The 41569-nt window shown below is 66.7% G+C and carries 43 protein-coding genes and 1 pseudogene; 16 read left to right on the top strand and 28 right to left on the bottom strand.

Annotated elements, in window-relative coordinates:
• Window positions 1-263 (bottom strand): LysR substrate-binding domain-containing protein (locus QMO14_RS23315; protein ID WP_301510075.1); only part of this gene is annotated, 263 nt, incomplete at its 3' end.
• On the opposite strand from QMO14_RS23315, the pseudogene QMO14_RS23310 reads away from it, so the two are divergent.
• Window positions 156-749, top strand: a pseudogene (locus tag QMO14_RS23310) (phospholipase); the annotation flags it as partial. The gene QMO14_RS23315 and the pseudogene QMO14_RS23310 sit on opposite strands and share 108 nt — an antisense overlap.
• On the opposite strand, the gene QMO14_RS23305 reads toward QMO14_RS23310, so the two are convergent.
• The 5 genes from QMO14_RS23305 to QMO14_RS23285 are packed head-to-tail and all read right to left on the bottom strand — an operon-like array spanning window position 713 to window position 7210.
• Window positions 713-1081 carry a hypothetical protein gene (locus QMO14_RS23305; RefSeq protein WP_301510072.1) on the bottom strand — a complete coding sequence of 123 codons (369 nt, stop codon included), beginning with the start codon at window positions 1079-1081 and terminating at the stop codon, window positions 713-715. The pseudogene QMO14_RS23310 and the gene QMO14_RS23305 sit on opposite strands and share 37 nt — an antisense overlap.
• Entirely contained in the window at window positions 1078-1449 is a 372-nt protein-coding gene (locus QMO14_RS23300; protein ID WP_301510071.1) for a RidA family protein, read from the bottom strand. Before QMO14_RS23300 ends, QMO14_RS23305 begins: the two co-directional genes overlap by 4 nt.
• Window positions 1446-2951, bottom strand: coding sequence for an efflux transporter outer membrane subunit (locus QMO14_RS23295; protein WP_301510070.1), 1506 nt, complete (start codon window positions 2949-2951; stop codon window positions 1446-1448). The genes QMO14_RS23300 and QMO14_RS23295 overlap by 4 nt, the downstream gene beginning before the upstream one ends.
• A 16-nt stretch (window positions 2952-2967) precedes the next feature.
• Window positions 2968-6063, bottom strand: coding sequence for an efflux RND transporter permease subunit (locus tag QMO14_RS23290; RefSeq protein WP_301510069.1), 3096 nt, complete (start codon window positions 6061-6063; stop codon window positions 2968-2970).
• The gene (locus QMO14_RS23285) at window positions 6056-7210 is read right to left on the bottom strand and encodes an efflux RND transporter periplasmic adaptor subunit (RefSeq protein WP_301510067.1); all 1155 of its coding nucleotides are present in this window, start codon (window positions 7208-7210) and stop codon (window positions 6056-6058) included. The genes QMO14_RS23290 and QMO14_RS23285 overlap by 8 nt, the downstream gene beginning before the upstream one ends.
• Before the next feature lie 197 nt (window positions 7211-7407).
• Here QMO14_RS23285 and QMO14_RS23280 point away from each other — a divergent pair, with 197 nt between their 5' ends.
• The 3 genes from QMO14_RS23280 (at window position 7408) to QMO14_RS23270 (ending at window position 10588) form a co-directional block, all read left to right on the top strand.
• A complete protein-coding gene (locus QMO14_RS23280) occupies window positions 7408-8118 on the top strand; it encodes a response regulator transcription factor (protein WP_301510066.1) in 711 nt (236 codons plus the stop codon).
• Window positions 8111-9532, top strand: a complete 1422-nt coding sequence (locus QMO14_RS23275; protein ID WP_301510065.1) for a cell wall metabolism sensor histidine kinase WalK — start codon at window positions 8111-8113, stop codon at window positions 9530-9532. The genes QMO14_RS23280 and QMO14_RS23275 overlap by 8 nt, the downstream gene beginning before the upstream one ends.
• Before the next feature lie 75 nt (window positions 9533-9607).
• Window positions 9608-10588, top strand: coding sequence for a tripartite tricarboxylate transporter substrate binding protein (locus QMO14_RS23270; RefSeq protein ID WP_301510063.1), 981 nt, complete (start codon window positions 9608-9610; stop codon window positions 10586-10588).
• Window positions 10589-10705: 117 nt separating this feature from the next.
• Here QMO14_RS23270 and QMO14_RS23265 read toward each other — a convergent pair whose 3' ends face one another.
• The 7 genes from QMO14_RS23265 to QMO14_RS23235 form a co-directional block, all read right to left on the bottom strand.
• Window positions 10706-11092 (bottom strand): DUF4150 domain-containing protein, encoded by a 387-nt coding sequence (locus QMO14_RS23265; RefSeq protein WP_125952906.1) that lies wholly within the window; start codon window positions 11090-11092, stop codon window positions 10706-10708.
• A 29-nt stretch (window positions 11093-11121) separates the two neighbouring features.
• On the bottom strand, window positions 11122-11793 hold the full coding sequence (locus QMO14_RS23260) for a DUF3540 domain-containing protein (RefSeq protein WP_301510059.1): 672 nt from the start codon (window positions 11791-11793) through the stop codon (window positions 11122-11124).
• Window positions 11790-12851 carry a pentapeptide repeat-containing protein gene (locus tag QMO14_RS23255; protein WP_301510058.1) on the bottom strand — a complete coding sequence of 354 codons (1062 nt, stop codon included), beginning with the start codon at window positions 12849-12851 and terminating at the stop codon, window positions 11790-11792. The genes QMO14_RS23260 and QMO14_RS23255 overlap by 4 nt, the downstream gene beginning before the upstream one ends.
• Before the next feature lie 20 nt (window positions 12852-12871).
• Entirely contained in the window at window positions 12872-15535 is a 2664-nt protein-coding gene (locus QMO14_RS23250; RefSeq protein ID WP_301510057.1) for a DUF2169 domain-containing protein, read from the bottom strand.
• A 22-nt stretch (window positions 15536-15557) separates the two neighbouring features.
• The gene (locus tag QMO14_RS23245) at window positions 15558-15947 is read right to left on the bottom strand and encodes a DUF3592 domain-containing protein (protein WP_301510056.1); all 390 of its coding nucleotides are present in this window, start codon (window positions 15945-15947) and stop codon (window positions 15558-15560) included.
• 20 nt (window positions 15948-15967) lie between these two features.
• On the bottom strand, window positions 15968-18304 hold the full coding sequence (locus QMO14_RS23240; RefSeq protein ID WP_301510055.1) for a type VI secretion system Vgr family protein: 2337 nt from the start codon (window positions 18302-18304) through the stop codon (window positions 15968-15970).
• Window positions 18305-18488: 184 nt separating this feature from the next.
• On the bottom strand, window positions 18489-19625 hold the full coding sequence (locus tag QMO14_RS23235) for an iron-containing alcohol dehydrogenase (protein ID WP_301510054.1): 1137 nt from the start codon (window positions 19623-19625) through the stop codon (window positions 18489-18491).
• A 143-nt stretch (window positions 19626-19768) separates the two neighbouring features.
• On the opposite strand from QMO14_RS23235, the gene QMO14_RS23230 reads away from it, so the two are divergent.
• Together QMO14_RS23230 and QMO14_RS23225 are read left to right on the top strand one after the other, a co-directional pair.
• The gene (locus QMO14_RS23230) at window positions 19769-20686 is read left to right on the top strand and encodes an alpha/beta hydrolase (protein WP_301510073.1); all 918 of its coding nucleotides are present in this window, start codon (window positions 19769-19771) and stop codon (window positions 20684-20686) included.
• On the top strand, window positions 20683-21582 hold the full coding sequence (locus QMO14_RS23225; protein ID WP_301510052.1) for a YbgC/FadM family acyl-CoA thioesterase: 900 nt from the start codon (window positions 20683-20685) through the stop codon (window positions 21580-21582). The genes QMO14_RS23230 and QMO14_RS23225 overlap by 4 nt, the downstream gene beginning before the upstream one ends.
• Here the strand turns inward: QMO14_RS23225 and QMO14_RS23220 are convergent.
• A complete protein-coding gene (locus QMO14_RS23220) occupies window positions 21576-22514 on the bottom strand; it encodes a hypothetical protein (RefSeq protein WP_301510051.1) in 939 nt (312 codons plus the stop codon). The two genes, QMO14_RS23225 and QMO14_RS23220, sit on opposite strands and share 7 nt — an antisense overlap.
• Before the next feature lie 150 nt (window positions 22515-22664).
• Window positions 22665-23591: a folate-binding protein YgfZ gene (locus QMO14_RS23215; protein WP_301510049.1), complete on the bottom strand. Its 927-nt coding sequence runs from the start codon at window positions 23589-23591 to the stop codon at window positions 22665-22667.
• Between the two features lie 125 nt (window positions 23592-23716).
• On the opposite strand from QMO14_RS23215, the gene mltG reads away from it, so the two are divergent.
• From mltG to QMO14_RS23170, 9 genes are all read left to right on the top strand, one after another.
• Window positions 23717-24742, top strand: a complete 1026-nt coding sequence (gene mltG, locus QMO14_RS23210) for an endolytic transglycosylase MltG (RefSeq protein WP_301510048.1) — start codon at window positions 23717-23719, stop codon at window positions 24740-24742.
• A complete protein-coding gene (gene tmk, locus QMO14_RS23205; RefSeq protein ID WP_301510046.1) occupies window positions 24739-25392 on the top strand; it encodes a dTMP kinase in 654 nt (217 codons plus the stop codon). The genes mltG and tmk overlap by 4 nt, the downstream gene beginning before the upstream one ends.
• Entirely contained in the window at window positions 25392-26408 is a 1017-nt protein-coding gene (locus QMO14_RS23200; RefSeq protein ID WP_301510044.1) for a DNA polymerase III subunit delta', read from the top strand. The genes tmk and QMO14_RS23200 overlap by 1 nt, the downstream gene beginning before the upstream one ends.
• A complete protein-coding gene (locus tag QMO14_RS23195; protein WP_301510041.1) occupies window positions 26405-26791 on the top strand; it encodes a PilZ domain-containing protein in 387 nt (128 codons plus the stop codon). Before QMO14_RS23200 ends, QMO14_RS23195 begins: the two co-directional genes overlap by 4 nt.
• A 97-nt stretch (window positions 26792-26888) precedes the next feature.
• Window positions 26889-27695, top strand: a complete 807-nt coding sequence (locus QMO14_RS23190; protein WP_301510040.1) for a TatD family hydrolase — start codon at window positions 26889-26891, stop codon at window positions 27693-27695.
• Window positions 27692-28372 (top strand): ankyrin repeat domain-containing protein, encoded by a 681-nt coding sequence (locus tag QMO14_RS23185; RefSeq protein WP_301510037.1) that lies wholly within the window; start codon window positions 27692-27694, stop codon window positions 28370-28372. Before QMO14_RS23190 ends, QMO14_RS23185 begins: the two co-directional genes overlap by 4 nt.
• 180 nt (window positions 28373-28552) lie before the next feature.
• Window positions 28553-28813, top strand: a complete 261-nt coding sequence (locus QMO14_RS23180; protein WP_301510035.1) for a hypothetical protein — start codon at window positions 28553-28555, stop codon at window positions 28811-28813.
• Window positions 28814-29183: 370 nt separating this feature from the next.
• The gene (locus QMO14_RS23175; protein ID WP_301510033.1) at window positions 29184-29486 is read left to right on the top strand and encodes a hypothetical protein; all 303 of its coding nucleotides are present in this window, start codon (window positions 29184-29186) and stop codon (window positions 29484-29486) included.
• 3 nt (window positions 29487-29489) lie between these two features.
• Entirely contained in the window at window positions 29490-30548 is a 1059-nt protein-coding gene (locus QMO14_RS23170) for a ParB/RepB/Spo0J family partition protein (RefSeq protein WP_301510031.1), read from the top strand.
• Between the two features lie 63 nt (window positions 30549-30611).
• Here the strand turns inward: QMO14_RS23170 and QMO14_RS23165 are convergent, their stop codons facing one another.
• The 12 genes from QMO14_RS23165 to QMO14_RS23110 form a co-directional block, all read right to left on the bottom strand.
• Entirely contained in the window at window positions 30612-31820 is a 1209-nt protein-coding gene (locus tag QMO14_RS23165; RefSeq protein ID WP_301510029.1) for a zonular occludens toxin domain-containing protein, read from the bottom strand.
• Window positions 31820-31987 carry a hypothetical protein gene (locus QMO14_RS23160; protein ID WP_301510027.1) on the bottom strand — a complete coding sequence of 56 codons (168 nt, stop codon included), beginning with the start codon at window positions 31985-31987 and terminating at the stop codon, window positions 31820-31822. The genes QMO14_RS23165 and QMO14_RS23160 overlap by 1 nt, the downstream gene beginning before the upstream one ends.
• On the bottom strand, window positions 31984-32283 hold the full coding sequence (locus QMO14_RS23155; RefSeq protein ID WP_301510026.1) for a DUF2523 domain-containing protein: 300 nt from the start codon (window positions 32281-32283) through the stop codon (window positions 31984-31986). The genes QMO14_RS23160 and QMO14_RS23155 overlap by 4 nt, the downstream gene beginning before the upstream one ends.
• A 2-nt stretch (window positions 32284-32285) precedes the next feature.
• A complete protein-coding gene (locus QMO14_RS23150) occupies window positions 32286-33758 on the bottom strand; it encodes a hypothetical protein (RefSeq protein ID WP_301510024.1) in 1473 nt (490 codons plus the stop codon).
• 122 nt (window positions 33759-33880) lie between these two features.
• On the bottom strand, window positions 33881-34084 hold the full coding sequence (locus QMO14_RS23145; RefSeq protein WP_301510023.1) for a major capsid protein: 204 nt from the start codon (window positions 34082-34084) through the stop codon (window positions 33881-33883).
• A gap of 13 nt (window positions 34085-34097) precedes the next feature.
• Window positions 34098-34298, bottom strand: a complete 201-nt coding sequence (locus QMO14_RS23140; RefSeq protein WP_301510022.1) for a hypothetical protein — start codon at window positions 34296-34298, stop codon at window positions 34098-34100.
• 97 nt (window positions 34299-34395) lie between these two features.
• Window positions 34396-34689 (bottom strand): major capsid protein, encoded by a 294-nt coding sequence (locus QMO14_RS23135; RefSeq protein WP_301510021.1) that lies wholly within the window; start codon window positions 34687-34689, stop codon window positions 34396-34398.
• Window positions 34690-34702: 13 nt separating this feature from the next.
• Window positions 34703-34876, bottom strand: coding sequence for a hypothetical protein (locus tag QMO14_RS23130; RefSeq protein ID WP_301510019.1), 174 nt, complete (start codon window positions 34874-34876; stop codon window positions 34703-34705).
• Window positions 34876-35199: a single-stranded DNA-binding protein gene (locus QMO14_RS23125; RefSeq protein ID WP_301510018.1), complete on the bottom strand. Its 324-nt coding sequence runs from the start codon at window positions 35197-35199 to the stop codon at window positions 34876-34878. Before QMO14_RS23125 ends, QMO14_RS23130 begins: the two co-directional genes overlap by 1 nt.
• 12 nt (window positions 35200-35211) lie before the next feature.
• On the bottom strand, window positions 35212-36396 hold the full coding sequence (locus tag QMO14_RS23120) for a phage/plasmid replication protein, II/X family (protein WP_301510016.1): 1185 nt from the start codon (window positions 36394-36396) through the stop codon (window positions 35212-35214).
• Window positions 36396-36626: a hypothetical protein gene (locus QMO14_RS23115; RefSeq protein ID WP_301510014.1), complete on the bottom strand. Its 231-nt coding sequence runs from the start codon at window positions 36624-36626 to the stop codon at window positions 36396-36398. The genes QMO14_RS23120 and QMO14_RS23115 overlap by 1 nt, the downstream gene beginning before the upstream one ends.
• Window positions 36623-36937: a hypothetical protein gene (locus QMO14_RS23110; RefSeq protein WP_301510012.1), complete on the bottom strand. Its 315-nt coding sequence runs from the start codon at window positions 36935-36937 to the stop codon at window positions 36623-36625. Before QMO14_RS23110 ends, QMO14_RS23115 begins: the two co-directional genes overlap by 4 nt.
• A 220-nt stretch (window positions 36938-37157) precedes the next feature.
• On the opposite strand from QMO14_RS23110, the gene QMO14_RS23105 reads away from it, so the two are divergent.
• Window positions 37158-37550 carry a hypothetical protein gene (locus QMO14_RS23105; protein WP_301510010.1) on the top strand — a complete coding sequence of 131 codons (393 nt, stop codon included), beginning with the start codon at window positions 37158-37160 and terminating at the stop codon, window positions 37548-37550.
• Between the two features lie 28 nt (window positions 37551-37578).
• Here the strand turns inward: QMO14_RS23105 and treY are convergent.
• The coding region (gene treY / locus QMO14_RS23100) for a malto-oligosyltrehalose synthase (RefSeq protein WP_301510008.1) at window positions 37579-41569 on the bottom strand (3991 nt) is incomplete at its 5' end.

Raw genomic sequence — 41569 nt, 5'->3', positions numbered from 1 at the left:
TTGAGCTCGCTCAGCGTGATGCGCACCGCCGGATGCTTCGCCTGGAAGGCGCGCAGCGCCTGCGGCAGGCCCCGGTAGAGCATCGCCCCGACGAAGCCGATGCGCAGCCGCCCGGCCGAACCCAGCGCCACGTCGCGCGCCTCGATGGCGGCCTCCTCGGCGCCTTCGCCACCAACAGCCTGCACCGCAAGAGCCTGGGCGCGTGGCTGGAGCGCTGCGTGTTCTCCACGCCCGGCGCGGCCCTGCCGTTTGCCACGCGCGATTTCCGCACGCGCCAGCACGCGCTGAGCGAGGCCAACTTCAACATGGTGCTGCAGGCCTCGTGCTCCATTCCGTTCCTGCTGGCGGCGGTGCACGACATTCCCGGCGCGCCGCGCGGCGCCTACTGGGACGGCGGCATCACCGACTACCACCTGCATCTGGACTACCAGCCCGCCGACGAAGGCATCGTGCTGTACCCGCATTTCCAGCAGGCGGTGGTGCCGGGCTGGCTCGACAAGGGCCTGCGCTGGCGCCACAAGGCCAGCGGTTTTCTCGACCGCATGGTGGTGCTCGCGCCCGACCCGGAATGGGTCCGCACGCTGCCCAACGGCAAGCTGCCCGATCGCAAGGACTTCATTCACTTCGCGAACGATGCGCAGGCGCGCATCGCCGCATGGGGCCGCGCCACGCGCGAGGCGCGGCGGCTGTCGGACCAGTTCGAAGGCTGGCTTCAGCGCGACGGCGTGCCCGAGCTGCTGCCGCTCTGACCCACCGGCGCCGCCAGCGTCAGTGGCGCCGCGCAGTCGAGGATGTTCACTTCCACCGCGTCGCCGACCTTGAGTTCGGCGCCCGCGGGCCAGCGCCCCGTGCCGATCGAGCGCGAATGCACGCCGCCGTTGCGGTAGCGCACGACGGCATAGGGCGCTGCGGCACCGCCATCCGCGCCGCAATCGCGATCGGCCGTGGCGGCCAGGTCGCTCGCGTGCCCGATGCTGACGACCTGCGCGGCCCGCCAGCCTGCCGAGCGGTCGAAGGAATGCGCGTCGAAGGCCGAGCAGCCGCCCAGCATCGACACCCCGAGCAGGAGCAGGCGCTTCACGGCGCCGGCCCGATCGCCGCCGTGGCCTGGATCTCGACGCGGTATTCGGAGTCGATCAGCTTCGCGCCCACCGTGGCACGCGCGGGCGTGTGGCCGGCGGGCACCCATTCGTCCCACACCGAGTTCATCGCGGCGTAGTCGCCCACGGTGCGCAGGTAGATCGTCACGCTCACCAGGTCCTGCTTGGTCGCTCCCTGCGTGGCGAGCAGGCGGTCGATGTGATGCAGGATCTCGCGCATCTGCCCGGTGATGTCGAGCGAAGGGTTCTCGGCCACCTGGCCCGCGAGGTACAGCAGGCGCGCGGCGCCCAGGTCGACGGTCACCATCTCGCTGAAGCGGGGGCCCATGTCGTGGCGGATGATGTTCATGGCGATGCGGGAGAAATGGAAGAAGACGAGACGATGGCAGGTTGTGGCGCATTCCACCATCCGCCGCCCAGCGCCTGGAAGAGGGCGGCCGCGTCGGTCAGCCGCAGCGCGCGGGCCTGCACGAGATTCAGCAATGCCTGCTGCTGGGCCTGCTGGGCAATGCGCAGCGAGAGCGCGCTGGCATCGCCCAGCCGCACCTGCGCCTGCGTGCGCGCCAGGCTCTGCGAAGCCGTGCGTTCGGCCTTCACCGCCGCCTGCAGCGCGCGGGTGTCGGCATCGATGGCTTCCAGCGTATTGGCCACGTCCTGGAAGGCGGCGAGCACCGTCGCGCGGTATTGCGCGGCTGCCTGGTCGAAGGAGGCGCGCGCGGCTGCCTCGTGGTGCTTGAGCGCGCCGCCGTCGAAGATGGGCTGCGTCACGCTCGCGGCCACCGTCCAGAAGAGCGAGGACGACTTGAACAGATCCGCCAGCCGGTAGGCCGAGGAGCCGTACGAGTTCACGCCCAGCGTCACGTTCGGCAGCCGCGCCGCGACCGCCACGCCGATGGCGGCGCTGGCCGACTTCAACTGCGCCTCGGCAGCACGCACGTCGGGGCGGTGCTCGACCAGCCTGGAAGGAAGGGTCAGCGGCAGTTCCGTCGGCAGCTGCAGCGCATCCAGATCGAAGCGCGCCTCCACGCCCTGGCTCGGGAAGCGGCCAGCCAGCGTGGCCAGCAGGTTGCGCTGCTGCGCCAGCTGCCGGTCCAGCGGCGGCAGCGTGGCCTCGGTGGCGGCCAGCGCGGCTTCCTGCGCGTCGACCTCGGCCGGCGCAACCTGGCCCAGCGTCAGTTGCTTGCGATAGGCCTGCAGCACCTCCTTCTGGCCCGCGATGATGGTCAGCGTGGCGCGTTGCTGCGCACGCAGCGAGGCTTCGGTGATCGCGGCGGTCACCACGTTGCTGCTCAGCGTGAGCTTCGCGGCCAGGCTCTGGAAGCGCTGCAGCTCGGTTGCGGCCTCGGCTCCTTCCATCTGCCTGCGGGTGGCGCCGAAGACGTTGGGTGTGTACGACACCGTCACCTGCGCCGTGTGCAGCGTGTACAGGCTCGCGTTGGACGACACCGGGCTCGCCACCGCGCTGGCCACGCGCTGCCGCGTGGGCGCGTAGCCCAGCGCCACGCTGGGCCAGAAGGCGGCACGATCGGCGGCTTCGTTCTCCTGCGCCGCGCGCAGGGCGGCGTCGGCCGCCTCGATGGTCGGGTTGCCGGCAAGGCTCTGCGTGACCAGCGCGTTCAGCGGCTCGCTGCGGAAGGCCTGCCACCACTGGGCCGGCACGTCGAGTTCGGGCGACAGGCGCGCCAGCGGCACGCCGTCGGCTTTCTTGCTTGCAGGTGGGGCGGGCGTGTACTGCTCCGGCAGGTTCAGCTGCGGGCGGGCGTAGTCGGGGCCGACCGCGCAGCCGGCCAGCAGCATCGCCGCGATGCCGGCCGCCACGGGCCTCGCCAGGTTTGTCTTCTTCGTCGTCATTGCTTGTTCTGCTTTCCTAGCGGTCGCGCCGCGAGCGCGTGCCCCAGCCCTTGCGTTCGAACACGCGTTCCATCGCGAAATACAGCGTGGGCAGGATGAAGAGCGTCAGCAGCGTCGACACCACCAGCCCGCCGACCACCACAGTGGCCAGCCCGCGCTGCACGTCGGTGCCCACGCCGGTGGCAAGTGCGGCGGGCAGCATGCCCACCGACGCCACCGTGGCCGTCATCAGCACCGGCCGCAGCCGCTCGGCCGCGCCTTCGAGCACCGAGGCCTGCAGCGCCAGACCTTCGCCGCGCACGCGGCGGAAGTTCGCGACCATGATGATCCCGTTCTGTATCGAGACACCGAAGAGCGCGATGAAGCCCACGGCCGTTGCCACGTTGAGCGTTTCTCCCGCCACGTGCACCGCGATCAGCCCGCCCAGCGTGGCCATGGGCACCACGCCGAGGATCAGCGCCACCTGCCGGATCTTCCCGAACTGGAAGAACAGCAGCACCGCCATGATGCTCACCACGATGGCCAGCGACACGCTCAGCCGGGCCTGCGCGCGCTGCTGGTTCTCGAACTGGCCGGCCCATTGCAGGCGGAACTTCGTGGGGTCGAACTTCACTTCCTTCGCGATGCGCTCGCGCGCCTCGTCGAGGTAGGAGGCGAGGTCGCGGTCGCGGTTGTCCACGCGCACCGTGATCTGGCGCTCGTTCATCTCGTGCGAGATCGTGCTTTCGCCGGTCTGCAGGCGGATGTCGGCCACCTGCGCGAGCGGCACCTTCGCCCCGCTGGAGCTGTTGAGCAGCAGCGAACCGATGGCCTCGGTATTGCCCTTGGCGCTTTTGGGCATCTTCACCGACACGTTGTAGGTGCGGTTGCCCGAGTACACGGTGATGACAGGCGCGCCGCCGATGCCGGTCTGGATCAGGCTGGCCACGTCGTTCGCGTTCACGCCGAAGCGCGCCGCCGCCTCGCGGTTGAGCTGAATCACCACTTGCGGAATCGGCGGTTCCTGGAACAGCGACGCCGAGGCGGTGCCGCGCACCGTTTCGAGCAGATCGACGATCTGGTTGCCAATGCGCCGGCTTTCCTTCAGGTCGTCGCCGTAGATGCGCAGCACCAGCGGGCTGTGCGCGCCGCCCACGGCGTCGTTCACCCCGTCGATGATCGGCTGGCTGATGCCCACGTCGAAGCCCGGCATGCGCGCGAAGCGCTCGGTCAGGGTGCGCACGAAGTCGGCTTTCTTCACCCCGGCCGGCCATTCGCCATAAGGCTTGAGGCCCACCGGAACCTCCATGTGCGAGGGCGTCCACGGGTCGGTGCCGTCGTCGTTGCGGCCCAGCTGCGTCACCACGTACGAGATTTCCGGGTATTCGAGCAGCACGTGCCGCAGCTCGGTCGCCATCTCGCTGGCCTTGTCCAGCGACAGGCCCGAGGGCAGCTGCACCTGCAGCCACAGCGCCCCTTCGTCGATGTCGGGCAGGAACTCGCGCCCGGCCGTGGCGCCCAGCACCACCACCGCGGCCAGCGCCGCCACGCTCAGGCCGTAGGCGATGGCCGGCACGTCCAGCAGCCGCGCCAGCACCCGGCGATAGGCACCGGTCAGCCACACCAGCGGCTTGTTGACGAAGGGCTTGCTCGGCTTGCGCAGCGCCACGTAGGCCAGGCTTGGAATGAGCGTGAGCGCACAGAGCAGGGCACCCACCAGCGCGTAGCCGACCGTGAAGGCCATCGGCTTGAACAGCTTGCCCTCGGCCCGCTCGAAGGCGAAGAGCGGAAAGTAGGCCGTGATGATGATCAGCGTCGCGAAGAAGATCGGTCCCGACACGTGGCTCACCGTCTCGAGGATGTTGCCCTCGGTGAGCGTGGCGTGCGGTTCTTCTTCGCGCCGCCGCAGGATGGCCTCCATCACCACGATGGCGCCGTCCACGATGATGCCGAAGTCGATCGCGCCCAGCGAGAACAGGTTGGCCGGCATGCGGGTGAAGTGCATCACGATGAACACCGTCACCAGCGACATCGGAATGGCCACGGCAGCCACCACCGCGCTGCGGGGGCTGCCCAGGAAAAGAATGAGCACGAAGCACACCAGCGCCATGCCTTCCAGCACCGTGTGCGTCACCTTGTCCACGGTGAGCTTCACCAGGTCGTCGCGGTCGATGTAGGGCACGATCTTCACGCCCATGGGCGCGAGCTCGGCCTGCAGCTCGTCGATCTTCTTGTGCACACCCTCCAGCACGCGCGAGGGATTCTCGTACTTGAGCATCAGCACGATGCCCTCGATGGTGTCCGGATTGGTGTCCTTGCCCAGGATGCCGCCGCGCTCCTGGTGACCGAACTGCAGCCGCCCCAGGTCGCGCACCTGCACCGGCGAGCCGTTGCTCTGCGCCACCACCACCGTGCCCAGGTCGTCCAGCGTGCGGATCTGGCCGATGCCGCGCACCACGTAGCTCTGGTCGCCGCGCGCGATGCGCCCGCCGCCGGCGTTGGCGCTGTTGTTGTTGATGGCCGTGACCACGTCGTTGAGCACCAGCCCGTACTTCTGCAGGCGCGCCGGGTCCAGCTCCAGCTGGAACTCGCGGGTGAAGCCGCCGAAGTTGTTGATGTCCACCACGCCCGCCACCTGCTTGAGCGCGGGAATCACCTTCCAGCGCTGCAGCTCCGACAGTTCCATCAGGTTCTTCGTGTCCGACTCCAGCGTGTAGCGGTAGATCTCGCCGGCCGGCCCTGCCACCGGCCCCAGGCCCGGCTGCGCGCCCGAGGGCAGGCTGACCTGCCCGATGCGCTCCGTCACGCGCTGGCGCGCGAAGTAGTCGTCGGTGCCGTCCTTGAAGGTCAGCGTGATCAGCGACAGCCCGAAGGTGCTGCTGGAGCGGATCGAGGCCAGCCCCGGCGTGTTGCTCAGCGCGCGCTCCAGCGGCGTGGTGATCTGCTGCTCGATCTCCTCGGCGGCCAGGCCGTTGACCTGCGTGGTCACCTGCACGTTCACGTCACCGAGGTCGGGGTAGGCCTCCACCGTCATCTGCGTCCACGACCACGCGCCGAAGAGCACGAGCGCCACCGACATCGCCCAGGCCAGGTGCCTGCGGCGGAAGAACTGGGTGATGATGAGATTAATCATTCAGCAGCACACCACCGCGGACCACCACGCGCTCGCCGGCGGCCAGGCCGCTGCGGATGCGAACCTTGTCGCCGTCTTCCCGGTCCAGCTCCACCGTGCGGCGCACGAATGTCCAGGGCTCGGCCTCGACGAAGACGCTCACGCTGTCGTTGTTCATCAGCAGCGCCGATGCCGGCACCTGCGGCTGCGCGCCCTGCGGCACGCCCAGCACGGCCGTCGCGTACATGTTGGGCTTGAAGATGCCGTCGGGGTTGGCGAACACGATGCGCGCGCGGGCGCGGCGCGTGTCCGCGTCGAGCACCGCGCTCACGAAGGCCACCTTGCCGGTGAAGCTGCGCTCCGGGTAGGCCGCCAGCGTGACCACCACGTTCTGCCCAGGCGCGACCGTGCCGACCACGCCCTCGGGCACGTTGACCGTGACCCAGACCGAATCCAGGTTCGACACCGTCATCAGCACCGCGTTGGCGTCGTTCAGGCTGGAGCCGGCGGCCGCGTTCAGCGCCGTGACCGTGCCGGACGTGGGCGCGACGATCTTCAGCACCTGGCCGGCCTGGGCGCCGCTCGCGTCCGCGCCCAGGCTGCGCAGGCGCGCCTCGTTGCGCTGGAGCTCGGCCTTCTGCTGGGCGACGCTGCTGCTGGCGGCTTCCACGTCCTTGGCGGCGTTGGAGCCTGCCTCGTTCACGCCGCGCGCGCGCACCAGCGCGCGCTGCGCGAGGTCGAGTGCGTCGCGAGCCTTCCGCGCGTCGGCCACGGCCTGCGCGAGGTCGGGCGAGCTCATCGTCGCAAGCACCTGGCCGCGCTTGACGGTGTCGCCCAGGCGCACCTTCAGCTCGAGCAGCCGGCCGGTCAGCGGCGGCAGGATGTTGGCGGTATTGGCCGGATTGGCTTCCACCGTGGCGGGCAGGCTCACCTCGTGCGGCAGCGTGTCCTGGCCGACCGTGGCGACCAGCAGGCGATCGCGCAGCGGCGAGCCGGCGGGCACGCTCAGGCGGTTGCCCTGGCGCACCAGCATCGGCGCGGGGGCGGCGGCCACCGGGGTGGCTGCATGGGCGGTGCTGTCGAAGGAATCGACGCACAGGGCCGCGCAGGTCATCACGCCGAAGACGATGCGCGCGGGGGTGATCTGGTAGAGGGATTTCTTCTTCATCGCGATACGGATCTCGCGGGACGGGCGCGCCGTGCACGGGACGCCTTCCCATGCCCTCGATCCGCTCCCGTCTCCTGCCGGGGAGCGTAGGAAAAGGCGCCTGAAGAAGCTCCCAAGAAATCCTGAAGTTCTCTTCAGAATCGGCTTTCGCAGAGCTCGGTAGCCGCCAGTCAGGAACGCGCGGCATGATCCGCGCCATGAGAATTCTGCTGATCGAGGACGACCGCAAGGCCGCGCGGCTGCTGGCCCGGGGCCTGCAGGAAGAGGGCTTCGTGATCGACGTGGTGCACACGGCGGAGGAGGGCGACGAGGAGGCTTTCGTCGTCGCCTACGACCTGATCGTGCTCGACTGGATGCTGCCCGGAAAGGACGGTCTTACCCTGTGCCGCGACCTGCGCCAGCGCGGCTGCAAGACGCCCGTGCTCATGCTCACCGCGCGCGATGCGCTGAGCGACCGCGTGGCCGGCCTCAACACCGGCGCCGACGACTACCTGACCAAGCCCTTCGCCTTCGACGAGCTGCTGGCCCGCGTGCGCGCGCTGCTGCGCCGTTCGGAGCTGGTGCGCCCGATGGTGCTTTCGCTGGCCGACCTGAGCCTCGACCCGATGAGCCAGCGCGTGCTGCGCGGCGGCATGGTGCTGGAGCTGACCCACAAGGAGTTCGCGATCCTGCAGATCCTGCTGCGCCACGCCGGCGAGGTGGTCAGCCGCTCGCGCCTCGCCGAGCAGGTGTGGAAGGACGACCTGATCGCCATCGACAACCTGATCGACGTGCACATCAGCAACCTGCGCCGCAAGGTCGATGCGCCGCCGGCCGCGCCGCTGATCCAGACCGTTCGCGGGCGCGGCTTCAGGCTGGCGCTGGCGGACGACGGTGCTGGTGGCGGCGGAAGCGTCGCGCATGCTTAGCTTCCGCAAGCGGCTGGCGCTGGCCCACGTCAGCGTGATCGTGGTGGTGATGGCGGTCGCCGCCTTCGGCTCGTACCTCGTGTTCTCGCGCAACGTGCACCGCGAGCTCGACGCCGCGCTGCTGGCGCTGGCCGAGACCGAGATGGGCATGCTGCTGTCGGCCGGCGAGGGCGGCACCGTCATCGTCCACGAGGCCCCGCCAGGCCCTGGCGCCCCCTCGTTCGTGCGGCTCGACCGGCTGGTGCAGATCGTCGACGCCGACGGCCGCGTGCTCGCGCGCAGCAGCAACCTCGGCGAGGCGCAGCTACCCATTCCGGCCGCGCTGCGCGAGCGGCTCGCGGCGGGCGAGACCGTGTTCGAGACGCTCGACGGCTACGGCGAGGAACCCACGCGCATGGTCTCGGTGCCCGTGCCGGGCCGCGCCTCGCTGCTCGCGGTGCAGGTGGCCGGCTCGCTGGACGACGTGAACCGCACCGTGGCCATGGCCAGCGCGCTTTTCATCATCCTCGGCGGAGCGCTGCTGCTGGCCCTGGGCGCGGCGGGCGCGCTCATCACACGGCGTGCCTTCGGCGCCATCGACGACGTGGTGCGGCAGGCTCATCGCATCGGCGACGCGAACCTCGGAGAAAGGCTGCCGCACCCCGGCACGCGCGACGAGATCGGCCGGCTGGTGGACACGCTCAACGACATGCTGGCGCGCATCGAGCAGGGCATGGAAGCGCAGCGGCGCTTCACGTCGGATGCCTCGCACGAGCTGCGCTCGCCGCTGTCGCGCCTGCGCACCGAACTCGAGCTGGCACTGCGCAGGCCGCGCGAACCGGCCGCATACGTGGAAACGCTGCGCTCCTCGCTGGAGGAGGTCGAGTCGCTCACGCTGCTGGTCGAAGAGCTGCTGGTGCTGGCCCGGCTCGACGCCGGCCAGGAGCGCGACGCGGTGGAAACGGTGTCGCTGAACCAGCTCGCCGAAGAGGCCCTGAGGCGCCTCGAGCCGCTGGCGCGCGAGCGGCGCCTTGCCCTGTCGCTGGCCCCCGCGCCGCCCGTGGCTGCGCGTTTCGCCCGTGGCGCGGCCAGCCTCGCGCTGGCCAACCTGCTCGACAACGCCCTCAAGTTCTCGCCCCCTGACACCACGGTGCGCGTGAGCCTGCGTGCGGATGCGGATGCGAACGAGGCAGTCATCACCGTGGCCGACAGCGGCCCCGGCATACGCGGGGATGAAATGCCGCACCTGTTCGAGCGCTTCTACCGGGGCGCGACGGCACGCTCGGACGAGATGACACCGGGCCTGGGCCTCGGGCTGGCGCTTTCGCAGGCCGTGGTGCACGCGCATGGCGGGCGGATCGATGCGGCGAACGAGAGCGGGGGAGGGGCGCGGTTCGATATGAGGCTGCCGCTGGCGGTGCCGGGCAAACCCTGACCGGACGGGTGGTTGGCGCTTCGAGAATGGCCCGGTCCATTCCCGAAACGACGCAACGAAAGAGCCTTCGCCGCCATGTCCCAAGCCACGCTGTCCCGCCGCCGCTTCACGCTCGCCACCGCCGCCGCAAGCCTCCCCTTGCCGTCGTTCGCGCAGACCGCATGGTCCACCAAGCCGATCCGCGTGATCGTGCCGTACACGCCCGGCGGCTTCACCGACCAGATGGCGCGGCTGGTGCAGGTCGGGCTGCAGACGAAGCTGGGACAGCCTGTGCTGGTCGACAACAAGCCGGGTGCGAACAGCCTGATCGGCGTCGATGCGATCGCCAAGGCGGCGCCGGACGGCACGACTTTCGGCGTTGTCATCGCAGCCTATGCGGCGAACACCACGCTGTACCCCAAGCTGCCCTATGACCCGCGCAAGGACCTGACGGGCGTTTCGCTGATGGGCGTGTCGCCGCTGCTGGCGGCCGTGAACGTCGATGCGCCTTTCAAGACGGCGCGCGAGCTCATCGACTATGCGCGCGCCAATCCGGCCAAGGTGAGCTTCGGCTCCTCGGGCAACGGCTCGGCCGCGCACCTGACCACCGAGCTGTGGAAGTCGCTGACGCAGACCTACATGATCCACATCCCGTACCGCGGAGCGGTGCCTGCGCTGACGGACCTGATGGGCGGGCAGATCCAGCTTTTCTTCGATGCGCCGACGGGCCTCATCAACCAGGCCAAGGCCGGCAAGGTTCGGCTGATCGGCGTGGCGGGCGACAAGCGACTGGCGGCGGCGCCCGATGTGCCGACCTTCATCGAGCAGGGTTTCGCGGGCTTCACCGGCAGCACCTGGGCCGGCATGCTGGCGCCGGCGGGCACGCCGCGCGACATCGTCAAGCGCATGTCGGAAGAGGTGGCGCGCATCATCAGGAGCGACGACACGCGCGCCAAGCTGGATGCGATGGGCACCATTGCGGCGGGCAGCACGCCGGAGGAATTCGATGCGTTCATTACCTCCGAAACGGCGAAATGGGGAAAGGTGATCCGCACCGCGGGCGTGAAAGCAGAGTAAAGCGGCAGCGGTGGGTTTGTGAAATCCAGATCGATACCCTGGAGAATCAGGCGCCGAGCGCGTGGAAGCGCATCGCGGCTCCCTGATCGAGAGATCGCGTCCGGCCGGCGCCTCGGTTCAAGGCGCGAGCATCAACACCTTGAATTGGCTGGGCACAATGCGCATGCCCAGCGCGTTGCTTCGGTTCTGTACGGAAAGGCTGGTCATGCGCGTGGCAGGGCTGCCCTTCAGGAGCACGGTGAACGACCCGGTGATGTGGCGCGAAGGGCCCATCACCGAAGGAGAGATCACGCCCAGCGTGACGCCCGGGTTGTCGCCATTGGTCAGCGGCGTGACGGTCGCGAGGTTGTGTGCCGGCGCGAACATGAAGAGGATGTTCCACGCATTGGGTATCGCGGTCGGGCCGAGCGCGAAGTTCGGGTAGGGGATCGGAATGGCCGGCGGTGTCTTGCACACGTCGGGAAAGGCCAGGTCCATTCCCATCATCTGGCAGTTGGCGAACATGGTGTCGGCTCCTCCTTGTTGGAAGGCGGTCAGCCCATGTGGATCTGCTTGGCGTCGACTTTCACGACCGCCTGCGCCGTGACCACCGTCTGCGACGCATGGATGCGGGCAAGGTCGGTCGCTTCGTAGTCGAGCTGGCCGCAGCGCAACTGCTCGGTTTGCTCGGTCATGCGGAAAGCCGTGCGGCTGATGTGCACCAGCCGGTCCGTGACGGTCTCGCACAGGCGCCCGACGACATGGATGCTCGCCGTCATGGCCCGGACCGCGTTTCCGACGTAGTCGAGGCGGTCCACCTTGCAATCGGCCTCGCTCGCATTGAGTGCGAAGCGCGCGCTGTTGACTTCCACGGCCTTGGCGGATTGCAGCCGGATGGCCTCGCGGCTTTCGATCTGCACGCCGCCCATGGGCGCGGCCAGCACGAGGCGGCCGGTGGTCTCGATGCGCGCCGCGCTGGCGTCTGCCTGATCAATCACCGCGATCAGGTAGACGTGGTAGCGATCGGGACCGGAGATCAGCACCGTGTCGCCCGGCTCGGGCCGCAGCAGGCAGCTGGCGGCGCGGCGGCATTGCCAGGCGCCGTCCTCGCATTCCACCCGGTACAGCGATCCTTCGCTCAGGAACTCGACCACCTTGCCGAGGCGCTGCACAGGGGCGTCGGCGGTGCCTGCCTGCGGGCTGCGCAATGCTGCGATGTTCTTCATGGGATTTCGCCTTTCGTGGATGGAATGGAATGTGGCCTGCGGCGCTCGGACCAGCGCTGCGCCTCGAACAGGTCCGGATCGTTCGGCAGCACGCCGGCATTGCCGCGCAGGGCGTCGGGAACGTCCCGTGCCCCGTGCAGCTGGGTGCGAAAGAGACGGGCATCGAGGTTCGAGCCCGCGAGCACGGCGCCGGAAAAGTCGGCGTAGGTGAGGTCTGCACCGCCAAAGCTGGCGCCGGTGCAATCGGCGCGGTGGAAGATGCACTGCTGCATGCTGGAGCCGCCGAAATCGGTGGCTGCGAGCACGGCATCGATCCAGAGACTCTGGTCGAAATGCGCGCCCCGCGCATCAGCCCTGCTCAGGTCGGCCTCGGGAAAGAGCGCCTGCGGCGCCTGGACGCCGCGCAGAATCGCGCCGCGCAGCCTGGCACCCTTGAAGTTGCACCGGGCCATGTGCGCGCCCTCGAAGTTGCAGCCCTCGAGGTCAGCGTCCGTGAACTGGCACAGCGCAAAGTGATGCCTGGAGAAATCATGGCCGCCAAGGCGGGATTCGACGAAGACGACCCGCTCGAAGCGCGCGCCGGCGAGCGCGGTTTCACGCAGGTCGACCTGGTAGAACACGACCTTGTCCAGACGGGCGCCCGAGAGGTCGGCGCCGTCCAGCGGCGACTGGAAGAACAGCGTCCGCTCGAGCATCCCGGCAGCGAAGCGGCTGCGCGAAAGGGTGCTCTCCATGAACTTGGTATCGACAACGCTGGCCTGGGAGAAATCGCTGTCCGGCAGCTTGCAGCGATGGAATACGGCGTCGTCCAGGACAGCGGCCTTCAGGTCTGCCGACGGGAGTTCGCATTGCGCGAAGGCCGCCTTCTTCAACTGCGCGTCGTTGAGCCGCACACCTGCGAAGGTGCAGCTTTCGAACTGGCTTTCCTCGAAACGCGTGCCGATGCAGCTCACACCGTCGAAGTCGACGTCGATGAACACTCCGCCGGACAGATCCAATCCGTCGAGGCGCCAGCCCCTGCAGCTTCTTTCCCGGATCGGCTCGCCGCGCTGCACCATGGCCTGCAGTCGGTGCGGCGTCATGCGGCCGCAGCGTCCTGGCGCACCGGATAGACCTTGGCCAGGTGCGTGTAGGCGCCGTCGAGCAGCGTGGAGCCGTCCATGAGGCTCTGGGAGACGTCGGCGCGGAAAAGGTTGGCGCCGCGCAGGTCTGCGAGGCGCAGATCGGCTTTCTGGAAGCTCGCGTCGATCAGGTCGGCGTCCCTCAGGCTGGCGTGCTGGAGATTGGCTCGCACGAAGCGCGAGTCGCGCGCGTTGCTGCGCGAGAAATCGGCCCGCGTGAGATCGCATCCGGAGAAATCGCTGTTGTCCAGTCGGGCATCGGCCAGGCAGGCACCGGAAAGCGCCACCGCGCGCAGGCTGCATTCGCGCAGATGGGCAGCAGCGAACTTCGCCTGTCTGAAGCTGCTGGTGCCCACCACGCAGGTGGTGCGCAGCTTGGCACGCGTGAAATCCACGCATCCGTCGGCCTGCACGTCCACGAACACGCAGCTTTCGAGCCTTGCGCCGGCAAAACCGATCGCGCCGGGCTTGCAGCGCACGAAGTGCAGCTTGAAGAGCGTCGCCTCCTCGAAGTCGAGCTGATCCAGGTGCACCTTCTCAAGGAACATGACCACCTTGAGGCTCGCGCGGCGAAAGCTGCAGCGCGCAAACGATGCCTCGACCACTGTGTTGTCTTCCCACAGGGAAGCGCTGAAGTCGCAGTCCTCGCACAGGATGTTCTCGAGCATGGCGTGGCGCAGATTCGCGGCGGCGAACACGGTCTGCCTGCATTGGGCGAAACCGAGGTTGGCCCCTTCGAGCAGCGTCTCGCGCAGCGAGGTGCCGTCGAGGCACGCACGCACGAGCACTGCGCGGGAGAAATCGGCGTTGTCGAGCCGCGCGCCGCGCAGGTTGGCGCTCTCCAGCAGGGCGCCGCGAAAGCACGCTCCACTGAGGTCCATGCCCGACAGGTCGGCACCGGTCAGGTCCATGTCCGAAAAGTCCCGGCTGCCCGCGAGGATCTGCGTTGCCTGCTGGCGTGCCTCGGCGGCCCGCTGCGGCGTCATCGGGTCGGCCGCATCCTGATGGTGGGCACTGTGGAGGTACATCTTGCGCTGCGCCGCGGTGATGAACTCCCCGCGGCCCAGGAGTTCGGTCACCGGGCCCATGCCGGCGGCGAGCGTTCCCGGCACTTCCGAGATGGATGCAGCCATGCTCTGGATGTGCGGTGCCATTGCCGCGGAAGGAGGGCCCTTGAGCGCAGGAGGCTCGCGGCCCTCGGCCAGCGCGAGCAGGGGGGCCATGTCCGGCCCCACGGGACCGGCTTCGGCCGCGCCCGCGCGAAGCGTCTCGGACAGCTCCTGCCGCTGTGCCTGCAGTTTCTGCCTGGCTTCTTCCTGGAGGCGCTTGCTGCGTGCGACGAATTCGGGCAGCGCATCCAGCGTGGGCAGTTCGTCGGCCGGGTCCGGCGGCGGAAAGTAGCGATCCGGGTCCTGCCCGTCGCCGATCATCTTCTGGCGCATCTGCTCGCGCATCCACTCTCCGTGCCGCTGCGCATTGCTCGCCAGCGGGCCGAGCGGACGGTCTTTCAGCGAGATGGTGTCGAGCCAGGGAGCGATTGCCGCAGCGGGAAGCAGATCGCGATCACGAAAGCTGTAGAGCGCGCCGCTTTCCGTATCGAGCCGCTGCTGCATGACCGACCGGTAGTGGCTGGCCGGCAGCGGCTCGGCAGCCGATTCCTCGAGCGCGGGCATCAGGTGGAGGACGTCGGCGGCATCGTCTTCCCGGATGTCCGCCACGCCGTGATAGATGAGCACGATGCGTTCACGGTGCGGAAAGAACCAGGCGGTGGTCATCCGCATGGGGACATCGGTGAAGGTGGTCTCTCCGGCTTCGCCCGCCAGGGTGAGGAAGCATCGCGCGCGCCAGTCGGGCAGACGGCCTTCCTGGCAGGGCTTGCCTGGATGCATGTTCCAGATTTCGTAGGAGGCCCCGCCGGGAATGCTGTCGGTGTCGCGCCACCACTGGTCTTCGGGCGCCGCGTTGAAGAGGTGCCAGTCCATGTCGCCGGAGAAGGCCGGAAAGTCTTCTCTCGCCCAGCGCTCGCCGTAGTCCTTGCCGACGCGGGCGAAGCGCCGGGGCCACATCACGTCGATGGCGCCGAAGCCGGCAGGTGTGAGCTGCTGGTCGTGGCGCTGGATGAGCGCGTCGGGCGCCTCGATGTTCGGAAGCCGGCGCGTGCGCACGCCGTTGATGGTCTCTTCGTCGGCACCGATGCCCAGCGGGTTGTCCGCGAACGAGGCGCCGCCATAGGCGCGCTGCCAGTCGAGCGGCATGCTCTCGAAGTCTCGAGGCGGCGTGGCGCGCCTGTCGAGCCAATAGCGGTCGCCCGACACGCGCAGACTCTTCTCGATCGTGCCGACGCGCATCTTCACCATGCACTGGTTGCGCGTCTGCTGGTGTGCGGTGTAGGCGTGGCCGGTGGCGAGAAATTCCGCACTGCGCTTGGGCATGCCCAGGTCGAGCACGCCTTGCTCGCCGATCTCCTCTGCCACCAGGGGCCAGAGTTCGGCGTCGGGATAGAGCACCGGCACGGCATCCGTGCCCGTCATTGCGATCACGGTAAGGCCAAGCCGCTGGCGGCGCTGCCATGGAAAGGGGCGACTCAGTACGCTGAGCCGGAGCGGCTTGATGACTTTCATGGAAACGGAGAGATGCGCGCGATCAGCGGGAAATGGTCGTGGTCGACCGGCGGCGGTCGATGGCCACGGCCGTGGTGTCGGCCGGGTCGACCAGCACATGGATGGTCTGGCCCGGCATGAAATTGACCACGAGTTCACGCGCTATGCGGGTCTTGAGCGTCTGTTCCAGGGGCGGCCGACCGGCCAGGGCGACGGTGCGCAGCCTCAGTTCGACGTCGTTGTCGTAGGTGCCCTGCGCCAGTTCGCGCAGGGCCAGCACCTCGGCGCTGGCGGGCTGGCCTTTGACCGCGAGCCGCTCGTAGCGCTGCTCTTCCTCGCGGTAGGGCCTGTTGCTGCGCACGGTGTGCACTATCACCAACGCCAGGAAGAGGACGATCAGCACACCGGAAATCACTGGCAACCAGAACTGCATGGGCGATGTCGTCGTGGTGCTCAGCTGAAGATGCTCATGACCTTGGCCTGGATCGCCAGACCGCCGCTGCGGATCTTGGCGCCCGCGGCCTTCACGTTGGCGCCCGAGGTTTCGAGGGCGAGCCCGTTGTTCTTGTTCTTGAAGGCCGAGATGTCGATCTTCACCGTGGCCAGCTGGAGGTTGAGGGCCGCATAGATCTGCGCTCTGGCGCCCCAGACGTCGAACGAGGTCGCCACCGCGCCGAAGCGGAAGACGCAGCCGCTGGCGCGCGCGATCCGCCAGTTGTTCTCCTGGGAGGAACTGATGGTGTGCTGCGGCACGTTGTAGGTCACCTTCGGCGCGTTCACGATGATCTCGACGCTGACGTTCTCGGTGACGGTGCCGGTGATGTTGCGGGTCTCGCCCGCGGTGATGTTCTCGGTGCGCGGTCCTTTGGTGGTGAGAATCTCGGAGCCGTCCACCGTGGCCGTGAGACCTCCGGTGATGGTCCACGTCGCGCCGCCGGTGATGGTGCGTGTTTCGCCTCCCGCGATGGTTTCGCTCTCGCCGCCGGTGATGCTGCGGGTCTCGCCGCCGGAGATGGTCTCGGTCTGCCCGCCCGTCACCGTGCGCGTTTCGCCGCCGTGGATGGTCTCGGTCTCGCCACCGTTCACCGTGCGGGTCTGGCCGCCGTTGATGGTCTCGACGCCGCCGCTGTTCACGAGTCGTTCTTCGCCGCCGTTGTAGGTGGCGGTTTCCTTGTCGGTGATGGTCGTGGTGCGGGTGCCCAGCACGTCGAGCTTTTCGTTGGCGTGGATGACGGTGGTGCGGTTGCCGCCCACGTCGCGAGTCTCGTCGGCTTCCACTTCGACGTCGAGGTTGCGCTCGGCATGCAGCAGGATCTGCTCGGCGCCCGTGCGGTCCTCGAAGCGCAGCATGTTGGCCTGGTTGGCCGCGCCGCCGGTGCTGGAGCGCGTGAGGATGCCGCTGGCCGTGGCATTGGCGGGCAGCTCCCACGGCGGCATCTGGTCGCTGTTGTAGACGCGGCCGGTGACGATGGGGCGGTCGGGCTCGCCGCCGATGAAATCGACGATCACTTCCTGGCCCACGCGCGGCATGTGCATGGTGCCGTAGTTGGCGCCGGCCCAACTGCTGGACACGCGCACCCAGCAGGAGCTGTTCTCGTTCGACTGGCCGTAGCGGTCCCAGCGGAACTGCAGCTTCACGCGGCCGAAGCGGTCGGTCCAGATTTCCTCGGGGCCGACCACGGTGGCGGTCTGCGGGCCGTTGGTGCGCGGGCGCGGCGTCTTGCGCGCGGGGCGGTAGGGCACGGAGGAAGGCAGCACGGTGAAGTCGAACTCGCACACCGATTCGCTGTTGCCGCCCGAGGAGTACTCGGGCTCGCGCAGGTCGTAGCGGGTTTCGGTGACGAGGTACTCGCGGTTGTCCGACTCGCGCGGGCAGTGCGTCATCTGGAACAGGTAGCCCGGCGCCATGCCCACCACGTTGGTGTGGCCCGAGGCCAGTTCGTGCGCGCACTGAAGCTCCTGCAGGCGGATCCTGGCGTAGGCATCGCCCTGCTGGTGCTCGGTGTAGCCGCCGAGCCATTCGTAGACCTCGTAGGTCGAGTGCTCGTGAGGTTTGGGGTCTTGCTGCACGCTTTGCAGCGAGGCGCGCGACTTCCTGAAGTCGAAGTCGTCGAGCATCACGCGGCCGGATGTGATCTGCTCGGCCACGCGCCACTGGTCGATGCAGGGCTCCAGCGCGTTGACGACGCGGTCGCGCGGGCGGTAGGTGATGCTGGCGTGGCCCGGCAGCGGCTGGTAGCTGCCCGAGTCGTCGGCCAGCACCAGCAGGTGCGAGCCGTTGCTGTGCTCGAAGTGGTAGGCGATGCCTTCGTGCTCCATGAGGCGGCTCACGAAGGCGAAGTCGCTTTCCTGGTACTGCACGCAGTATTCCCAGGTGGGGTAGCTGCCCGTGAGGCGTTTCTCGAACTGGAAGCCGTACTTGCCCAGCACTTCGTCGAGCACCTCGGGCACGCTCTTGTTCTGGAAGATGCGGCAGTCGGTGGTGCGCGTGAGGTACCAGAGCCACGGCTGCACCAGCGCGCGGTAGATGTAGTGGCGGCCGGTCTCGTTGGCGCGGCCCACGAGCTCGAAGCGCACCACGGTGCCGTTGAGGAAGCGCGGTGCGCCTTCGTCGGCCAGCTCCAGCGTGAGCGAAGTGCCGAGCAATTGCTTCAGATCGAGGCTGAAGCTGCTGCTGACCATGTCCACCTCGAACTCGAAGAGCTCGCTGAGTCCCTCCCGTCCCCGCATCGAGCGGAACTTGAGCTGCTCCGAGCTCAGGACGGTGTGGACTTGGACTGTGCGCTGCATTCGGAACTTCCCTGACCCTTGGGTTTCCGCGGCTGGGAAACCTTCGGTGACAGTCTAGAAATCCCTTATGTCACATAAATGACGCGAGGGGTGCGAGAGGGCCGTTTTCCCCTCTGAAGCACTCCTCGGAAAGCTCACGAAAACAATGTGTAGAAGAAGCCCTTACAGGCTTCTTGCGCGAGCCTTACATCGAGGCTTCGAGCATCGTCTTGTAGTCGTCTCTAGTGGCCAGGCGCGGGTTGGTCTTGTGGCAATGGTCGGCCATGGCGCCGTCGATGATCTGCTCGAACATCGCGGACGTCACGCCCACTTCGGCCAGGCCCTTGGGCAGGCCCAGGCGCGCGTTCATGTCGCGGATCGCATCGCCGAGATCGCCGGCCGAATCAAGGTGCATGGCCTGCGCCATGCGCTGCAGGCGCTGCTCCTTCTGCACCGACTCGGCGCCTGCATTGAAGTGGATCACCGCCGGCAGGAAGAGGGCGTTGAGCGTGCCGTGATGCAGTCGCGGATCGACGCCGCCCAGGCTGTGGCTCAGCGAATGCACGCAGCCCAGGCCCTTCTGGAAGGCCATGGCACCCTGCATCGACGCGCTCATGAGGTTCAGGCGCGCCTCGCGGTCGCTGCCGTCCTTCGTCGCGCGTTCGATGTGGCCCCACGCGCGCTCTAACCCATCGAGGCCGATGCCGTCGGCCGGCGGATTGAACGCGGCCGACATGAAGGTTTCCATGCAGTGCGCGATCGCGTCCATGCCGGTGGCGGCCGTGAGCCTCGGCGGCAGGCCCAGCGTGAGCTCGGGGTCGCAGATCGCGGCCTTGGGCATCAGGAACCAGCTGTGGAAGCCAAGCTTGCGGTGGTCGTCGACGATGACGATCGCGCCGCGCGCCACTTCGCTGCCCGTGCCGCTGGTGGTGGGCACCGCGATCAGCGGCACAACGCGCTCGGTGATGCGCGGCGAGCCGCCTTCGATGGTGGCGTAGGTCTTGAGCGGCCCCTCGTGCGTGGCCGCGATGGCGACGCCCTTGGCGCAGTCGATGGCGGAGCCGCCGCCCACGGCGATCAGGCCATCGCAGCGGCCGCTGCGATAGAGCTCCACTGCCGCGCGCACCGCGGCTTCGGTGGGGTTGGAGGGCGTCTGGTCGAAGACCGTGACTTCGAGGTCGGCGATGGCGTCGAGCGCCTTCTGCAGCACGCCTGCCGCGCGCACGCCGGCATCGGTCACGATCAGCGGACGGTTGATGCCGATGCGCGCGCATTCGCTGGACAACAGCTTGATCGCGCCGAATTCGAACTGGATCTGGGTGAGGTATTGGATGAGGGCCATGGATGTGGGGATGTCCCGGTAGGCACGGGGCAGTACGATTGCCGACCAGCCAAATCTAACAAGAGCGAACCGTCTTGCACACGAAAGAAACCCTTGCCGCTGTCGCGCCCGGAACACTGAGCGGCACCCGGCTCACGCCGAAGATGGCCAGCGTCGTCGAACGCATGGCCCGCGCGGGTCACCCGCCGCTCGACAGGCAGACGCCCGAAGAAGCCAAGGCCTCCTACGAAAAGGGCGCCGGCGTGCTCGAAGTGCCGAAGCCCGAACTGGCGCGCATCGAAGACTTCAGCATCGCTGCCCGTGATGGCCATGCGCTTCCCGCACGCCTCTACGCACCTTCATCGGAGGTGCTGCCGGTGCTGATCTATTTCCACGGGGGCGGCTTCACCGTCGGCAACATCCGCACGCACGACACGCTGTGCCGCGTGCTGAGCACGAAGAGCGGCTGCGCGGTGATCTCCGTGGACTACCGGCTGGCCCCCGCGCACAAGTTTCCGACCGCATCGAACGATGCGTGGGACGCCTTCCAGTTCATCTCGAAGGGGGGCGCAAGCCTGGGCCTCGACCCCTCGAGGCTGGCGGTGGGCGGCGACAGCGCGGGCGGCACGCTCGCGGCCGTCTGTGCCATCCTCGCGCGCGACGCGGGCCTGCCGCTCTCGCTGCAGATGCTGATCTACCCCGGCACCACCGCGCACCAGGACACGGCCTCGCACCTGCGCCACGTCGACGGACCGCTGCTGACCAAGGCGATGATCGATTTCTTCTTCGCACAGTACGTGAACACCCCGGCCGACCGTGACGACTGGCGCTTCGCGCCGCTGCTGGCCGATGACGTCGACGGCGTGGCGCCGGCCTGGATCGGTTTGGCCGAGTGCGACCCGGTGGTCGACGAAGGCATCGCCTACGCCGACAAGCTGCGCGCGGCGGGCGTGCCGGTCGACCTGGAGATCTACCGGGGCGTGATCCACGAATTCATCAAGATGGGCCGGGCGATTCCGGAGGCGCTGCAGGCGCAGGACGACGCGGCCCGGGCAGTCAAGGAGGCACTGCTGACACCATGAGCAACACGACAACAGCTACCGAACGCAAGGACTTCCGTTTCTTCCACCGCCTGCGCGTGCGCTGGGCCGAAGTCGACATGCAGAAGATCGTCTTCAACGCCCACTACCTGATGTACTTCGACACCGCCATCGCCGACTACTGGCGCGCGCTGGCGCTGCCGTACGAGGAGTCGATGCACGCGATGGGCGGCGACCTGTACGTGCGCAAGGCGACTGTCGATTTCCGGGCTTCGGCGCGCATCGACGACGTGCTCGACGTGGGCATGCGCTGCGTGCGCATCGGCAACTCGTCGATCGTGTTCGAAGGCGGGCTGTTCCGGCAGGACCAGTTCCTGGTCGGCTGCGAACTGGTCTATGTGTTCGCCGATCCGGCGACGCAGACCTCGAAGCCGGTGCCGCCGGCGCTGCGCGAGGTGCTGCTGGGCTATGAAGCCGGCGAGGCCATGCGCACCATCGAGACGGGCGACTGGGCCACGCTGGGCGAAGGCGCCGGCGCATTGCGGCGCGCGGTGTTCATCGAGGAGCAGAACATTCCCGAGGCGCTGGAATGGGACGAGCAGGACGCGGTGGTGCTGCATGCGGTGGCGCGCAACCGGCTGGGGCAGGTCATCGCCACGGCCCGGCTGCTGCCGGCAGAGAACGGCATCTCGCACATCGGCCGCGTTGCGGTGCACCGCAACCTGCGCAGCGGCGGCCATGGCGCGGCGGTGATGCAGGCGCTGGAAGACGTCGCCAGGGAGCGCGGCGCCAGCGTGGTCGCGCTGAATGCGCAGCGCAGTGCGGAGCGCTTCTATGCGCGGCTGGGCTATGTGCCGCACGGGGACGGCTTCGAGGAGGCCGGCATTCCGCATATCGAGATGCGCCGGCCGCTTCGGTCCTCTTCTTCCTCTCAGTAGCGGCTCGGAGGATCGGGCACGTAGCCCGGGTCCGAGCCGGGGAACGGCGACGGACCCGCGGGACGCGGCCAACGCGGCGGGGGCGGCACCGGGATCACGCCTGCAGCCACGAGGTTCTCGCGGCTGTCGTAGCGGATGCGGACCACCTCGTCCGGCGACGGCTGGGCGCGCTCGAAAGTCGTCTTGCCAACGTACGAGGTTTCGCGGCGGCCGTGAGCGGTGCCCAGGCTTGGGCTGGGCGCGGATTGGCGTGCCAGGCTGCCGGAAGATTCGGCGGCCGCAGCGGGAGCGGCGTTGTCGGCTGCGCCTGCCTTGGCCCGCGCGTCGCCCTGGTACGACGACGATTCGCTGCGGCGCTCGCGTTCGGGGCCGTATCCACCATGGTCGTCGCGGCGCGGGAACGGCGTGACCGGCGGAGGCGGCGGCTCGGGCATGCGCTCGCGGAACATCGCGACGCCGATCACACCCACATCGTCGGGCCGGCCGGTGCGGCTTGCATAGGAATTTCCGGCCGCGGCGAACTCGAAGGCGGCGATCTGCGAATCGCTCTTGCGCCAGCCGGTGATGTCGCTGCGCTCGCGGGCGCTGAAGACGTAGCCGTTCTGCCCGACGCCAGCGGTTTCGCCCGTGACCACGTTGACGCCGTCCACGGACATCACGGCCATGATGCGCTCGCCCATCGCGTTGCGCGCCCGGATGGCATAGCGCGCGCCAGGACGGCCGGCCACCCAGTATTCGCCGCGATGGCGGTAGATAGGCAGCTCCGCGCCGGTGCCGCGGTCGACCACGCTGACCTGCATCAGCGAACCGATGCGGCTGGAAGGGGTGGACGGAACATAGGGTCGTTCCGAGGTCTGCGCGCGGACCGGGAGCGAGGCCACGGCAGTCATGGCGGTCACGGCCAGGACGGTGGAAAAAAGTCTGCGCTTCATGATGTGTCTTCCTTGCCGGAGTTGATCGGTGAAGGCCTGCACGGGCCAGCAGCGACAACGGGGTTAAAAGACGCGCAAAAAAATGGCGCCATCTGTTCGATAGCGCCAAACGCCGCTTTCAGGGGCGTTGGGGGTAAGGGGAGCGCAGGCTCAGATGTCTTCGAGCAGCGGATAGGGCAGTGGCTCGACCGTGAGCACCGGGCCGTCGGCCGCACCCGCGCGCAGGCCACCAGCCTCCAGCGCGGCGATCTGCATGGAGATCAGCGCGGACCAGCCGCCATCGGGGGCCGGCGCGGCCTGCGCCACGGTGCCGACAGGCTGTTCGGCGTCGCCGGCAGCGAACACTTCCTGCCCCACGGACACCGGCGCATCGGCCTGGACGAGATAGGTGCGCCGCTTCAGCGTGCCGCGGAACTGGCTTCGCGCGACCACTTCCTGGCCGGGATAGCAGCCCTTCTTGAAATTCACCCCTCCCACGGATTCGTAGTTGATCATCTGCGGCACGAAGGCGTCGATGATCGGCGTGGTCAGGGTCACGATGCCGCTGCGAACCTCGCTCCACTGCCAGAGGTTGTCGTCCAGGGCCGGGCCCGCGGGCGCCGCGTGGCCGGCCGGGGCGATCCACAGCGCGCGCGGAACGCCGTCGGCGGGGTAGAGCGATACGGCGCTGACTTCATCGCCGACGGCCGTGCGCTTGCCGGGCTGGGCAGCCGCATCGAGCCCGTTGGCGGTGAGCGCGGTGCCGGCCAGGCCGTAGAGGGCGACCTGCTCGGTCGCATCAGTCAGCTTGACCTTGGCGCGCAGTACGTACATGGACAGCCGCTTGAGCGTGGCGGCGAGGATGTCGCGGCTGCACACCAGCAGGATCAGCTCAGGTTGCGGCTTGATGCCGAGGAAACTCGCGATCACACGGCCCTTCGCGGTGCAAAGGGCGGCAAGGCGGGCGTCGGAGGCGCCGAGGAGGGAGAAGTCCTGTGTGAGCTGGCCGTGAAGGAAACTCGCGGCGTCCGGACCTTCGGCGCGGATCACGCCGAGATGGGAGAGGGCGGTCACCCCATTGAGAACGACAGTGGTCATCGCTGAATTATCATGGCCGGGCCTGTTCCTTCGGGGCGGCAGGGCCTCCAGCCCTGCGGTTCGCAAGGGCACCGATTTTTCGTTAACAGCCTCCTGTTTTCCTCCGTCATCCTCACATCGCATCCGTGCGCAGCTTCTTCCTCACGCTTTTCCTGCTCGCCGCCCTGGTCGCGCTCGCGCTCGGCGGCGCCGGCCTCTGGTGGGTGCACCAGCCGCTCAAGCTGCCCGCGCCCAGCGTCGACCTGTCGGTCGAACCCGGCACCACGCCGCGCGGCATTGCCCAGGCGGTGGCCGATACCGGCGTCGACGTCCAGCCTCAACTCCTCTACCTGTGGTTCCGCATTTCCGGGCAAGACCGCCAGATGCGCGCCGGCAGCTACGAGCTGGAACGCGGCGTCACGCCCAAGCTTCTGCTCAGCATCCTGGTGCGCGGCGAGGAGGCCACGCGAAGCCTTGTATTGGTGGAAGGCTGGAACTTCCGCCAGGTGCGCGCTGCGCTCGCCAAGGCCGACCAGCTCAAGCCGGAGAGCGTGGGCATCACCGACGAGGCGCTGATGGCCAAGCTGGGAAGGCCGGGCGTGCATCCTGAAGGCCGATTCTTCCCGGACACCTATACCTATTCGAAGGGCTCGACCGACATCGCCCTGCTGCAGCGCGCGATGCGCGCCATGGACAAGAAGCTCGAAGCCGCCTGGGCCGCCCGCGCCTCCGACTTGCCGCTGAAATCGGCCGATGAGGCGCTTGTTCTGGCCAGTATTGTCGAAAAGGAGACAGGAAAGGCCAACGACCGGGCGGAAATCGCAGCAGTGTTCGCCAACCGCCTGCGCATCGGCATGCCGCTGCAGACCGACCCGACCGTCATCTACGGCATGGGCACCGCCTTCGACGGCAACCTGCGCAAGAAAGACCTGCAGACCGACACGCCGTGGAACACCTACACGCGCGGCGGCCTGCCGCCCACGCCGATTTCCATGCCGGGCAAGGCGGCGCTGCTGGCTGCGGTGCAGCCGGCGCAAAGCAAATCGCTGTATTTCGTGTCGCGCGGCGACGGCACCAGCCAGTTCAGCAGCTCGCTCAACGACCACAACCGTGCGGTCAACCGCTACCAGCGCGGCGGCGGCGATTCCAGACCGAAGGCGACGACCCAATGAGTGACCAAGGCTTGTTTCTGACGCTGGAAGGCATCGACGGCGCGGGAAAGTCGAGTCATCTCGATGCGCTGGAGGCGCTGTTCAAGGCGCAGGGCCGCACGGTCGTCCGCACCCGCGAACCCGGCGGCACGCCGTTGGCTGAAACGCTGCGGGGGCTGATCCTCGAAAAGCCGATGGACCCGCTGACCGAATCGCTGCTGGTGTTCGCAGCGCGGCGCGATCACATCGCGCAGGTCGTCGAGCCCGCACTGGCACGCGGCGACGTGGTGCTGTGCGACCGTTTCACCGACGCCACCTTCGCCTACCAGGGCGCGGGGCGCGGTTTCGACGCCGCCGTGCTGTCGACCCTGGAGCAGTGGGTTCAGGCGCAGGCCGGCAGCCCAAAGCTGCTGCAGCCGCAAATCACGCTGTGGTTTGACCTGGCACCCGAGATCGCCGCGCAGCGGCTGGCCGGCGCCCGCGTGCCCGACAAGTTCGAGGCCCAGCCGGTCGAGTTCTTCCGTCGCGTGGCGCAGGGCTATGCGGACCGCGCTAGCGCCGATGCGCCGCGCTTCGTGCGCATCGACGCCAGCCAGACGCGCGAGCAGGTCTGGCAGCAGATCGAGTCCGAACTGACCGCGCGCGGCGTGCTGGCCGGAGGTCGAGCCTGATGAGCGCCGAGGCACTGTCTCCCTGGCTGCGCCGGCCGCTGACCGAGCTGCTGCGCCAGCGCGGCCACGCCTGGCTGCTGCAAGGCCCGTCCGGCATCGGCCAGTACGAACTGGCGCTGGCCCTGGCTTCCGCCTGGCTGTGCGAGCAGCCGACGGAGGAGGGCACCGCCTGCGGCAATTGCCCGAGCTGCCACGCCATCGAGGTGCGCACGCATGCCGACCTCTGCGTGCTGATGCCCGAGGTGGCGATGCAGGAGCTCGGCTGGCCGCTCGACGAAAAGGCGCAAGCGGACATCGACGACAAGAAGCGCAAGCCCAGCCGCGAGATCCGCGTCGAGGCGATGCGCGACGCGGTCGGCTTTGCCCAGCGCACCAGCGCGCGTGGACGTGGCAAGGTGGTGCTGGTGTATCCGGCGGAGCGCATGAACACTATCACCGCCAATGCGCTGCTGAAAACGCTCGAAGAGCCTGTCGGTGACGTGCGTTTCGTGCTCGCGACCGAAGCCGCCTGGCAGCTGCTGCCGACCATTCGCAGCCGCTGCCTCGGTTTCACGCTGCCCTGGCCCGAAACCGCCGAGGCGCAAGCCTGGCTGGTCGCGCTGGACGTGCCGGCGGCCGACGCGGCCGCCTTGCTGCGCGCTGCCGGCGGCCGGCCCAGCGATGCACTGCGGCTCGCGCGGGCAGGGCAGTCGCCCAAGGCCTGGGCGCTGCTGCCCAAGGCCATGGCGCGTGGCGACGTCGGCGCTCTGGCCGATCACGCGCCTGCACAGGCCGTCGGCGCTCTGCAGAAGCTCTGCCATGACCTGATGGCCGTCGGCAACGGCGCGACGCCCCGTTTCTTCGACGCCGCCGACCTGCCGGCGGCGCCGCCGCGGCTGGCGCTCGCGCGCTGGTCGAAGTCGCTTGCCAGCGCCGCGAGAACCGCGGAGCACCCGTTCAACGCGGGCCTCATGCTAGAAGCGCTTGTGAGCGAAGCGCGAACCACCCTAAACTCTGCCGCTCGTCGCCGACCATGAACCAACCTGCCGCATCCGCTGCGCCCGCAGCATCTTCCGCACCCGCCCGGCCGAGCGTCATCCAGCTCGCCATCAAGGAAAAGGGCGCGCTGTACGCGGCCTACATCCCGCTGTTCGCGGAGGGCGGCATCTTCATCCCGACCACGCGCGAATACCGCCTGGGCGACGACGTCTACGTGCTGCTGACGCTACCGGAAGATCCGCAGCGCTACCCCGTGGCCGGCAAGGTCGCCTGGATCACGCCGCCGCGCGCCGCCGGCAACCGGGCTCCGGGCGTGGGCATCCGTTTTCCTTCCGACGAGAAGTCGCGCCAGCTGAAGGCGCGCATCGAAGCGGCGCTCGGCGGCTCGATGGCCTCCGACCGCCCCACGCAAACCATCTGAGTTTTCCGCCCCGTCCTCGTGACGCGGAACTCGGTCGACGGCGCAACCTCCCATGGAGGCCCCAGAAGGGCATGCGCCGCGCACTCCATCATTTCCGATGTTCACAGACTCCCACTGCCACCTCACGTTTCCCGAATTCGCGGGCCAGATGCCGCAGATCCGCGCCGCCATGGCCGCGGCTCAGGTCGACCGGGCACTCTGCATCTGCACCAAGCTCGAGGAATTCGACGAAGTGCAGGCCCTTGCCGCCAGCTACGACAACTTCTGGGCGAGCGTGGGCGTGCACCCCGACAACGAGGACATCGCCGAGCCTTCGGTCGACGACCTGGTGCGCCTTTCTCAGAGGCCGCGTGTGGTGGCCATCGGCGAAACCGGCCTCGACTACTACCAGATGGAAGAGCGCAAGGGCGGCCGCAGCATCTCCGACATGGAGTGGCAGCGTGACCGCTTCCGCGTGCACATCCGAGCCGCCCGGCAGACCCGCAAGCCGCTGATCATCCACACCCGCGAGGCTTCGGCGGACACGCTGGCGATCCTGAAGGAAGAGGGCGAGGATGCCTCGCCTGGCGCGGCCGGCGGCGTGTTCCACTGCTTCACCGAGACCGCCGAGGTGGCCCGCGCCGCGCTCGACCTCGGTTTCTACATCTCGTTCTCCGGCATCCTGACCTTCAAGAAGGCGCAGGACCTGCGCGACGTGGCCGCCTTCGTGCCGCTGGACCGGATGCTGATCGAAACCGACAGCCCGTATCTCGCGCCGGTGCCGTACCGCGGCAAGACCAACAACCCGTCTTACGTGCCCTACGTGGCGCAGCAGATCGCGGAGCTCAGGCAGATGCCCGTAGAGGCCGTCGCCAAGGCCACGAGCGACAATTTCGAAGCATTGTTCAGGGAAGTCAAATCATGAAAAACTACTTCAAGAAATCGATTTATCTCATTGTCATTGCTGCATCTTTTGCAGCGCACGCCGGCTCATTCGAAGACTTCTTCCGTGCCGTTCGCGGCGACAACGCCAGCGGCGTCAGCAACCTGATCCAGCGCGGGTTCGACCCCAACACCCGCGACGAACACGGCCAGACGGGCCTGCTGATCGCGCTGCGCGAGCCATCGCCGAAAGTCATCAAGGTGCTGATCGAGGCGCCGCAGACCGATGTGGACATCGCCAGTCCCAAGGACGAAACCCCGCTGATGCTGGCCGCGATCAAGGGTCAGCAGGACATCGTCGCCCAGCTTCTCAAGCGCGACGCAGCCGTCAACAAGACCGGCTGGACGCCGCTGCACTACGCAGCCACCAGCGGCCAGATCGCGATCATGAAGACGCTGCTCGAGAACTTCGCCTTCATCGATGCGCAATCGCCCAACGGCACCACGCCGTTGATGATGGCCGCCATGTACGGCTCCAACGACGCCGTGAAGCTGCTGCTGGAAGAGGGCGCCGACACGACCATGAAGAACCAGCTGGGCATGACCGCCGTCGACTTCGCCAACAAGGCGAACCGCTCGGAAGCCGCCTCGATGATCGCCGCGGCAGCGAATGCAAAGGCCAGCGCGGTCAAGGCTGTTCCCAAGGACGGCAAGTGGTGAGCTTCGTCTAGGCTCAGAAGGTTTGAGCGTCGTCCGAACTGGTGTGGCATTGGATACAATGTGCAAAAGCTCGATTTAGCAGAACACAATCGGGCTTATGTCAAGCGAAATTCGCTTGAAAAAATGTAAATCTCGTTAAGACTACCAGCAAAATACGGCCTCCGATCGGAGGCCTTTTTCATGGACCCACAACTACAAAGACACCTTGACCAGATGGTGCGCCAGGCACAGCACCAGGCAGGACAGGAGCTCGTCGTGCTCTTCATCATTGGAGCGATCTCGACAGCAATCACACTGTGGCTTCTCTACTGGGTCATTCGTATAGCTGTGCGCGATGGCTTCATGGACGCGAACAGAGAAATGCGCTCGACCAGGAATACGCCGGAGCTGCGAGACGGCCTCAAGCTGACGATCTCAACTCCCGACATGCGGGCAGATTGAGGGGAGGGCGCCGCCCCGCGGCGGATCTGTGTGCACCAGCTGCGTGACCTCGAGGCCGCATCGCCAAGTCACCAGTCGCGCCAGCCGTCCGCTTCGCTACCTTCCCGCTGCGCTATGTCACGCCTGGTGCTTTTGGCGATAGCTACCCACTGAAAAATCCGACCAGCTTGGAATCCCGCAAACACCCCCGTTGACCCCACGCTTTTGCGAGGGGCGCAACGGGGGTGTTTTTTATGCGGGATTCCGGCACTGGCCGGATTTTTCTTGTTGCACGAGCAACCCACTCCCCCCCGCCCCTCGCCCTGCGAGGGGAGCGAGGAAGCGACTGCTGAAGGTATTCCCTTCAACAGCCCAACTTCCAGGAGTCCACATGTCCGCTACTCAGATCTCGTTCGCATCCTTCGCCGCAGCGCAACTCGCGCCGGCGACCACCCCCAGCCAGGCCCAGCTCGAGCTGGTGACGCCACCGACCTTCGGAGGCGCATTCACACCATGCCGCCATCCATACGCTCATGAATGCGCAGGCGACGTTACGGGCGACTTCTTCATGGATTGGCAGATGGCAGGAAACCTCGACGCACCAGACAACCTGCCGCGCGGCTCTCACATCGCGTGGAAATCCTACGACAAGTCGATCCTGGCCGACGGCTTCACCTTCCGCCAGGAGTACTGAGCCATGGCCACGAAGACCCGCAAGACGCCGGCAACACCGGCGACCACCACACCGGCAGCGCCTGCGCTGCAATTCATCTCGCTCGAGAACATCCGCGCGGAGGACCAGGTCCGCACGTTCTTCGACGAAGCAACGCTGCAGGAGCTGGCCGAGAGCATGAAGCAGCAGGGCATGATGCAGCCCGTCCTGTTGCGCCCAGATCCGGACAAGATGGGCAGCTTCATCATCATCGCCGGCGAGCGACGCGTACGCGCAGCACACCTGGCAGGCCTTACCGCCGTGCCCGCCCTCATCGGCGAGATCGACGCGGCCAAGGCGGCCGAAATGCAGCTCGTGGAAAACATCCAGCGCGAAGACCTGAGCGTGCAGGATCTCGCGGCCAACGTAAAGAAGCTCTACGACAAGCACCAGGCGCTGAAACCCATCGCGGCGCTGACGGGCAAATCGCTGCCATGGGTGTCGAAGCACCTAGCAGCGGCCACGAAGCTGAGCTGGCGCGCGCGCATGCTGCTGGACAGCGGCAAGACGGAAGACCTCGACCTGGTGCTAACGATCTCGCAGATCGAAACGCTCGCGTGGGGCAGACCGCAACAGCAGCTGCTCGACGCCATCGAAACCGGCAAGGCCGGCCGCACGGAAGCACGCGCGCTACTGGCCGAAATCAAGGAGAAGATCGCAGCCGAGAAAAAGGCCTCCGCGAAAAAGAAAGCGAAAGCCAAGAACGCACCAGTCACAGAGCAAAAGACACCGAGCTGGACGGCAAGTCATGGCTTTGACGATCTGATCGACGAACTCAAGCCCAGCGAGAACGTCGATCTCGACGCAGTCATCGGAAAGCTGACCGCTGAACAACAACAGGTCATGTGCGAATACGTAGTAGAGGCATGGCAGTCAGGCCACCAGCTCGTGACGGCAACTAAGCTCGACGCCATGCGCCGAATCGCGCGATGGATAGACAACTACCCGAGCACCGAAGACACCGCCGCCTACATCCTCGGTGCCAACAACATCGACCTGACGCTCCGAGATCTCGCCATCGAGATCCGCGCGACCATAGTGTGAGTTTCGCGTGCGAAAAAACGAAGCCGCCCGAGGGCGGAGCCGCCCGAGGGCGGCTTTTTCACTTCAACGTGCAGGGAGCTCGAACGACCATGGCGAGCCAGGCCGGACACGCGGCTGACTGCCCAGATCTGGCGGCACCGCGGTTGCGACCGTCGTAGCGGCACCGGGCGACTTAGGGCCCCCGTCGATCAGGATCGGAGCGACAGCCCCAGGAAGGGCCGTTTCCGGGCCTTGGCGGGCGATACGCGGCTGATCGTAGGCCTTGCGCTCACCTTCAGCCGCAAAAGCGTAGAACGCGCCATGCTTGACCAGGCCATCGCACATGGCCTGGTCGACCGGATAGGGCGTCGCATCTTGCGTGTAGCACTTGCAACCCTTCGACGGCATCGAGACACACGCGGCCGGCACCGGCACACGCTTCGGCTCCGTCAGCTTGTCGTACGCCGGCGCCGAATGCATCAAGCCAGGCACACGTGGCTTGTAGCTGGCGATGTACTCGGTTGGCGTCATCACGTGATCGCGTGCAGCAGCTGCCGCACCAGGCGCTCCAGGTCCGGCCTGGCCAGGCTGGCCAGCCTGCACCACGGTGGACTTGTGGGTGCGATCCCAGAGCAGCTTCGCGGCCATGAAGAACATGCCGAGCGCCAGCGGCACACCGACGGCGACCATCCAGAACTGGCGCGGGATCTTGCGCTTACCGGTGTGCAGCTCGGCGCTGTCGTACCAGACGAACACATCCTTCGGCTGACTGCGCATGTCGACCTGGCCAGACTTGCCCGAGCCATCTTTCTCGCACTGGTTGTTGACCGCCGACCACTGGATCACGCTGGTCACGTTGGACGCACCGAACGCCCGCTTGAGATGCTGGTGCCAGCCAGGCGACCCGACCAGCTTCGTCACGAAGCTGTCGATGTTGCTCGGATGCTGGGTAAGCAGGAAGAAGTCCATGCCACGAGCTCGATGCTCGGCCAGGCGGCTGACGTACTGCGGAACTGCAGATCCATTCGGACGCTTGGGCAGGTAGTTATGGCATTCATCGGCCAGGAAGATCGTGCCATCGGCCTGCGCCCACCAGTCCTTGAACTGGCAGGTCTTCCAGCCGAACTCCTCCATGATCGCTGGCTTGATCTTCACGTACTGCCTGGTCGGATCGGTATCGTCACCGACGATGACGCAGACCGGCCGCAGCTCGGCGAGCTGCTTCTCGCGCACATCCTTGAGCGTGAAGAGGGACTTGCAGGAGCCATTGGCCCCAGTGCGGAGATACAGCATCAGAACCGCCCAACAGTGTTGGCCAACCCGATACCGCCAAGGCCAGCCATAACAACCAGATATCGAATGACCGTACTGTCGTCATCAGCATCGATCGCACGATTCGCACCAGCCCAACTGACGAACGCCAGCGCCAAACACACCAACGACAAAGCGAGATCAGTCACTTCAACACCCAGCGCTTGACGCTGTCACTGGTAATGCCCGTGACGACAGCACGCGCCACGATGGCGCTGGTGATGATGCTGATGCAGACACCGACCTTCATGTAGGAGAGGAGGGCGATGTAATCACCGCCCATGCCCTGAAGCGCAGAGACGGCCTGCGACTTCAACCAGGCGAGACTGGCATTGGTGCCGGTGTACGTGACGACACCGATGCCGAGTCGCAGCAGCACCTGGCCGGCGACACTGCCGGAGACCCAGAGAAGACCGCGCAACAACAGCGCGAGGATGAGTGGCATGGTTACCCCCTTGTGACGATACGAGCCGCCAACAGGAGCGAGACGGCCACCAGGATCTGACCCAACACAGCGAGCGGGTCACACAGGACGTTGAAGGGCAGGGCGACGCTGTAGCCGCGCACCACGACCGTCTTGTTGAGATTGCAACCGCCACCGCCGAGTGCATCGGACTGGTCGAAGTTGCCGGGGCCGACACTTACGGACCCATTGTTGGGATTGCCCTCCATGGCGTTGCCGGTCTTCTGGCCTTCGGCAACAACCCACGTCGACGGCTCCATGTCGGTACGGAAGGTCTCGCAATTGCGCTTGTACTGTTCAAGCGCCATCGCGTTCAACACAGGATCCTCACCCTTGGCCTGAAAGCCAGCCTCGCACGTACCACTGAACCCAGCACCACCATCAGAACCTCCACCGCCCGTGGTGGCACACACCTTATTGCCCGGGTCCTTGTTGCACGTCTCCCCGATGGACTCTTTCTTCTCATCGATCTTCGTGCCGACGATGGTGCCCGCGCTATCGCGTGTCGTCGTTGTTGTCGTCGTCGTGCACACACCACCATCGCACTTGATCTCTTTCTTGGTGTCAGTCGACGTGCCGTCGGGGTTCTTGACGGTGCTGGTCTCCGTGCCTTCGATGGTGCCATTGGGATCGCTGTACGCGCACACGATCTGCCCGTTGACACCCTTCACCAGCCCATAGGGGCACTGATCGTTCTTGCCCTCGGATTCCTGCGTGGTGCCCTCGGGAGCGTCGCTAGGCACTGGCACGCCAGTACCAACACAGGTCTCGCCGGTAACACGGCCGAGGCCCTTCGTGACCCACTCCTTGGTGTCTGGATCAAGCGCCGACGTCTTACTGCCGTCATCAACGAAACGCACCTGGCAACCGAACGAATCGGGCAAGCCACCCGTATCGCCCTCGATGGGCGAATTGACGTTGTTAATTTCGGTCTGGCAGCCGCCAGCCTGGTTCTTACCAGCGGACTGAAAGTTGTAGCGCTTGCCAATGTTGCCCTCACACGCCTTCTCCCACCGCGACTTAGAGGGCACGCAACTCGTGTGCGTCGAATCCTCTTCATAGTTCGCGTTGCATGAGCACTGATTCAACGAAGAAACAAGCGTGCTGTTAGCGGGACAGCTACCACCAGCACTCTTGTAAAGACCAGCCTGCATCGGACCGATAGACCCGTTATTGGCATAGACGGTGCACTTGAAGTCACCCCAAATACTCGCGGGCGATGCGGCCGCACCGACAGCACCAGAACCAAAGGTCCACGACGGTATGGAAGCCTTTTGCGCGTTGACGTACGCATCGCAAGCAGCTTGCGCAGACGCGAAGCCAGACCCTTGCTTGCCGGAATCACCGTACTGCGCGGCGTTGAAAGACCAGGAGTCCGATACCGGAATCAGCGCATGCACCGACACCGAGAAAACCGCCAGCACGGCGGCCAGGATCAGGCGGAGAAGATGAGCCACAAGGCCCCCAGGATTGCGATGATGACGAAGAGGCCCATGTGTCGTTGCCCTGTGCGAAGCAGTCAACGCGACCGCTTTGAACAAGGCACCTGGCGCGTCCACCAGGTGCGCTCAGCGGGGGATCAGCTCAGAGCTGCGCGCACCCACTTGAAGGCCTTCACCGCGCCGTAGATCAGCAGCACGGCCACGCCGATCAGACCGATCGGAGCGGCCTGTGCGCCGATGTCGGTGACCACAGCCGCCACGTCGATGGCGGCGGCATTCGCACCGCCCACGAGGGTCAGAGCACCAGCGGCAACGAGGCCGCGAACGATGTTTGCGTTCATGTCGAAATTTCCTTTACTCAGGTTGGTTTCCATCGGAAGTACTGAGCGTCTTCAGGACCATGCGGATGGCCCAGCCAACGACCCAGACCGCGCTGATGGCGAGCGCGATTTGTGCCCCCTCTTCAGTGCTGAGCTGAAGCGGAGGAAGAGAGAGTTCGTGCACCACGGTGACGGTGCACGCGGATGCGCATTCGATGACAGTGGGATCAGCCATCAGAAGTACGCCTTGACGAAAGCCACCGCCGCGACGGCAGCGAGCGCGCCGAGCTTCCAGACAAAACTACGGCCGAACGTGCGGACAAGCCAGCGGATCACTTGCCGCCTCGCGCCTCATGCTCTGCATACGCAGCGGACTGCCCCTCGCCAGTCAACTGCATCTGCTGCGCGTGCGCACGAGCCTCAGCAAGCCGATCCAACGAAGACGACCCGCCACCGCCGCCACCCCTGCCAGACGACGCCGACGAACCGATTTCAAGCAGCTCTCGAAGCACTCGGAATGCGCTGATCGCACCCCAAATGCCGAGGCAAGCGACGCCGACGAGAGACACGGCCTGCGCGTTCTCAAGCAAGGCAGTACCGAGAGCAGACACATCAATTGCAGCCATGGTTTTCCTCGGATCAGCGAGAAGCCGAGTGGATTGAAGGCACCTTCGAGTGATCGCGACGGCGCACGCGCTCAATGCGATCACGCTTGGCAGCGCGTTCGCCGTCGACCCAGATGAGCCCGACAACAACCATCGCCAGCAAGAAGCCAGCGACGGCGAAGGCGAGGGCGGCGGCGGGGGAGGGCATCACTCGATCTCGTCGAGCGTCAGATCCACCGGCGTCACCATCGTGGTTTCACCGGTTTCCTTGTCGGTCGTACGGAAGGCCTTGCGCGTATAGCCGCCGAGCTTGCACAGCTTCTCGATTTCGTCACCCGTCGCGCCGAGGGACTGCTTACTGCGGATCTCAACCACCTGCGGACGGCTATACGCATCCGGCGCCGGCGTGAGCACACGCGTGTAGTGCGTGCCATCGTGACGACGACGAGCATCGATACGGCCCTTGACCAGGACCTCCATCGGTTTCGCACGCGAAAATTGCATGCCGGCGGGTTGAACAACTGCGTTCATGTGCTTTCACTCCTACGCCGCGAGGCGCATCAAATCCCGGCTGACGTGGTACTCGGGGCGGTTCCGAGCCGGTTGATTGCAGAACCGCCTGTCGCCCCTCATGGGCGTGAAGTCATGGATTAAGGAATCGTTCGCCACCAGGACGATGTCGCTGCCGCGCCAGCTCACGCCAACCTCTTCGAGCAGCTTGCGATTGCGGTAGAAGGTCGGCTTCGTGTAACGCTCCTTCGCCTTGTCGTCGCCGCGCGTGGCCATCGTTTGCCAGAAGGCATGCAGCACGTGGGCGAGCTTTTGCGGGTAGCGAGACTGGAGGCGCTGCCACACGGCCTCTTCGGTGCGTACGGTGTCCATGCCTTGTTTTCCTTCGCGAAGGATTCGTTCGATTTCGCTGTCGTGAATGCGCTGCAGGTACTCATCCCCGATCTCGGCGGCGGTGGGGTTCCGTCCGAAGTCGTACTGCAATTTGTCGGAGTGGATCTCGACCTCGACGCGCAGGCGTCGATCAGCGAGACGTTGAAGAGCGCGCAGCTTGCGTTCGACGCGCTCGGGGTTCTTCTCGTCGGTGCCGTGCAAGTGATCGAAGAGGGTGCGGAAAAAGCGGCGCAGCCTGGCGTAGTCGTGCACCTTGAACTCGGAGCCCTTGTGATAGAACTTCACGGTCGTGGTCTTGCCCGGGAAGTAAATGCTCATCGCGCACTTCATCGCCTTCGCACCACGGCGCGGAAAGCTCATGAGCTGCATCGAATCGAAAAACTGTTTGATGCCGGCAGGGGAGAGCACGAAGACGTTCGCCACGTCAACGCGGTGCACCGTCCAGTTGTCTGCAGCTGGCAAATCCGTGTCCAGCAGCTTCTCGATGAGCGCGACCAGATAGCGCGCGGCCTCCAGGAAGTTGGTCGGCCCGCCATAGACGTTGTGACCAAGCAGCACCTTGTGCACGCTGGCCTCGATAAGCAAGTAAGGCTCGCAGGGCTGCAGCCGAACGCGGCCGTTCTTGTCAGCCACGTGCTCCTCATGCATCGGCTTGATCCCGATGCGGGCATCCCAGCTCCCGAGCAGCTCGCCGGCGTGCAGTTCGTACAGGATCTCGCCAGTACCGAGATGCATGCCCGAACGCAGGATGCATTGCTGCTCGATCCGGCGCATGACGGACAGGTCCATGAACGGGGAGCGGAGCTTGATGGTGTCGTAGGCCATCAGTCGCCACCAACCCGATAGAACGCCACCTGTTCGCACGTGACGGTGAACCCACGAGCGCGAAGCCCATCCTGCGCAGCACGGGCAGCTTTCACGCCATGACACACAACGCGATACACCTGCGGCTCGACATCGTCGCCATCGATGCGACGGCCGGTCCATGAAATAACGTAGCAAGTCGACGCGCCCGAACCCGTATAGAGGAAAAAAGGCAGGACACCGTTCGTCATGCCTGCACCCCGCGCCCGATAACGGCGCTTTTCTCGTGCATGAGACTGTCAGGCGGTGCTACCACGCCCGCCTGACAAAAATTCGGGAGCGGGTTCACGGCCGACAGCGCCGGCTCGCGAGTCGCTCCGCTCCGCGCGGCCGGCTCGTCCGGCCGGCTGACGCCCCATCCGATCAAGTCGGCGGCCAGGATGCGCACTCGATGCTCATCCTCGAAAAGCTCACGGTCGAATTGAGCACTGTGGCGGGGGTGCTCCAGACGCGCCAAGACGCCGTACCACATGCGCAGGAAGTACTGGGCTTGCTTACTCATTGCTGCTTGACCGGCTGCTGAGCTGGAGGGCGACGGCCGAGGAACATGGCGACCATGCCGACACCGGATTGGCCGGCACGCGCGCGCGCCGGAAGCGACTGTTGTCGCCGTGCTGGTAACAGCTGTTCCCTCCGAGCCATAATGTCCCTCAGTCCGTGTACGTTCACAGATATTGATACGTGCCGGGAATGTACATCAATTCTTGTACGTGAGTAAAGACATGCAACATCTCGAAGAACTAAACCTGCTAATCGACAAGGCAGCAAAGGCAGCGGGCAGCGACAACAAACTGGCGATCGCGCTGGGAGTAACCCGCCAACGCATCAGCAACTGGCGGCACGCTCACCAGGCATGCACGCCGGCAGACCAAGCACTGATGGCCCACATAGCCGGACTCGACCCGGTGCAAGTGCTGGCACGCGCGACAGTCGAGGCTTACGAGGGAAAGCCCAAGGGGGACGCGCTCATGAAAGCGCTGGGAAAAGCTTTGCTAGTGACTGGCGCGGCTATCGGTTCCGCTGGAGCAGCGGCACACCAGATTTTTTCGATGGTCCCGGGAGCTACTGACCTGGTCGGAATGCTGGCGCATTGGACACAATGTGCATTATGTTAAATATTGATAACAGATGATTTGCTCTTGATCAGAGCGTGGCGTCAGGAGCCAATGCTGCCCATGGGATCGAGTTGAATGCATCGGTCAGCTCCAGCCGTTCTTTGAGGGAAACGACCTCCCCGGTCAGCAGGTTGCGGAACGAGCGTCCACCGAGTCCTTCCGGCAGGCGGATCGTCGTGCCGTTCCATTTCGTCGGCTCCGGCAGCATCGGCGTTGCAGCATCGCCGGAAAAGGACGCGAACAGGCGGGCCGCCAGAACCAGCACCGTTTGGTCGGCATGCCGCCGGGCGAACGCGACCACGTGCCCCGCCAGCGGGCCCTCGACCTCCAGCGGCTCGTAGCTGCCTTCGTCAAACAGCAGCGGCTGTACCCGGCGCAAGGACAGCAGGCGCCAGATGAACCAGAGCTTCGCCCGTCCATCGTGCGGAGACTCGGCCATCGCGCAAACCCGCCGGGCGAGCCCATCCTCGCCGGCCATCCCGTCCAGTTCCTCGAGCAGCCGCTGGCGCAGCGCATAGTCCACCGGCCGCCGGTTGTCCGGATCCACGAGGCTCAGCGCGATCAGTTCGCTGCCTTGGTAGAGATCCGGCACGCCCGGCGAGGCGTACTTCAGCAACGTCAACGTGAGGCTGTTCCATGCACCGATCGTCGCGAGCCGGTCCGACAGCAGCCGGATGTCGCGCAGGCACTCGCCCTCCTCCCCGTTTTCAGCCGGAGCCAGGATTTCCTGCACGAAGTGCTCCAGCGCGGCTTCGTAGTCTTCGTCCGGCTGGGTCCAGCGTGTGCGCAGCTTGGCTTCGCGCGCGGCCTTGCGCATGTACTGGCAGATGCGCTGCGTGTACTCCGGCAGCGCATCCGCATCGAGCCCGCCCGGCGGCAAGGTGCCCAGCAGCGTCTGGTAAAACAGGTATTCGTCGGCGCGCGACGGGGCCTCGCCGCCCGGCAGATTCGCGCGCGTGCCGCGGCACTTGCCGTGCCAGCGCGCCAGCGCACGCATCCAGTCGTCGGGAATTTCCGAGAGCACGTCGATCCGGTTGCGCACGTCCTCCGAGCGCTTGTTGTCGTGTGTCGATGTCGCCAGCATGGTGTGCGGCCAGCGCAGCGCGCGGTCGGCGGAAAGCGCGTGGAACTGCCCGATCTCGATGCCGAAGAGATCCGGCTCTCCGCCTACCTCATTGAGCGAGCTCAGCGGAAAGTAGCGGTAGAACGCCGTGTCTTCCACACCCTTGGCCGCCACCGGCGCGCTGAACTGCTGGAAGCGCATCGCGAAGCGGCGCACCCGTTCAGCCAGCGCGGGGGATGCTCCGGCGGACGCCTCGCCGCGCAGTGCGCCGCGCAGAAAGCCGAACACCGACAGGTCGGCATCCCCACTGCGCCGCGCGGCTTCGGCCACTGCCTCGTCGATGAAGCGACCGTCCTGGGCGGACGGCTCGTCGACGATGTACGTGCGGTAGACGGTCATGCAGGCGCATACACCCGTCAGCGCGCGGCGAAGCGCGTTGAGCGTGTAGTCGCGCGTGCCCCGGTCGGCCCGGGCGATCCGCAGCAGCACGCCGGACAGCACGTTGAGCTCCGACGACAGCGCATTGCGCATCACCTCCCGCCGCCCGTCGCGGCAGATCGAGGCGAAGTCTTCCACCACGCCGGTGAAGCGCTGCCAGGCATGCAGCACGCGATCCCTGCCGGCGGTGTCGACCAGCACGCCGTTGGCCACGTTCGCGAACCGGTAGCCGGTGGTGCCGTGCACATGCCAGCTGTCGGGCACGTCCTCGTGCGCCGCCGCGATCTTCTCGGCCACCACGTAGAGCGGCCGCGCGGGCCGGCCTTGGGCGTCGTGCGTCGGCAGCACCAGTCCGGCGCGGCGCGCATAGCCTTCCTGGAGCTTGCGGAAATAGCCCGCCGGGTCGTAGAGCCCGTCCGGATGATCGATCCGCAGTCCGTCCACCACGCCCGAAGCCGCCAGGTCGAGAGCGAACGACTGAGTCGCCTCGAACACCTCGCCGCGCTCCATGCGCACGCCCGCCAGATCGTTGATGTCGAAGAAGCGCCGGTAGTTGATCTCGTCGGCCGCCACCCGCCAGTGCGCGAGCCTGTAGGCCTGTGCCTCGATCAGCCGATGCAGCGCGTCGCGAGCTTCCGCCGAGGCCAGGTTGAACTCCGCCGTCGCGGCCGCAAGCGCATGGGCCACCGACGGTTGGCTCTGCACCAGATCCGCGAGGCGCGCCTTGCACAGTTCCTTGTCGCGAACTCGCTCGGCCTGCTCATGCGGCGATGCCAGGTCACGCCCAGGAAGGCGTCCGAAGGCTGTAGACAGGCTCGCAAGCCGATGCGACGCATCGGCATCGCCGAGCCGCTCGAGCGCCCGCTCCAGCACCACCGGATAAGTCTCGGGCGCCAGCGGAAAACGATGCTCGAAGTAGCGAATGGCGAAGCTGCCGGCCGCTGCCTCGAAGCACAGAACCAGCTCTCCGCCATCCAGCGTCTCGCCGTAGTGCCCACCCAGCACCGGCAGCAGCACCTTGCCGGCCAGCTCGGGGTTCAGCGGCTGCCAGTCGATGTCGAAGTGCTGCGCGAAGAGCGAGGCAGGGCCGTTTTCCAGCACGTCCATCCACCATGCGTTGTCGGCGCCGAACACTCCCATGTGGTTGGGCACCATGTCCAGCAACTGGCCGAGGCCGTTGGCCTTGAGCGCATCGACGAAGCGCGCGAAGCCTTCCACGCCGCCCAGCTCGGGGTTGATCTCCGTATGCGCGACCACGTCGTAGCCGTGCATGCTGCCCGGGCGGGCACGCTGTATCGGCGAGCAGTAGACATGGCTCACGCCCAGCTTCGCGAGGTACGGCAGCACGCGGATCGCGTCGTCGAAGCCGAAGTCCTTGTGGAACTGCAGCCTGTAGGTGGCGCGTGGAATGCGCGCCTGCAGGCCGGCGGGCGTTTCGCCTTGCACCTGCCGCGGCCGCGCTTCGCGCAGCAACCGGGCCAGCCCGTGCATGCGATCGCCCTGCACCAGCGCCGCGACAGGCTGCGCCAGCTTGCGGCGCCAGTTGGGATGCTCGTCGACCGTGCCCGGCATATTGGCCTGCTCGATGGTGCCGGCCACGTCCTCCAGTTGCACCATCATCAGCGCCGACGGCGTGCTGGCCAGGAAGGCATGCGCCGCCTCCACCACCCGTTCCGAAGGTGCCGCGAGACCGGCCGCCTCCGCCATCTCCTCGCGCGACAGCAGGCCTTCCTGCTGCATCGAGTGCATCAACTCGACGCGCTCGCGCACGCGGTCCGCCAGTTGCCTGTCGAAGACCGCTGGATCGGGGAACAGGCCCAGCGCCAGCCGCTCGCGCAGATCGGCGGCCGTCCACCAGCCCGCGAAGGTGGCCAGATCGTGCGTACTGATCGCGACCAGCGCCGCCGGCGGGTACTCGGCGGGCGCCTTGAAGCCGCCGCCGTGCCGCTGCTCGAAGTAGAGAAGCCGGTACGAGAGCACGTCGGCCCGCGAGAGGCCGTTGCGCACCGCGTCCTCGACCGTGCCGAGATCCTCGCCAACCACCATGCAGCGCTGCCGGTGGCTTTCGATGGCGACGATGGCGAGCATTTCATCCAGAGGGTAGTAGACGTAGGCGCCCTCTCCCGCGCCGCACCCCGGCGGAATCCAGAACAGCCGCATCAGTCCCATCGCGTGGTCGATGCGCAGGGCGCCCGCGCCGCGCATGCTGGCGCGCAGCGTCTCGATGAAGAAACGATAGCCGTCGGCGCGCAGGCTGGCTGGCCGCAACGGCGGCAGACCCCAGCGCTGGCCGGCCGGGTTGAACTCGTCCGGCGGCGCACCGATGCTGGCGTTTTCGGCGAAGCCTTCCTGGAAAGACCAGGCATCGGAGCCCGCTCGATCGACCGAGACGGCCAGGTCCGTGTAGAGACCCACGCCCATTCCGAGCGCGCGGCAGCGTGCTGCGACGCGTGAGAACTGCCGGTCGGCCACCCACTGCAGGTACTGGTGAAAGCGCACCCGCCCCGCGTGCACCCGC

The organism is Variovorax sp. CAN15 (genome assembly GCF_030462475.1).
GTDB lineage: Bacteria > Pseudomonadota > Gammaproteobacteria > Burkholderiales > Burkholderiaceae_C > Variovorax.
This window is presented reverse-complemented; position numbering and strand designations above follow the sequence as displayed.

What these genes read in the sequence shown, in the direction of transcription:
- QMO14_RS23300 (WP_301510071.1), bottom strand. Translation starts at nt 1,449, where the DNA reads ATGAACATCATCCGCCACGACATGGGCCCCCGCTTCAGCGAGATGGTG.
- QMO14_RS23295 (WP_301510070.1), bottom strand. Translation starts at nt 2,951, where the DNA reads ATGACGACGAAGAAGACAAACCTGGCGAGGCCCGTGGCGGCCGGCATC.
- QMO14_RS23290 (WP_301510069.1), bottom strand. Translation starts at nt 6,063, where the DNA reads ATGATTAATCTCATCATCACCCAGTTCTTCCGCCGCAGGCACCTGGCC.
- QMO14_RS23285 (WP_301510067.1), bottom strand. Translation starts at nt 7,210, where the DNA reads ATGAAGAAGAAATCCCTCTACCAGATCACCCCCGCGCGCATCGTCTTC.
- QMO14_RS23280 (WP_301510066.1), top strand. Translation starts at nt 7,408, where the DNA reads ATGAGAATTCTGCTGATCGAGGACGACCGCAAGGCCGCGCGGCTGCTG.
- QMO14_RS23275 (WP_301510065.1), top strand. Translation starts at nt 8,111, where the DNA reads ATGCTTAGCTTCCGCAAGCGGCTGGCGCTGGCCCACGTCAGCGTGATC.
- QMO14_RS23270 (WP_301510063.1), top strand. Translation starts at nt 9,608, where the DNA reads ATGTCCCAAGCCACGCTGTCCCGCCGCCGCTTCACGCTCGCCACCGCC.
- QMO14_RS23265 (WP_125952906.1), bottom strand. Translation starts at nt 11,092, where the DNA reads ATGTTCGCCAACTGCCAGATGATGGGAATGGACCTGGCCTTTCCCGAC.
- QMO14_RS23260 (WP_301510059.1), bottom strand. Translation starts at nt 11,793, where the DNA reads ATGAAGAACATCGCAGCATTGCGCAGCCCGCAGGCAGGCACCGCCGAC.
- QMO14_RS23255 (WP_301510058.1), bottom strand. Translation starts at nt 12,851, where the DNA reads ATGGTGCAGCGCGGCGAGCCGATCCGGGAAAGAAGCTGCAGGGGCTGG.
- QMO14_RS23250 (WP_301510057.1), bottom strand. Translation starts at nt 15,535, where the DNA reads ATGAAAGTCATCAAGCCGCTCCGGCTCAGCGTACTGAGTCGCCCCTTT.
- QMO14_RS23245 (WP_301510056.1), bottom strand. Translation starts at nt 15,947, where the DNA reads ATGCAGTTCTGGTTGCCAGTGATTTCCGGTGTGCTGATCGTCCTCTTC.
- QMO14_RS23240 (WP_301510055.1), bottom strand. Translation starts at nt 18,304, where the DNA reads ATGCAGCGCACAGTCCAAGTCCACACCGTCCTGAGCTCGGAGCAGCTC.
- QMO14_RS23235 (WP_301510054.1), bottom strand. Translation starts at nt 19,625, where the DNA reads ATGGCCCTCATCCAATACCTCACCCAGATCCAGTTCGAATTCGGCGCG.
- QMO14_RS23230 (WP_301510073.1), top strand. Translation starts at nt 19,769, where the DNA reads ATGGCCAGCGTCGTCGAACGCATGGCCCGCGCGGGTCACCCGCCGCTC.
- QMO14_RS23225 (WP_301510052.1), top strand. Translation starts at nt 20,683, where the DNA reads ATGAGCAACACGACAACAGCTACCGAACGCAAGGACTTCCGTTTCTTC.
- QMO14_RS23220 (WP_301510051.1), bottom strand. Translation starts at nt 22,514, where the DNA reads ATGAAGCGCAGACTTTTTTCCACCGTCCTGGCCGTGACCGCCATGACT.
- QMO14_RS23215 (WP_301510049.1), bottom strand. Translation starts at nt 23,591, where the DNA reads ATGACCACTGTCGTTCTCAATGGGGTGACCGCCCTCTCCCATCTCGGC.
- tmk (WP_301510046.1), top strand. Translation starts at nt 24,739, where the DNA reads ATGAGTGACCAAGGCTTGTTTCTGACGCTGGAAGGCATCGACGGCGCG.
- QMO14_RS23200 (WP_301510044.1), top strand. Translation starts at nt 25,392, where the DNA reads ATGAGCGCCGAGGCACTGTCTCCCTGGCTGCGCCGGCCGCTGACCGAG.
- QMO14_RS23195 (WP_301510041.1), top strand. Translation starts at nt 26,405, where the DNA reads ATGAACCAACCTGCCGCATCCGCTGCGCCCGCAGCATCTTCCGCACCC.
- QMO14_RS23190 (WP_301510040.1), top strand. Translation starts at nt 26,889, where the DNA reads ATGTTCACAGACTCCCACTGCCACCTCACGTTTCCCGAATTCGCGGGC.
- QMO14_RS23185 (WP_301510037.1), top strand. Translation starts at nt 27,692, where the DNA reads ATGAAAAACTACTTCAAGAAATCGATTTATCTCATTGTCATTGCTGCA.
- QMO14_RS23180 (WP_301510035.1), top strand. Translation starts at nt 28,553, where the DNA reads ATGGACCCACAACTACAAAGACACCTTGACCAGATGGTGCGCCAGGCA.
- QMO14_RS23175 (WP_301510033.1), top strand. Translation starts at nt 29,184, where the DNA reads ATGTCCGCTACTCAGATCTCGTTCGCATCCTTCGCCGCAGCGCAACTC.
- QMO14_RS23170 (WP_301510031.1), top strand. Translation starts at nt 29,490, where the DNA reads ATGGCCACGAAGACCCGCAAGACGCCGGCAACACCGGCGACCACCACA.
- QMO14_RS23165 (WP_301510029.1), bottom strand. Translation starts at nt 31,820, where the DNA reads ATGCTGTATCTCCGCACTGGGGCCAATGGCTCCTGCAAGTCCCTCTTC.
- QMO14_RS23155 (WP_301510026.1), bottom strand. Translation starts at nt 32,283, where the DNA reads ATGCCACTCATCCTCGCGCTGTTGTTGCGCGGTCTTCTCTGGGTCTCC.
- QMO14_RS23145 (WP_301510023.1), bottom strand. Translation starts at nt 34,084, where the DNA reads ATGAACGCAAACATCGTTCGCGGCCTCGTTGCCGCTGGTGCTCTGACC.
- QMO14_RS23140 (WP_301510022.1), bottom strand. Translation starts at nt 34,298, where the DNA reads ATGGCTGATCCCACTGTCATCGAATGCGCATCCGCGTGCACCGTCACC.
- QMO14_RS23135 (WP_301510021.1), bottom strand. Translation starts at nt 34,689, where the DNA reads ATGGCTGCAATTGATGTGTCTGCTCTCGGTACTGCCTTGCTTGAGAAC.
- QMO14_RS23130 (WP_301510019.1), bottom strand. Translation starts at nt 34,876, where the DNA reads ATGCCCTCCCCCGCCGCCGCCCTCGCCTTCGCCGTCGCTGGCTTCTTG.
- QMO14_RS23125 (WP_301510018.1), bottom strand. Translation starts at nt 35,199, where the DNA reads ATGAACGCAGTTGTTCAACCCGCCGGCATGCAATTTTCGCGTGCGAAA.
- QMO14_RS23120 (WP_301510016.1), bottom strand. Translation starts at nt 36,396, where the DNA reads ATGGCCTACGACACCATCAAGCTCCGCTCCCCGTTCATGGACCTGTCC.
- QMO14_RS23115 (WP_301510014.1), bottom strand. Translation starts at nt 36,626, where the DNA reads ATGACGAACGGTGTCCTGCCTTTTTTCCTCTATACGGGTTCGGGCGCG.
- QMO14_RS23110 (WP_301510012.1), bottom strand. Translation starts at nt 36,937, where the DNA reads ATGAGTAAGCAAGCCCAGTACTTCCTGCGCATGTGGTACGGCGTCTTG.
- QMO14_RS23105 (WP_301510010.1), top strand. Translation starts at nt 37,158, where the DNA reads ATGCAACATCTCGAAGAACTAAACCTGCTAATCGACAAGGCAGCAAAG.